The sequence below is a fragment of the Pseudomonas sp. FG13 genome, from assembly GCF_057809755.1.
Genome location: NZ_JBMDKO010000002.1, coordinates 1 through 57,671, shown reverse-complemented (window position 1 = coordinate 57,671; position 57,671 = coordinate 1). Strand labels below are relative to the sequence as shown.

General features: G+C 59.3%; 36 protein-coding genes and 1 pseudogene (1 of these 37 running past the window's edge). 19 read left to right on the top strand and 18 right to left on the bottom strand.

The window, feature by feature from the left end:
* From garD to kdgD, 4 genes are all read right to left on the bottom strand, one after another.
* Positions 1-1,418 carry the 5' portion of a galactarate dehydratase gene (gene garD / locus ACODTO_RS02760; RefSeq protein ID WP_139645746.1) on the bottom strand. 136 nt of this gene lie to the left of the window's left edge, so only the first 1,418 of its 1,554 coding nucleotides appear in the window; the start codon lies at positions 1,416-1,418; the stop codon falls past the left edge of the window.
* 13 nt (positions 1,419-1,431) lie between these two features.
* Positions 1,432-2,796, bottom strand: a complete 1,365-nt coding sequence (locus ACODTO_RS02755) for an MFS transporter (RefSeq protein ID WP_139645744.1) — start codon at positions 2,794-2,796, stop codon at positions 1,432-1,434.
* A gap of 84 nt (positions 2,797-2,880) precedes the next feature.
* A complete protein-coding gene (locus tag ACODTO_RS02750) occupies positions 2,881-4,326 on the bottom strand; it encodes an aldehyde dehydrogenase family protein (protein ID WP_139645742.1) in 1,446 nt (481 codons plus the stop codon).
* Between the two features lie 98 nt (positions 4,327-4,424).
* On the bottom strand, positions 4,425-5,336 hold the full coding sequence (gene kdgD, locus ACODTO_RS02745; RefSeq protein ID WP_489105936.1) for a 5-dehydro-4-deoxyglucarate dehydratase: 912 nt from the start codon (positions 5,334-5,336) through the stop codon (positions 4,425-4,427).
* A 216-nt stretch (positions 5,337-5,552) separates the two neighbouring features.
* Here kdgD and ACODTO_RS02740 point away from each other — a divergent pair, with 216 nt between their 5' ends.
* Both ACODTO_RS02740 and ACODTO_RS02735 read left to right on the top strand, forming a co-directional pair.
* On the top strand, positions 5,553-5,750 hold the full coding sequence (locus ACODTO_RS02740; protein ID WP_139645740.1) for a hypothetical protein: 198 nt from the start codon (positions 5,553-5,555) through the stop codon (positions 5,748-5,750).
* Positions 5,751-5,843: 93 nt separating this feature from the next.
* The gene (locus ACODTO_RS02735) at positions 5,844-6,209 is read left to right on the top strand and encodes a hypothetical protein (protein ID WP_139645738.1); all 366 of its coding nucleotides are present in this window, start codon (positions 5,844-5,846) and stop codon (positions 6,207-6,209) included.
* Between the two features lie 209 nt (positions 6,210-6,418).
* On the opposite strand, the gene ACODTO_RS02730 is transcribed toward ACODTO_RS02735, so the two are convergent.
* The 4 genes from ACODTO_RS02730 to ACODTO_RS02715 form a co-directional block, all read right to left on the bottom strand.
* The gene (locus tag ACODTO_RS02730) at positions 6,419-7,165 is read right to left on the bottom strand and encodes a FadR/GntR family transcriptional regulator (RefSeq protein ID WP_139645737.1); all 747 of its coding nucleotides are present in this window, start codon (positions 7,163-7,165) and stop codon (positions 6,419-6,421) included.
* Positions 7,166-7,332: 167 nt separating this feature from the next.
* Positions 7,333-9,060, bottom strand: a complete 1,728-nt coding sequence (locus tag ACODTO_RS02725; protein ID WP_139645734.1) for an ABC transporter ATP-binding protein/permease — start codon at positions 9,058-9,060, stop codon at positions 7,333-7,335.
* A gap of 94 nt (positions 9,061-9,154) precedes the next feature.
* Complete coding sequence (locus ACODTO_RS02720; protein WP_003177957.1) at positions 9,155-9,715, bottom strand: response regulator transcription factor; 561 nt, start codon at positions 9,713-9,715, stop codon at positions 9,155-9,157.
* Complete coding sequence (locus tag ACODTO_RS02715) at positions 9,708-10,970, bottom strand: ATP-binding protein (RefSeq protein WP_139645732.1); 1,263 nt, start codon at positions 10,968-10,970, stop codon at positions 9,708-9,710. Before ACODTO_RS02715 ends, ACODTO_RS02720 begins: the two co-directional genes overlap by 8 nt.
* Before the next feature lie 248 nt (positions 10,971-11,218).
* Here ACODTO_RS02715 and ACODTO_RS02710 point away from each other — a divergent pair, with 248 nt between their 5' ends.
* The gene (locus ACODTO_RS02710) at positions 11,219-11,935 is read left to right on the top strand and encodes an SIMPL domain-containing protein (RefSeq protein ID WP_464710401.1); all 717 of its coding nucleotides are present in this window, start codon (positions 11,219-11,221) and stop codon (positions 11,933-11,935) included.
* 230 nt (positions 11,936-12,165) lie between these two features.
* Here ACODTO_RS02710 and ACODTO_RS02705 read toward each other — a convergent pair whose 3' ends face one another.
* The 4 genes and pseudogenes from ACODTO_RS02705 to ACODTO_RS02690 form a co-directional block, all read right to left on the bottom strand.
* Positions 12,166-12,552, bottom strand: a complete 387-nt coding sequence (locus ACODTO_RS02705; protein WP_489105935.1) for a DUF6124 family protein — start codon at positions 12,550-12,552, stop codon at positions 12,166-12,168.
* Positions 12,553-13,053: 501 nt separating this feature from the next.
* Positions 13,054-13,396 (bottom strand): annotated as a pseudogene (locus ACODTO_RS02700) (IS66 family transposase); the annotation flags it as partial.
* A gap of 9 nt (positions 13,397-13,405) precedes the next feature.
* Complete coding sequence (locus tag ACODTO_RS02695; RefSeq protein ID WP_176563011.1) at positions 13,406-13,702, bottom strand: hypothetical protein; 297 nt, start codon at positions 13,700-13,702, stop codon at positions 13,406-13,408.
* Positions 13,699-26,529 (bottom strand): hemagglutinin repeat-containing protein, encoded by a 12,831-nt coding sequence (locus ACODTO_RS02690; protein ID WP_489105934.1) that lies wholly within the window; start codon positions 26,527-26,529, stop codon positions 13,699-13,701. Before ACODTO_RS02690 ends, ACODTO_RS02695 begins: the two co-directional genes overlap by 4 nt.
* A gap of 446 nt (positions 26,530-26,975) precedes the next feature.
* Between ACODTO_RS02690 and ACODTO_RS02685 the strand changes: the two genes are divergently transcribed.
* The 9 genes from ACODTO_RS02685 to ACODTO_RS02645 all read left to right on the top strand — a co-directional run bounded on the left by ACODTO_RS02685 (position 26,976) and on the right by ACODTO_RS02645 (position 39,592).
* Positions 26,976-28,577, top strand: a complete 1,602-nt coding sequence (locus tag ACODTO_RS02685) for an ABC transporter substrate-binding protein (protein WP_464710399.1) — start codon at positions 26,976-26,978, stop codon at positions 28,575-28,577.
* Positions 28,578-28,832: 255 nt separating this feature from the next.
* Positions 28,833-30,458, top strand: coding sequence for an ABC transporter substrate-binding protein (locus ACODTO_RS02680; RefSeq protein ID WP_139648261.1), 1,626 nt, complete (start codon positions 28,833-28,835; stop codon positions 30,456-30,458).
* 301 nt (positions 30,459-30,759) lie between these two features.
* Positions 30,760-32,364, top strand: a complete 1,605-nt coding sequence (locus tag ACODTO_RS02675; RefSeq protein ID WP_489105933.1) for an ABC transporter substrate-binding protein — start codon at positions 30,760-30,762, stop codon at positions 32,362-32,364.
* Between the two features lie 170 nt (positions 32,365-32,534).
* Positions 32,535-33,953 (top strand): OprD family porin, encoded by a 1,419-nt coding sequence (locus ACODTO_RS02670; RefSeq protein WP_139648258.1) that lies wholly within the window; start codon positions 32,535-32,537, stop codon positions 33,951-33,953.
* A 76-nt stretch (positions 33,954-34,029) separates the two neighbouring features.
* Entirely contained in the window at positions 34,030-35,625 is a 1,596-nt protein-coding gene (locus ACODTO_RS02665) for an ABC transporter substrate-binding protein (RefSeq protein WP_175385531.1), read from the top strand.
* Positions 35,626-35,700: 75 nt separating this feature from the next.
* The gene (locus tag ACODTO_RS02660; protein ID WP_072388476.1) at positions 35,701-36,711 is read left to right on the top strand and encodes an ABC transporter permease subunit; all 1,011 of its coding nucleotides are present in this window, start codon (positions 35,701-35,703) and stop codon (positions 36,709-36,711) included.
* Positions 36,712-36,721: 10 nt separating this feature from the next.
* The gene (locus ACODTO_RS02655) at positions 36,722-37,633 is read left to right on the top strand and encodes an ABC transporter permease subunit (protein WP_041020610.1); all 912 of its coding nucleotides are present in this window, start codon (positions 36,722-36,724) and stop codon (positions 37,631-37,633) included.
* 10 nt (positions 37,634-37,643) lie between these two features.
* Positions 37,644-38,612: an ABC transporter ATP-binding protein gene (locus tag ACODTO_RS02650; RefSeq protein ID WP_041020611.1), complete on the top strand. Its 969-nt coding sequence runs from the start codon at positions 37,644-37,646 to the stop codon at positions 38,610-38,612.
* Positions 38,612-39,592 carry a peptide ABC transporter ATP-binding protein gene (locus ACODTO_RS02645; RefSeq protein ID WP_139648254.1) on the top strand — a complete coding sequence of 327 codons (981 nt, stop codon included), beginning with the start codon at positions 38,612-38,614 and terminating at the stop codon, positions 39,590-39,592. Before ACODTO_RS02650 ends, ACODTO_RS02645 begins: the two co-directional genes overlap by 1 nt.
* 79 nt (positions 39,593-39,671) lie before the next feature.
* Here ACODTO_RS02645 and ACODTO_RS02640 read toward each other — a convergent pair whose 3' ends face one another.
* Positions 39,672-39,920, bottom strand: a complete 249-nt coding sequence (locus ACODTO_RS02640; protein WP_489105932.1) for a hypothetical protein — start codon at positions 39,918-39,920, stop codon at positions 39,672-39,674.
* A gap of 384 nt (positions 39,921-40,304) precedes the next feature.
* A complete protein-coding gene (locus ACODTO_RS02635; protein ID WP_139648247.1) occupies positions 40,305-41,888 on the bottom strand; it encodes a peptide chain release factor 3 in 1,584 nt (527 codons plus the stop codon).
* A gap of 331 nt (positions 41,889-42,219) precedes the next feature.
* Here ACODTO_RS02635 and ACODTO_RS02630 point away from each other — a divergent pair, with 331 nt between their 5' ends.
* The 5 genes from ACODTO_RS02630 (at position 42,220) to ACODTO_RS02610 (ending at position 47,335) form a co-directional block, all read left to right on the top strand.
* Positions 42,220-42,936 (top strand): ABC transporter permease, encoded by a 717-nt coding sequence (locus ACODTO_RS02630; protein WP_489105931.1) that lies wholly within the window; start codon positions 42,220-42,222, stop codon positions 42,934-42,936.
* Between the two features lie 24 nt (positions 42,937-42,960).
* Positions 42,961-43,854 (top strand): glycine betaine ABC transporter substrate-binding protein, encoded by an 894-nt coding sequence (locus tag ACODTO_RS02625; RefSeq protein WP_139648245.1) that lies wholly within the window; start codon positions 42,961-42,963, stop codon positions 43,852-43,854.
* Positions 43,855-43,864: 10 nt separating this feature from the next.
* A complete protein-coding gene (locus ACODTO_RS02620) occupies positions 43,865-44,518 on the top strand; it encodes an ABC transporter permease (protein ID WP_489105930.1) in 654 nt (217 codons plus the stop codon).
* On the top strand, positions 44,515-45,672 hold the full coding sequence (locus ACODTO_RS02615) for an osmoprotectant ABC transporter ATP-binding protein OsmV (protein WP_139648241.1): 1,158 nt from the start codon (positions 44,515-44,517) through the stop codon (positions 45,670-45,672). Before ACODTO_RS02620 ends, ACODTO_RS02615 begins: the two co-directional genes overlap by 4 nt.
* 499 nt (positions 45,673-46,171) lie before the next feature.
* Entirely contained in the window at positions 46,172-47,335 is a 1,164-nt protein-coding gene (locus tag ACODTO_RS02610; protein WP_024781129.1) for a type III PLP-dependent enzyme, read from the top strand.
* Positions 47,336-47,381: 46 nt separating this feature from the next.
* On the opposite strand, the gene ACODTO_RS02605 is transcribed toward ACODTO_RS02610, so the two are convergent.
* The 4 genes from ACODTO_RS02605 to ACODTO_RS02590 all read right to left on the bottom strand — a co-directional run bounded on the left by ACODTO_RS02605 (position 47,382) and on the right by ACODTO_RS02590 (position 52,273).
* A complete protein-coding gene (locus ACODTO_RS02605; RefSeq protein ID WP_489105929.1) occupies positions 47,382-48,260 on the bottom strand; it encodes a hypothetical protein in 879 nt (292 codons plus the stop codon).
* Between the two features lie 94 nt (positions 48,261-48,354).
* Positions 48,355-50,574, bottom strand: a complete 2,220-nt coding sequence (locus ACODTO_RS02600; protein WP_489105928.1) for an alpha-xenorhabdolysin family binary toxin subunit A — start codon at positions 50,572-50,574, stop codon at positions 48,355-48,357.
* 256 nt (positions 50,575-50,830) lie between these two features.
* Positions 50,831-51,592: a tetratricopeptide repeat protein gene (locus tag ACODTO_RS02595; protein WP_489105927.1), complete on the bottom strand. Its 762-nt coding sequence runs from the start codon at positions 51,590-51,592 to the stop codon at positions 50,831-50,833.
* Positions 51,593-52,273 carry a Fe2+-dependent dioxygenase gene (locus ACODTO_RS02590; RefSeq protein ID WP_139648233.1) on the bottom strand — a complete coding sequence of 227 codons (681 nt, stop codon included), beginning with the start codon at positions 52,271-52,273 and terminating at the stop codon, positions 51,593-51,595. It abuts the gene before it with no gap.
* Between the two features lie 206 nt (positions 52,274-52,479).
* Between ACODTO_RS02590 and ACODTO_RS02585 the strand changes: the two genes are divergently transcribed.
* Both ACODTO_RS02585 and ACODTO_RS02580 read left to right on the top strand, forming a co-directional pair.
* Positions 52,480-54,798 (top strand): TonB-dependent receptor, encoded by a 2,319-nt coding sequence (locus tag ACODTO_RS02585; protein WP_139648231.1) that lies wholly within the window; start codon positions 52,480-52,482, stop codon positions 54,796-54,798.
* 269 nt (positions 54,799-55,067) lie between these two features.
* Positions 55,068-57,593, top strand: coding sequence for a PepSY domain-containing protein (locus tag ACODTO_RS02580; RefSeq protein ID WP_489105926.1), 2,526 nt, complete (start codon positions 55,068-55,070; stop codon positions 57,591-57,593).
* Positions 57,594-57,671 lie beyond the last annotated feature (78 nt).

The window sequence follows — 57,671 nt, the reverse complement described above, 5'->3', positions numbered from 1 at the left end:
CGACCCGTGGCAATCCGACCGGCGTCGATGTCGATCAGGTCCGGCCAGCGCTGGGCCAGTTCAGTACGGGTCGAGACCTTCACCACCGGAGCCATCGCCAGACCGTACGGCGTGCCACGGCCGGTGGTGAACACGTGCAAGTTCATCCCCGCCGCCAGTTGCAGCGTGCCACAGACAAAATCGCTGGCCGGCGTGGCACAGAAGATCAGGCCCTTTTGCTTGAAGCGCTCGCCAGGACCGAGCACGCCGCTGATCGCGCTGCTGCCGGACTTGACGATCGAGCCCAGGGATTTTTCGACGATATTCGACAGCCCACCCTTTTTGTTGCCCGGCGTGGTGTTGGCGCTGCGATCCGCTTCGCCCTTGGCCAGGTAACGGTCGTACCAGTCCATCTCACGCACCAGCTCCTCGGCGACTTCCCGGGTTTGCGCCCTGGAGGTCAGCAGGTAGATGGCATCTCGCACTTCCGTGACTTCGGAAAACATCACCGTCGCCCCGGCGCGCAGCAACAGGTCCGAGGCATAGCCCAGGGCCGGATTGGCGGTAATGCCGGAAAACGCATCGCTGCCGCCGCACTGCATACCCAGGATCAACTCCGAAGCCGGCACGGTTTCACGACGGCGCTGGTCGAGTTTCTTCAGGCGGGTTTCAGCCAGCTCCATGATCTGCTCGATCATCTCGGTGAAGCCGTGGCTGGAGTCCTGCAAGCGATACAACCATGGCTCGCTGAGATCCACCGAGCTGTCATTCTCATGCATCACCTGGCCGGCCTGCAATTTCTCGCAACCCAGGCTGATCACCAGCGCCTCGCCACCCAGGTTCGGGTTGCGTGCCAGGTTGCGCACGGTGCGGATCGGGATGTATGCATCGGTGGCGGTGATCGCCACGCCACAGCCGTAGCTGTGGGTCAGCGCTACCACGTCGTCGACGTTCGGGTACTTGGGCAGCAATTCATCCTTGATGCGCTTGACCGCATGATCCAGCACCCCGGTCACACACTGCACCGTGGTGGTGATCCCCAGGATATTGCGCGTGCCGACGGTACCGTCGGCGTTGCGGTAGCCTTCGAAGGTATAACCCTCCAGCGGCGCATCGGCCGCCGGTACGTCGGTGGACAGCGGCAGGCTGTCCAGCGGTGGCGCGGTGGGCATGCGTAACTGGTCTTCCTTGACCCAACTGCCACGGGGGATCGGTTGCAACGCGTAGCCAATCACCTGGCCATAGCGAATCACCTCGCCGCCCTCGGGAATGTCTTGCAGCGTGACCTTGTGGCTCTGGGGCACGAAGTCCACGGTGACCAGACCGTCCGGGAACTCGGTCCCGGCCGGCACGCCCTGGTCATTGACGACGATCACCACATTGTCCCGCTCGTGCAGGCGGATATAACGGGGGGAATCGGCATGTTCAATCAATTGCATCGGTGCCGCTCCTTCAGGATTTGACTTCAGACAGGCTGGCGAGGTCGGCATCCTTGGCCGTAGGTTCCTTGAGCACGACACGTTTGATCGGCCCGACGATGACCAGATAGCTGAACACCGCCACCAAGGCGTTGCAACCGACGAACACCAGCGCCCACTTGAACGAGCCGGTGGCACTGATGATGTAGCCGATGACGATTGGCGTGGTGATCGACGCCAGGTTGCCGAAGGTGTTGAACAGGCCACCGCTCAAACCGGCGATCTGTTTTGGCGACGTATCGGACACCACGGCCCAGCCCAGCGCGCCCACGCCTTTACCGAAGAAGGCCAGGGCCATGAAGCCCACCACCATCCATTCGATTTCGACATAGTTGCAGGCCACGATGCTGCTGGACACCAGCAGGCCGGCGATGATCGGCGCCTTGCGGGCGAAGGTCAGCGAGTGACCCTTGCGCAGCAGGTAATCGGAAATCACTCCACCCAGCACGCCGCCGATGAAACCGCAGATCGCCGGCAAGGACGCGATGAAACCAGCCTTGAGGATGGTCATGCCGCGCTCCTGAACCAGGTACACCGGGAACCAGGTCAGGAAGAAGTAGGTGATACCGTTGATGCAGTATTGGCCCAGGTACACGCCGAGCATCATGCGATTGGTGAGCAGTTGGCGGATGTAATCCCATTTCGGACCGTCGGCCTTCTTCTCCTTGCCCTTGTCCTGGTCCATGTCGACCATCGCACCGTTGGCGGCGATGTGGTTGAACTCGGCTTCGTTGATCATCGGGTGCTGGCGCGGGCTGTGGATCACTTTGAGCCAGATCAGCGAGAACACGATGCCGACCACGCCCATCACGATGAACACGTGCTGCCAGCCGAAGCGGTAGACGATCCAGCCCATCAACGGCGCGAACAACACCGTGGCGAAATATTGCGCCGAGTTGAAGATCGCCGAGGCGGTGCCGCGTTCCGCGGTGGGGAACCAGGCCGCGACGATGCGGGCGTTGCCTGGGAAGGATGGCGCTTCAGCCAGCCCGACCAGAAAGCGCAGCATGAACAGCGCAACCACGGCGGTGGAGAGGCCGAATTCACCCACATAGCCTTGCAGCACGGTGAACAGCGACCAGGTGAAAATGCTCAGCGCATAGATCTTTTTCGAACCGAAACGATCGAGCAGCCAGCCGCCGGGAATCTGCCCGGCCACGTAGGCCCAACCAAAAGCGGAGAAGATATAACCGAGGGTAACGGCGTCAATGCCGAGGTCTTTCTGCAGGCTGGAGCCTGCGATGGCGATAGTTGCGCGGTCGGCGTAGTTGATCGTCGTCACCAAAAACAGCATGAGCAGGATCAAATAGCGGACGCGAGTCGGCTTGGTTTCTTGCATTTAATCTACTTCCACTATTTATTTTTATACGGGAAATCAATTTGTGCGGTCGGCGCCGGTTTCAGCGCCGACCGGTGCTGCGTGTTACGAGCCGATGTAGGAGGTCTTCACCACGGTGTAGAACTCCTGCGCGTAGCGACCTTGCTCACGCGAACCATAGGACGAACCTTTACGCCCGCCGAACGGCACGTGGTAATCCACGCCGGCCGTCGGCAGGTTGACCATCACCATGCCCGCCTGGGAATGACGCTTGAAGTGGTTGGCGTACTTGAGCGACGTGGTGGCGATACCGGCGGACAGACCGAACTCGGTGTCGTTGGCCATCGCCAGCGCAGCCTCGTAGTCGGCCACGCGCACGACGTTGGCCACCGGGCCGAAAATTTCTTCACGGCTGATGCGCATGGCCGCTTCGCTGTCAGCGAACAAGGTCGGCGCCAGGAAATAGCCTTCGGTGTCGCAGGTCACCAGGCCACCACCACTGACCAGCCGCGCACCTTCGCTCTGGCCAATGTCAATGTACTTCAGGTCCTGGTTGAGTTGGGCTTCGGAAACCACCGGTCCGATGTCCGTACCCGCCTTCAGGGCATGACCGACCTTGATCGACTGCATGCGCTCGGCCATGGCCGCGACGAACTTGTCGTGGATACCGGCGGTGACGATCAGGCGGCTTGAAGCCGTGCAGCGTTGGCCAGTGGAGTAGAACGCACTTTGCACAGCCAGTTCGACAGCCTGCTTGAGGTCGGCGTCGTCGAGGATGATCTGCGGGTTCTTGCCACCCATTTCCAACTGCACCTTGGCCTGGCGCGACACACAGCTGACGGCGATCTGCCGGCCCACGCCCACGGAACCGGTGAAGCTGATGCCGTCGACTTTCGGGCTGTTGACCAGGAGGTCACCGACCACGCGGCCGCTGCCCATCACCAGGTTGAACGCACCGGCCGGGAAACCGGCGCGGGAAATGATCTCGGCCAGGGCCCAGGCACAACCCGGTACCAGCTCGGCAGGCTTGATCACCACGCAGTTGCCGTAGGCCAGGGCCGGGGCGATTTTCCACGCAGGGATGGCGATCGGGAAGTTCCACGGCGTGATCAAACCGACCACACCCAGGGCTTCACGGGTCACTTCGACGTTGACGCCCGGACGCACCGACGGCACATAGTCGCCGGACAGGCGCAGGCATTCACCGGCGAAGAACTTGAAAATGTTGCCGGCGCGGGTCACTTCGCCGATGGCCTCGGGCAGGGTCTTGCCCTCTTCCCGGGCCAGCAGTTGGCCGAGCTCTTCACGGCGGGCGAGGATCTCGCTGCCCACTTTGTCCAGCGCATCGTGACGAGCCTGGATGCCCGAAGTCGACCAGGCCGGGAACGCGGCGCGGGCGGCTTCGATGGCGGCATTGACTTGAGCTGCGTCGGCCTTGGCATATTCGCCGATGACATCGGACAGGTCAGACGGGTTGATGTTGGTGCAATAGTCGGCACCGGCCACCCACTGACCATTGATGTAGTTATCGAAACGCTTTGCATCTGCCACGGATGCTTCTCCTTACAAATAGCCTGTCTGGTTCCGAGGTCGCTCCCACGCTGAGCATGGGAACGAGCCGCTGATTGCTCAGCGGCTCGTCGGGTCTGTTACTGCTTGCCTTGCTTGTCGATCAGCGCGGCCAGGGCTTCGTACTCGTCCGGCAGCAGATCGGTCAGCGGCGTGCGCACGGGACCGGCGTCATAACCGACGATCTTCGCGCCTGCCTTGACGATGCTCACGGCATAACCGGCCTTGCGGTTGCGGATATCCAGGTACGGCAGGAAGAAGTCATCGATGATCTTGCCGACCGTGGCGTGATCGTCGCAGGCGATGGCGTTGTAGAAGTCCATCGCGGTTTTCGGAATGAAGTTGAACACCGCCGAGGAATAGACCGGCACGCCCAGGGCTTTGTAGGCCGCAGCATAGACTTCAGCGGTCGGCAGGCCGCCCAGGTAGCTGAAACGATCGCCGAGGCGACGACGGATCGACACCATCAGTTCGATATCGCCCAGGCCGTCTTTGTAGCCGATCAGGTTCGGGCAACGCTCGGCCAGTTGTTCGAGCTGCACGGCGTTCAGGCGGCAGACGTTGCGGTTGTACACCACCACGCCGATTTTCACCGATTTGCACACCGCTTCAACGTGGGCGGCAACGCCGTCCTGGCTGGCTTCGGTCAGGTAGTGCGGCAGCAGCAACAGCCCTTTGGCACCCAGGCGCTCTGCCTCTTGGGCGTACTCGATGGCCTGGCGAGTCGCACCGCCGACACCGGCGAGGATTGGCACGCTGGTGGCACAGGTGTCGACAGCCGTCTTGATGACTTGGGAGTACTCGCTGGCGGCCAGGGAGAAGAATTCACCGGTGCCACCGGCGGCGAACAGGGCCGAGGCGCCGTACGGGGCCAGCCACTCGAGGCGCTTGATGTAGCTGTCGCGATTGAAATCGCCTTGGGCAGTGAAATCGGTGACCGGGAACGACAGCAGGCCAGACGAGAGGATGGACTTCAGTTCTTGTGGATTCATTATTCGAACACCCTGGGACGCAAAATGTGTATGAGAGAGATAAGCTTCGGCCAGAAGTTGTAGGTCATCGTACAACTTAAAATACGAACGTCAACTGCATTTCGTCATCGAGAGGGAAAAAGTCCGGCGAGCCGTTCATCCGCACTGTCGACTTTGACAGTTTCGCCTCGTCAGGCTTTGCGCTAAAAAAGCCTGAACCGTCGCGGAGGGCTAACCATGAAGACTCAACATCGATTCCACTACACCCACGAAGCCAAACAACAGACGCTGGATTTCGCCGAATTCGACCTGCACGTCAACGTAGGCGATCGGGTGGTATTTCCAGGCAGCGACCACGCCTACGAAGTCATCTACAAGGAATTCCACCTGAACAGCGACGGCAGTGTCGAGCATGTCGATTACCGGACAGACTAGGTTGATGGCGTGCCGTCGGAATCCGCAACCTGAGTTCCACAAAGGGCGCTTTAAAGCCAAAACGCCACGGTCGATCCCTCAAGGAGTGACACTATGAGCACCTATAAAACGCCTGTTCTCGTCCAGTTCCCGGACACAGACGAAGTCACCATCGATCTGGCGGGTCTGGAGGGCGGGTTGAAATTCACAATCCCGGACCTGGACAAGATCGGATACGAGTGGGAAGTCGCCCCGGTACTCGGTTCGGAACCCGTTGAATGGTCCGATCGAAAGTCCCTGGTCACCTATGACGACGAGGGCAACGCCCAGAAACTCACCGAACTGGAACTGACCGTGCCCAAGGCCAGGCTGGAAAAGTATCGTGGCCAGGTAGTCGAACTGCGCTATCGGTATTTCAGCGAGTCCGATGACTATGGCGATGATATGGTTTCGGCGCCGGTTCGCTTGAAGGTCAAGTAAGGTTCTCCAGCTCATGCTGCTGGTACGTCGCCATGGACGTAGACCACCCTGTGGCGAGGGGATTTATCCCCGCTGGGCTGCGCAGCAGACCCAACCCTGACACCTCGGTGCGTCAGAGGGACGGCATCGCTACTTTTGGGGCCGCTACGCAGCCCAACGGGGCGGTGCAACGTTTCGCTAAATCCCCTCGCCACAGGGGGTCTCGGGGATCAGCCCTGTGCTTGCGCTTCTTCGTGGGCCTGGCGCAGCCGCTCGCGGCTGTTGGTCAGGTGCAGCCGCATGGCGGCACGGGCGGCATCGGAGTCCTGACGAGCGATGGCTTCGTAGATTTCCTCGTGCTCGCGGCTCAGGCGGTCCATGTAGTGTTGCTGGTCGTCATGGGCCAGGCGTGCCGAGTTCACCCGGGTACGCGGGATAATGCTGGTGCCCAGGTGGGTCATGATATCGGTGAAATAACGGTTGCCCGTGGACAGGGCGATTTCCAGATGGAAAGCGAAGTCCGAGGCCACTGCGTCGGTGGCGTGGGTCGCACTTTCGTTCAGTGCGTCGAGGGCGGCGCGCATCGTCGCCAGTTGCTCGTCGCTGCGGCGTTGGGCGGCGAGCCCGGCGGACTCCACTTCCAGGCTGATACGCAATTCCAGGATCGCCAGCACATCACGCAAGGTGACCACCGTGGCCGGGTCGATTCGAAAACCGCTCGGGCTGGGGGTGTCCAGCACAAAGGTGCCGATGCCGTGGCGGGTTTCCACCTGGCCGGCCGCCTGCAAGCGGGAAATCGCTTCGCGTACCACGGTGCGGCTGACGCCATGGGCCTCCATGATCGCCGACTCGGTGGGCAACTTGTCGCCACGCTTGAGCAGGCCGTCACGGATCTGCTCGGTCAGCACCGTCACCAACTCCTGCGCCAGGCTGCGGCGCTTACGGGGAAAGCGTGGTATGTCGATCGGGTTTTCCATGGGGCTTCTTACTCGGCAAGCGATTGAATGCGCATTATCATAGCGTAACGTGGTTGTATGATCACTGTATCCCTGCGGGCCTCGTCAAGGATTGCTGATTGTGGCGAGGGCTGCTGCGCAGCCCAACGGGGATAAATCCCCTCGCCACAACAGTGTTCGACTGCCGATCAGGTGACTGCGGCAGGCTCCAGCAGTTGGCCATTTTCGATACGTACATGTCGTGGATGGAATCGTTTCAAGCTGCTTCGATGCCCGACGCTGACGATGCTCACCCCCGGCAACTGATCGATGAGCGCCTGGTACAGCGTCGCTTCGTCTTCCTCGTCCATCGCCGATGTCGCTTCGTCCATGTACAGCCACAGCGGTGCGTAGAGCAGCGCACGGGCGAAGGCCAGGCGTTGTTGTTCACCGGGCGACAGCATGCGCTGCCAGTGATTGCTTTCATCCAGGCGCACGATCAGGTGCGGCAGGCGGCAGGTTTCGAGCACCTGTGCATAACGTTCGTTGGGGTAGACGTCGCCGGGCTGTGGATAACTCAGCACTTCGCGCAGGCTGCCAATCGGCAGGTAAGGCTTTTGCGGCAGGAACAGATAACGCGTCGCCGGCAGCACAATGCGTCCATGCCCGGTGGGCCACAGGTGCCCCATCGCCCGCAGCAGGGTGGATTTACCGCTACCGGAACGGCCGCTGAGCATCACCCGCTCCCCGGCTCCAACGGTCATGTCGGCATCGCTGAGCAGATGTCGCCCGTCAGTCAGGTCCAATCCCAGATTGTGCACCTTCAGTTGGTTACCCTGGTTTTGCACGTCGATAGCCGGTACGCGCTCTTCGTTGTCGCTCATGGCCTGGCGGAAACTCAGCAGACGATCGCAAGTGGCGCGCCACGCGGCGAGGTCGGTATAGGCACTGATGAACCAGCTGAAACTCTCCTGCACGTTGCCGAACGCCGAATTGATCTGCATGAGTTCGCCCAGCTGGATCTTGCCGGCGAAGTAACGCGGCGCCGCCACCATGAACGGGAAGATGATCGCGATCTGGCCATAGCCGGAGGTGAAGAACGTCAAGCGCTTGGACACCCGCATGATGTCCCAGAAGTTATGCCAGACCAGTCCGAAACGCCCGCTCAGGCGACGGTTTTCGTTGGGCTCGCCGTTGTACAGTGCAATGCTTTCGGCATTCTCGCGCACCCGCACCATGGAAAAACGCAGGTCGGCTTCGAAGCGCTGTTGGTTGTTGTTCAGGCCGATCAGGCGACGGCCGATCAGGTGCGTCAGCCAACTGCCCACCGCCGCGTACACCAGCGCGCACCAGAACATGTAGCCGGGAATCGTGTAGCCGAACACTTCGATGCTGCCCGAGACGCCCCACAGGATGATCGAGAACGACACCAGGCTGACCACGTTGCGCAGCAAGCCCAGCCCCAGGCCCAAGGTATTGCTGGTGAAGCTGTTGAGGTCTTCGGAAATCCGCTGGTCCGGGTTGTCGGTGTAGCCGCCCTGCTCCAGCTGGTAGTAATTCTTGTTGCTGAGCCAGCGGGCAAAATGCTGCTCGGTCAACCAGGCCCGCCAACGGATGGTGAGCATCTGCGTGAGGTACAAGCGATACACCGCGCCCAGGATCGCCACGGCGGCGATGCCGCAGAAATACAGGATCAGTTGCCAGAACGCCGCGCTGTTCTTCTCTTGCAGGGCGTTGTAGAAGTCCTTGTACCAACTGTTGATCCACACCGAAATCGCCACGCTGAACAGCGACAGCGCAATGACGGCGATCAACAGCGTCCAGGCCTTGCCCTTCTCCTCACTGCGCCAGTACGGCGTGGTCATGTGCCAGACACGGCGGAAAAACTGGCCGCGCACTGCATCGTTGACCGCGGAATATTCAGCGTTCTGATTCATGGTTAAAGCTCAATAAAGAGAAAGAGTCGGGCCGATCATAGAGCAACGGCCCGCTGTGTCGCGAGGGGGTGGACAACATCCGTTCAGCACAGGTTCAGCGACGCACGGGCCGCTTCTGCAATTTGCGCTGCAAGGTGCGCCGGTGCATGCCCAGGGCGCGGGCAGTGGCGGAAATGTTGCCCTCGTGCTCGGTCAGCACCCGCTGGATGTGCTCCCACTGCAGGCGATCCACCGACATGGGGTTCTCCGGCACCAGGGTGTCGAGGTCGGCGTGCTCGGACAGCAGCGCCGCCAGCACGTCATCGGCGTCCGCCGGCTTGCACAGATAATTGCAGGCACCGCGCTTGATGGCTTCGACCGCCGTGGCGATGCTCGAATAACCGGTGAGGATCACCACTCGCATCTCCGGGTCCAGCTCCAGCAGCTTGGGCAGCAGCACCAGGCCCGAATCGCCGTCCATCTTCAAGTCCAGGGCGGCATAGTCCGGCAGGTCGGCCTGGGCGATGGTCAAGCCCTCCTCGGCGGAGCCGGCAGTGCTCACGCGAAAGCCGCGACGAGACATCGCCCGGGCCATGACGCGGGTAAACGTGGCGTCATCGTCCACCAGCAACAGGTGCGGCAGTTCTTCGCCGTCGACTTGGATCTCGTCACTCATGTTCGTCTCCTCGGTCGGCATGGGGCAGGCGCAGCTCGGTGAGCGTGCCGCCGCTCTCATGGGGGTAGAGTTTCACCGAGCCGCCCGCGCGTGTCACGCTGGCTTTGCTCAAAAACAGGCCCAGGCCCAGGCCTTTGCCCTTGGTGGTATAGAACGGCTTGCCGATCTGTTCGGCGATGGCCAACGGCACACCGGCGCCGTGGTCGCGAATGCTGATGGTCAATTCGTAGGCATTCCAGTCCAGCGCCACCTCCAGGCCTTCGGGGCAGGCGTCGGCGGCGTTGTTCAACAGGTTCAGCAAGGCCTGGGTCAAGTCCGGTGGCGGCGCCATGCGTGGCACCGGGCCATGGCCCAGGCACTGGAAGCGGTAACTGGCTTCGGGGCGCATCAAGTGCCAGCGATTCAGGGCCTCGTCGAGCCAGTCGGTGACGTCCTGCATGTCGATCGCCAGCCGGCGGTTGGCCTCGGCGGCACGCACCAGGTATTGCAGGGTTTCCTTGCAGAGCTTGACCTGATCCTGCAGCACACTGAGGTCGTCCTGCAACAGCGGGTCGGGATGATCCTGTTGCATCTCCTTGAGCAGCACGCTCATGGTCGCCAGCGGCGTGCCCAGCTCATGGGCGGCGCCAGCGGCCTGGGTCGCCACAGCCAGCAGCTGTTCGTCCCGCAGGCCCTCTTCACGCCGGATGGCCCGCAGCTCTTCCTGGCGGCGAAGCTCCTCGGCCATGCGCGCGGCAAAAAACGTGATGACGGACGCGGCCAGGGCGAAACTCAGCCACATGCCGTAGATCTGCAGGTTCTCCCGAGCGATGGGGAAAGTTTCCAGGGGATAGAACCGCGCCAGCAACAAGGTGTACAGCGCCAGGGCGATACCGGAAAGAATCAGCGAATAACGCCACGGCAATGTCACTGCGGCGATGGTCAGCGGCACCAGGTAGTAGGACACGAAAGGGTTGGTCGAACCGCCGGAGAAATACAGCAAGGCACTGTGGATAAACAGGTCGCAGGCCAGCTGCACCGCGTATTCCAGCTCCGTCACCGGCCACGAGGCGCGCAGCCGAATGGCCGTCAGCGCACACAACACCGAGGCGCACACCAGGGTAATCGCCAGTTGCAGCCAGGGCAGCGGCAACAACTGGAACCAATAGGCGAGCCCCACGGACCCGGCCTGGGCCGCAAGGACCAGTATCCGGATGAACGTCAGCCGCCAGAGATTCTGGCGCGAGGCGGAAGTCATTTGCAAAGGGGCGAGCATGAGCTCTCCTGATGAGCGCTCCAGGCGAATCGCACGGAGTATAACCAAGGCACGGGTTGCAGCGGCAGCTATGCGGCAAAGCGCCACAGCCCCTGAACGCTACCTATCACCTTGTAGCGAGGGGATCTTCATTGGCCTTATGCATCTGTATAGAAGTTGTAACTGGGCGAACCACACCACAAACGCTAGAGTCTTATCGTTCACGCAGGCCCGGACCTTACCCCTGCACATCATCCCAAGGAGCTTTCATGCACACGTTCAGTCGCCCCGCCGCCCTCCTCGCCCTCAGCCTCGGCACCGTCGCCAGCCTGCCGGCCCTGGCCGCCGATGAACTGCACTACAACCAGATTTCCCTGCGCGCCGAAGCCAGCCAGGAAGTGGCCCGTGACCTGATGATCGTCACGCTCTACACCGAAGAACAAAACACCGACCCGGCCAAGCTCGCCGCCGCCGTCAGCACCACGCTGAACAAAGCCATCGGCCAGGCCAAGGAAGTCAAGGACATCACCCTGCGCCAGGGCAGCCGCAACAGCTATCCGATCTACGACGGCAAGGGCCAGAAAATCACCGGCTGGCGCGAACGCGCCGAACTGCGCCTGGAAAGCGCCGACTTCGCCGCCCTGTCCAAACTCACTGGCGAGCTGCTGACCGACATGAAAATGGGCGGCATGGACTTCGCCATCTCCACCGCCACCCGCCAGAGCAGCGAAGACGCCCTGCTCAAGGACGCCGTCAACGCCTTCAAGGCCCGCGCCCAACTGGCCACCGAAGCCCTGGGTGGCAAGGGCTACAAAATCGTCAACCTGAACCTCAACAGCAACGGTTATCCACAACCCTACATGCGTGCACCGATGATGATGAAAGCTGGGTCCATGGATGCCGAGTCCGTCACGCCTGAAGTGGAAGCGGGCACCAGCAAGGTGAGCATGACGGCGGATGGGGCGATTGAGGTGTTGATGCAGTGATGCGGGCCTGACAGAGATATCCAGCCCAGTGACATGCCTTTGTGGCGAGGGGATTTAGCGAGACGTCGCACCGCCCCGCTGGGCTGCGAAGCAGACCCAAAGGCAGCGACCTCAATTATCCTGGCACACCGAGGTGTCAGGGTTGGGGCTGCTGCGCAGCCCAGCGGGGCGGTGCGACGTCTCGCTAAATCCCCTCGCCACAGGTCAGTGTCCGTCTTGCAATTCCTGCGCTACGCCTCGACCAGACTGGCCGGCGCCTCAAGCTGATCCAGCGCCTTGTCCACCAGCAACTGGCACAACTCCACCAACTGATGAATTCCCAGCGCCACGCTACGGCGCGTGCCATCCACCTCGAAGGCCAGATCCTCGGCCATGGCCTTTACCGAGGCCAGGGTTTCGCAGGTGCTGGTCAATAGCGTGTCGGCGTCCGCTTTGGCGGTCACGGAGAAAAGGCTGTCGATGCGCGGATCGGTGCTGGGCTCTGGAGGCTTTGGGTTGAGGTAATGATCGAGCACCCGCTCGGCAGCGGCGCGGTCTTTGAGGAGTTCTTCGACGGTGTCGAAACTGGAAAGAGGGTTGGTTCTGTTGAACGGCGGATCGGGAATCAACTTGTCCATATTCAATGCTCCTACTTGAAGATTGGAGCCATCCCTATGTCGTTTCCACACGACAATAAGGTGGCAGCGGTACGCGGGGTGGAAATACCGGTTAGTAGGACCCGGCCAGACCGAAGCCTGCCCACGCACAGCTGCCAGAACGCAGTTTGCAGACGAAACAGGACGTCGGCAACACGATGTTCAGCTAGGCCACTACTAAAAGGTTCAGGTTTCCACACCCGGTCGCTGATTAGGCAGCGACGTTAAGAGGTTAGAGAGGCCACTTCCGAGGGGCAACCTTAAAAAGCTGTGGGATGTTTCGTTTCGGGACCGGTGATCCTTCCGATACAAATGAATGACTCATTCCGCTTCCTGACACAGCAATCCTGTGGCGAGGGAGCTTGCTCCCGCTGGGCTGCGCAGCAGCCCCTAAACCTGACACCTCGGCGGATCGTATGCGATCCATAAACCCCACCTGCCCAACACTGGGTCAACGGTTTACTGTGGCATTTCTGGCGAGCAGTTCCGGGTTTTATCCAGCCAGATTTTCAGTTGCGCCAGGATCGGCAGGCTTTTCTCCTGGCGACCGATAAACCGCTGTTCATCGATGGTCCTTGACCTCGCGTTCGATGTCGTACAGCTTGTTGATCATTGTCAGTGCGATATCGACCCGTCCGTTTTTACCCTTGAGCTGCACTTTTTGCGCATTCACGAACTTGCGTCGTGCATGGGCCATGCACGCCAGACGTTCCATACCTGGCTGCAACGCCAACGCGTTATAGTCGGCGTAATCGTCGACCATGAAATACCCACGGTAACTTTCCAGCAAGCGCAACAGCACTTCCTGCGCACGGCTGGACGGGTGGTAAATTTCTTATAGATCTAATCTAGCCAAAACGTCCAGATCGTCATATATATCCCTAAAAAAATTCGACAGATCAAGAAAGTTTGCACGCCCTATTACTAAAGCTGCCTGCAACTCAACAGAATCACCAGCATTTAATGCCGCCAACGCTCTAGCGATACTATCTCTTCCTTTTTCGTATCTTTCTAAAAACTCATCATCCCAATCCAGACTATAATCCGCCTCCCACTCTGCGCCATCGAACACCCCTCTTTTCGCCGCTACCACCCTAGCAATAACCTTCCTCAAGTCATTCAGATCACTCACCTCAACTTCCTCCCTTCCGCCAATACTTTTTTAGTCTTATCCACATTTATCGAACCATCCAAGTTCAAGACAAATTTTACATTATCAAACTTATCAAACACTTCAAGATGATCCTTGTGCAAATTATCCAAATACACCTGATCACCTTTCTTGATATTCTCACCTATTTTAGCTGTCGCTTTGAAAACAGGCTGTCCCTGAACTCTTTTTGATGTTTTTCTTACCCCGTCTGACAACTCACTTCCAAAGCCAGGCTGATTGAAGAAATCTTCCATTTTTTCAATTTTTATTGGAGTTCTATCAGGTATAGATGGTGGTTCATTGACTGTCTGCTTGCCGCCTCTTTTTCCTACAACCGACAATACCCTTTCACCACCCTTTATACCAAGAGACTTAAACTCTCCCAATACCGCATCGATCAGAAAACGACTCGCAACAACGTTAGCGTCCCCGTCGTACTGGTATTCGTCATTCCCCTTCTCATGCTCACTTTTGGCCGTCTGGTGGCTCTTAGCCAGATCCTCCTCAGATTCACCAGTCAACTTCGATGCCACCTTGATGGCCCCCAAATCTTTCAATTCGTCGATTTCAGGGCCATATGCGGCGTTGAGCAGCCCATTGGCGGTCATGCTCAAAAAGAACTTCATAGGGCCCATCAGAGCCTGAATGCCGACAATAGTGGCTTCGACTGTTTCCGTGGGCATGCCTCTGGCAAGATCAATCAGATCCAAGACCTGATTCAAGGCCAACTGCCCGTGAGTAACGAGATTCTCTGAAATTTGAATAGGCGGAAGTGCAATAGAATTAGGTTTATCAGGCCCGCTCGGCTCGCGAGCCGTCATGTTCGGGCAGGTATTGTTCGCGGTGCAGCTTTCTACGAGCTTCTCATAATCAGCTATCTGTCTTGCAAACTCCGCCAGCCCATCCAGAACGGCGACAGGCAATATTTTGATCTGCTCTGGATCAAGTCCCTGTCGAACAAAGTTCTTGGTAACAGCAAGTGCTTGCTCACTGCCCAACTTATCGATAAGCGCTTGAGGAACATCATTAGCATCCACCAATTGGGCACTAATTGCTCGATCCAGATTTGTAATAAAATCAACCCCGGCCTGGGCCTCCTTGATCATGTTTTCCTTGAAGTTGACGACATTGTCACCCCAGCTCTTAACCGTCTCGACCGGATGGCTGACCGCATCGATTGAGGAACTACTCACATACAGATCCGTACGATGCTCTTTATCCTTGGTGACAACATAGGCTTGGTTCAAATCACGATTAAGACCGGCCGTAGAGTCTTGCCCTGCGGTCTTGTCGTTACGCACGACAACCTGGCCCGAGCCCACCGTGGCATTGAGAATCTGCTCCCGATCCTTTTTGTAGTTATAACCCTCGATTGCCCAACTGTTTTTGCTCTCGCCTTCCATGCCTTTGTTTGGCTTATCTGCCTGGGAACCATTGCCGCCACCGTAACTGCCACTGACATTGAGGTAGTAACCGTGCTCATTGTCCTTACCCGTAATATTGCGGTACCCGAGGGTGTCAGTATCGAGCTTCAAGTTACCGTTATCGGCGGTGATCACCGAACCATCGAGTTGGGTGTGCTTTTCGGTATGAATGTCGACTTTGTTCTTACCGTTAATGACCGTCTGGTTTTCAACCCAATTGGTCTTGCCATTAGTCTCGCCATAACCCAACGAGCCACTGACGGTCGCGCCGAAACTGACCGCGACGGTGAGGCTGGCATCGAACTCCTTTCCCTCGACCTTGCCGGTGTTGGGTACTGAAGTCACAGTGAGGTTACGGCCAACGTCACCTATGACTTCATCACCGCGCAAAGTAGCGCCGGCAATGTTGGTATCACGTCCGCTCTCGAAGCCCAGTTTGTTGCCGGCGTACAGATACGCCTCTTGCTGCCTTACGCCTTCGCGGTTCAGATCACCGATCCCGACGTTTACTGAGCCATAGACCCCGAATCCATCCTGACCAGCGATAATGCCGCCCTCTGCTCCCCAACTGCGTCGATCATGAGAACTGCTATAAGCGTTTTGCGCTGAAAGAATGTTCAGATCGTTACCGGCTTTGAGGGAGATGTCGCGCTCCGCGGTTGCCTGGGTTCCGATCAGGGTCAGGTCATTCTTCGCGTCGAGATTTACATTGCCGCCTGCAGTTAACTGCGTCGGCGAAGAGGAACCTTGGAATGATTTATCCTCAGTGCCTGCGTTGCTGACACCTACTCCAAGCTTGAAGCCACCTGTGGTGCCGCCCTTGACACCACCTTTGCTCTGGGTGGAATGCCCCTCGCTGCTGTCTGAGCCATGGGCAACATCCAACGTGATGTTCTTGCCGCTGACGTTGATGTTTCGACCGGCGTTGAACTGGCTACCACTGACACTGACGTCGTTTCCTGCGTCTAACGCGATATCGCCGCCCGCCAAAAGCGTGGACGGACGTTGCGTCACGGAGCTCTGAGTGTGACTGGAGCTGACACTGGAGGCACCAAAATGCCCGTCAAACTTTGGCCCACTGAAGAACTGGTCAAGGGTATCCACCGCCTTGAGTACGCTTGAGCCCTTGCTGACACCGTCCTCTCCCTTGCCGGTGCCCTTGAGTCCGTCAATCGTGTTGCCAATGTTGTAGGCGGTCGTCACCGTAAGGCCGTTGCGTTTAATGCTGTCAGTAATGGTGACCTGGCTGGCCTCCTCCTTGGCATCAATGTTGATATCGTGACCGGCTTTTAAGCGGATATTGTTCTCGGCCGCCAGATCGGAGCCTTGCTGATTTATATCGCGACCAGCATCTACACTGAGGTTCACTCCCGCATCAATGGAGCTACCTGCGGCGGAGTATCCCTTGCTGTTGACGCCGTGTTGGATGGTTTCACTGCCAACAAATGTTGAGAATGCATTACTGTCGATGGTCTGCTTCAGACCTACGCTTTTATCTGTCTTCCAGGTATTGCTACGCTGCTGATCGATCGACGCGACCACGTTGACATCGCGACCGGCCTTTAGCGAAGCATTGTTATCAGCACTGAGCCCACTGCCGATAACATTGATGTCACGGGCTGCATCGAGAATTGCATCGTGCCCAGCATTTACCTGGCTGCCAATACTGGTGGAGCTGACTACCTCTCGACCGCCCTTTTGTGAAGCGGCGACTGTGATATCTGCCCCTAACCCTGGCGTACCTGCGAATGCACCGATAGTGTCCTTGAGCGACATGCCCACTTTCTTCTTGTATTTCTCGGCGCGGCTGTAGGCTTGGTCATCCGCAGACGAGAGGGTAATATCACCTTCTTTGTCCTCCAGCCCGGCGTGCAGCTCGGCGTCGTGATTGGCATTGATTTCACTCGCGTTCAGACGCACGTCGCGTCCGGCAATGACGACCGCATCGTGCCCGCCGTTTAACTCGCTTCCAATCTGGGTGACAGATGTCTGTAGTTGACTACTGCCGCTTTTCGACATACCAAACCGACCCGTCTTGGTCTTCTTGGTGTAACTGCCAGACTCCTCCGTAGCGGATAGAACGGCTACGTCTTGGGTTGCACCGACCACCAGATCATTACCGGCATTCAATTGACTACCGATAATGGCAACATTGCGTCCTCCATCGAGGCTGACGGCTCCGTCGTCATCTATGGACGCATTGACGGTCAGGTCATGACCCGCCTCGATGACCGAAGCGACGTTTTCGCTTTCATAGCTTTCTTTTTGGGTCGTCTTGCTTCGACCGAACGAACCTTTCTTCTTCCTGTAGTAGTAGGAAGAACTCTCGTCCTTGGCCGACGCAACAGTGATGTCCTGTATGGCATCAAGGCTGACATCATCCGCGGCCTTGATCCGGCTAGCGATGATGCCGAGGTCATTACCCGCATTCAGTGCAATGTCGCGGCCTGCGTTTAATACCGATGATTGTTGGGTGACACTGTGAGTTTCATTCGCCCTTCTTTTGCTGCGCGAGACGTAATCGCTCTCGTTGGCGGCAGAGGTGATAACAATGTCATTACCGGAATCGACGACGAGATCACGCTTGGCATCCAATCGACTGGCAACAATCGCGACATCGCGGTCAGCACTGATCGACAGATCCCGTCCAGCCGTCACTTCCGCCGCATGTTGGGTAATGGTCTGATTGAGGAAGTTGCTGCCGCGCGAATCGGTACGACGATCCTGGACCGAGGTGATATTCACATCCTGCCCAGCAATTAGCTTGAGGTCTTCTCCGCTTCGCAATACCCCACCGATATTGTTGATGTTGCGTCCGGCATCGATCTTGAGATCATTGGCCGCCTCAATCCGCGCGGCACTGTTCAGGATATCCCGGTGCTGAAGCGTCCCACCGTAGTTGGTATCAAAACCGTATACGTCCCGCTGGTTGATCACGTCGCCTTTGGTGGCGGTCAAACTGACGTCGCGGCCGGCAATGATGCCGCCGGCGTTGTTGACGATATTGTTACCCGCCTTGAGCGTCAGGCGTTGGCCGGCTTCGATCAAGCCGCTGTTGGTGAGGTTGTTGCCCGCCTCCGCCGACAGATTGTTCGACGCACGTAACGTGCCGGCGTTGTTCAGATCCGCACCGGCAATCAGGGTTACATCACCGCCCTGAACCAACGCACCGTTGGGGGCCAGGCGATTATTGGCCTGGGCCAGGTACAGCACCGGCACCAACACCTTCTCCCCATTCACTTCATGCTCTTCGAGCCAGACGATGTCATGAGTCAGGGCTGCCACTTGCTGGGAGGACAACGTCACACCTAGGGACAGGTTGAGCTGCTCCTTGCTGGCTATGGCGTTGTTCATCAGATATTTGAACATCGCTTCATCGGAGGTTTGGCCATCAATGAACCGCTGGCCGGTACGAGCGACCACCGCCTGTTGGACCAAACGCTGCTCGAATAGACCATCGCCAAGACGTTTGGCGCTGGTGTCCGGGTCGTAGCCCAGTTTGTCCAATAGATAGTCCGAGCTCATGAACTGCTTGAGATCGGTCAGCGCCGGGTTGGTTTCGATCAGGTATTTTTGCGGATTGGAACGCACGCTGGTGTCGGGAAGCCCCTGGACGCGTGGCACATCGAAGACACTCTTGTCACGGTTGGGTAACAACACACCCACCGGGCCATCGCCGGCGCTTGCGTTGACATTGATCAGGGCAACCTTGTCGTTAAGGTTCAACGACGGACTAGCCGCCAGGATCAGGTCGCGTGTGTTTACTGCAACCGGATCGTTCTGATCGAACTGCAGAACGGTGGCAGATCTTGCTGGATCCCCAACAGAGCGCTCGGCGGTCGTGCCGGTAACCGAACCCATGGTTCGGCTTTCGCCTGGCACATTCGTCTGCTCGCTAGCGCCCTTCCCATTGAGGCGGAACAGGCCGTTGTTGCCTACCGGCAGGGAAAAACCAGGCAGCGCCAACGGGTTGACTTGCTGTTGGGCCAAATCCGGTGGCAATTGCGGGTTCAAAAACACAATGGTCGGTTTGACGGCGCTGTTGACGCCTGTATCAGCCGTGGCCTTGGCCGTGCCATCAAAGTTGGTGTAAGGGTTGAGGTTACCGTTGTTGATCGTGGTTTTGGCGTTGATCTCTACCGCTTGTCCAGCCTGCACGATGGACGAAACGCTGCCGCCGCCGTTGGTGAAAATGCGGTCATCTTTTTTCAGTTCACCAGCTAGAATCTGGGTAGGTATCGCGACTTCAGGGCCAATGCCGAACTTGGCGTTGATTTTGTTGAGCATCTGTTTATTAAGCGCAGTGTAATCCCAATGAGTTCCGCCCTTGTCCGGCTCATGCCAGGTTTCGATGTAGTCATATCGGTTCTTGGAATTTCGATCTGCATATTGTTGTAGGTCTGCACTAATCCAGCTTGTTTGCTTGCCGGGTAACCCGCCAAGCTTGTAAATCCGTGAGCGGATGAAGCTACCCGACTGAAGACCGAAGTTGTCGAAAGTATCGACGTCGAGCTTGATGTTTTTACCCGCGGATATCAGAGATGCAGTATTAGTGAAGGCCCCAACATTTCCGATCAGGTTACCTGCTACGTTAAGAGAGGCTTGTTGCCCGGAGATTGTGGATGTCGACTCATAGCTTTCGTTAACGTAGAACGTAGCAGCCCCGTCAAACGTAATGTCTCCAGAAATGAATTTCTCTTCACCGACCACGCCTTCGGTCTTATTGTTGAAACTATTCGCCGACAACGAAAAATCACCATCGACGTTGATTGATGAGGCGAGGTTGTTGACGTTATTCGCCCGACCGCCATCCCTCCCAGCGATCGTCAGATTTCCGATACTGTAAATATCACCGGTCTGGTTCGTGAAGTCGTTGGCGAGCAGATTCATATTGCCGCGGCTAAAGATCAGCCCAGCGTTATTGATCAGGCTGTTCGTGTTAATCGTGAGCGCCTGGGCGGCGCCGAGCGTACCGGTGTTGCTCACCGCCCCGGCGTTGAGCATCAAGTCCCCATTGGACGTCAAGCGACCGCCTACGTTATTCAGCAGACCGTCCACGTTGATCGTGCCGAGCCCGCCCGAGCCAATGCTCGAAACGCTCGTCAAACCGAGCTGCGCAGCCTTGAAGGTCAGATTACCCAGGCTGCTCATGCGACCGTTGCTGCTGTAGCCGCCAGTCAGTTGGATATCCAGACTGCCATCGCTGGCAATCAACCCGTCGTTAATCCAGCTTCCGCCTTTGCCTATCAGTTGGTTCGCAGCCAACAACTGGCCACTGGCAGTCTGAGTGAAGTTGTCGACGTTGAGCGTCAGGCGCCCGGCCTGGATCACGCTGCTGTTGGTCCAACTGCCTGCATTCAGCGTCAACCCACCGCGGGTCAATAACGAACCACCGGCATTCATGACGTTGGTCGTGGAAATATCGAACTCACCCTGGCCAACGTGCGTGATGGATCCACTTGCGTTGAGCAAGCTCGGCGCTGCGAGGGTAAGGTCGGTGTTGGCGGATTCCAGCAGACCGTTACGGTTATCGAACAGGCTACCGATCTGGAAATCGGTCTTGCCACTGCTACCTAACGCCCGCAACTTACCGCCCTGGTTGTCGAGATTGGCGGCTCGCACGGCGAGAGTGGTGGCGCTTTCTACCAAGCCGCCAGCGTTGGTAAGGCTGCCATTGATGCCGAGTTCGATAGTGCTGCCGCTGATTTGACCGGCGTTGCTGTTCAACGAACCGGCCGCGACGCTCACCCTTCCTCTGGCGTAGATCCCGCCGCCACCGTTGTCCAGGGCGTTGCCGCCGGCATCGAGCAGGATGTCGCCCGTGTTGGCCGCGATACGGCCGGCGTCACTGTAAATACCGCCCAACGCCCGCAGGTCGAGACGGCTGCCTTCGAGCTTGCCGCCCTGGCCGTTGCGTAGCACTCCGGTCAGGCGGGTTTGCAACAGGCCTCTCAAACTGGACAGCACGCCGCTCCGACTGTCGAGGCTGGCGGCGGTAAGGTTCAAGTCGCCGGCTTGAGCGATGATTTTGCCGCCCTGGTTGTCGACGGCTCCATTACCCGCATTCACGCTCAGCGCGCTGTAGCTCTGCACCGCGCCCTTGGCATTGTTCAGCCCTGCGGCGGTAAGGGTCATCCCAGCGTCACGGCTGGAAATCAGGCCATCGCCATCGTTGTGAACAATGCCGCCACTGGTAAGACTCAATTGACCGACGGCCGAAATTGTCCCACTTCCACTGTTGTTCAAATCACCAGAGGTCAGCAGGCTCAACATGGACTGGCTGATCAGTTGGCCGCCCTGGTTGTTGACTCCGCTGGAACGCTTGATGACCAGTGGGCCGGTACTGCCCAGCGCGCCATTGACGTTCGTGAGGGCCCCAAGCAAGTCGAGGGTGACACTACCTGCTCCCACCAGAGTGCCGTTGGTGTTATTCAGTTGGGAACCCGTGACGGTCAGCGCTTTGCTGGCGGAGATACGGCCTGACGTGTTATCCAAACCGGCTGCATGGATATTCAGGATGTCACCGCTTTCGATCACGCCGTTCAAGGTGTTGGTGAGGGCTCCGCCGGTGAGAGTCAGCGTCTGTTTGCCGCCGCTGGTCACAATACCGCTGGTATTGTCGAGACTGGCCGCCGTGATGGTCAGCTCGCCCTTGCCGGCTACACCGCCTTTGCTGTGGTTGATCAACGCGCCGCTGAGGTCGATAGTCAGATTACCGAGCAAACTGGAAACCGTACCTTCCTGACTGTTATCGAGCCCGCCACCACCGACCATCAAACCATTCCAGCCGGACACCAAGCCGCCCTGGTTTTTTATTTCCACAGCGGTGAGGTTAAGTCGATCATTACTGATCAGGTTACCGCCACGGTTGTCCAGGCGGTTGCCGGTCAGGTTGTAGCTGTTGACGCTGGAGATTTCGCCCACCTGATTATCGAGGTCATGCAGATGGGCGATGCTCAACACACCTTTGGTGTTGATCAAACCATTGCGGTTATTCAGATCTGCCGTTGCCGGTCCCAGATCGATGTCGATGCCCGAACCGCCCAGCAGCGTTCCACCCTGGTTGTTCAGACCGACACTATCGAGATTCAGTTGTGTTGCTGCCTTGATCGTGCCGTTGTCGTTAACCAGCAATCCATCAACGGTCACGCCAAGATCGGTGTCACTGAGCAGTACACCCTCACCACTGTTATCCAGGCTCGCTGCGCGAATTTGCAGCGCAGCGGCAGCGATCTTGCCTTTGACCGAGGTCAGCGCGTTGTCGATGGTCAGCGTGAGTCTCTGATTGCTGAGTAAGCGGCCGCCATTGTTGTCCAGCGACTTGGCGACCAGATCGAAAGCCAGGTCGCTGGAAATTTCACCGCCACGGTTATTCACGTCACCCAGATTTTTCAGCAACAACTGGCCCGGTGCGCCAATGAAGCCGTTTTGGTTATTTAGCTGGCCGCCGTTCAAGTCAACACTCAGGTTGCCCTTGCTGAACAACTTTCCGGTGTTTTGATCCAGCCCATGGAGAGTGGCCACTAACGAATTGGCCGCGCCTATGCTGCCAGCGGCGTTAATCACCTGACCGGCGCTTACTTCCAATAGGCCACCGGAATAAATATTGCCCTGGCTATTGCTCAGTACACCGGTGGTGATGTTGAGTTTGTCCTTGCTGCTCAGGATGCCTTTCTGTTGGTTGTCCAGCGCACTGCTGTTGATCGTGAGGGTCGTGTCAGTCAGCATTTGGCCGGCCCGGTTACTGACGGTATCGCGGGTTTCGATCACCAAGTCCTTGGCGCTGGAGAGCGTGCCGCCGTCGTTGCTCAGGCTTTGGGCGTTGATTTTTAGCGAGCCTTCGCTAAAAAGGCCGCCCTGATCGTTATTGAGATCCGAGGAGAGACTGATCGCGAGGTCACCCTGAGTCATCAACCGACCGCCGTTTTCCAGAACAGCTCCTGTTAACGTCAGCCCCGTATCACCGGACATCAATCCCTTGTTTCGGCTGATGATCTGTCCCACGGCCAAAGCCAGATTCCCGCCAGCCAGGATGTAGCCGCTGTCGCTGTTATCAAGCCAGTCACCCGACAGGATCACGTCGGCCTTGCTCGACAGTTCACCGGTACGGTTATCAAGACGACCGACGGTCAGGTTCAGCGCCTTTGTCGCACCTACCAATCCCTCCAGGCGGTTATCCAACTTGGCCGCCTTGATCGTGAGACCGTTATCGGCGATAACCACGCCTGCCTGATTGTCAAAAAAATCGGCGATAGTGAGATCGCTATCTCCACGACTACGAATTTCTCCGTGAGTGTTGTCCAGAGTGGCGCTGTGGCTGTCGAGACCTGCTGAGGCGATTAACCCCTTTATATTGCTGAGTGCCTGGTCGATGACGAAGGTCAGCTTTGCATTGCTCAGTAATTTTCCGCCATCGTTGTTCAGGCTCTGCGCCTCGATGCTCCAGGCTTCTGCGCCGGAAATCTCTCCGCCGCTGTTGTTCACCTCATTGAGGTTTTTCAGAAGCAATTGACCCGGCGTATGAATATTGCCGCGCTGGTTGTTCAGCAGACCATGATTAAGATCCAGGGTTAGATCGCCGTTGCTGAACAGCTCACCACCGTCCTGCTCCAGCGAGGTGACTGACACCTGAAGCTGTTGCTGGCTGCCGACTTTCCCGCCCGAGTTGTCGAGATGCGTCGCTGTTAATAACAACGAGCCGTCAGTGGCGAGACTACCGCCCTGACGGTTCTTCAATTCACCGGTGGTTAATGTTGAATTAGCCTTCGCGCTGATCAGGCCTTGGTCACTGTTGTCGAGGCTGGCGCTGCTGAACGCCAGGCCTTTTTGCGATGCGATCAGACCGCCCTGGTTAAGCACCGAGCCGACGGATGTGAGTGACATCGCCTCAAGGCTCGACAGTTTGCCCAGACGATTGTCGAGACGACCGGTGTTCAAGGTTATCTGACGCTCACCGCTGATCAGGCCTTGCTGGTTATCGAGGAAGTCATCAAAGTTCAGCACCAGGCTGCCCTGGCTGACGATCCGACCGCCGATATTGCTCAATCCGATGCCGCTGAGCGTGCTTGCGCCTTTGCTGAAGAGCAGGCCATTGGTGGCGTTGATGATCTGCTCGACCTTCAGGCCCAGCATAGTGTCAGACAGCACCTTGCCGCCTTCGCTGTTGTCCAGGCGAGCACCCTGGATATGCAGATCCAGTTGGCTGGACAGCGAGCCACCGCGATTGTCGATTTGATCGACGTTCATCGTCAGCGTCTTGAGCGATCCGACCAAACCATCCTGGCGGTTATCCAGATTCTTACCGGTAAGGGCGAGATTGCCCTCAGCAACCAGCTCGCCACCTTGTTGGGTCAACGTGTCGATAGTCGCTTCGATATCACCCTTGCCGGAAATCCGCCCAGCACCGTTGGCCACATCTTTGGCCTTCAGGCTCATCGCACCTGTCGAAGTGATCAGCCCCCCATTACGGTTGTCCAGCGTATCGCCTTCGAATCTCAATGCAGCCTTGCTTTCGATGCGGCCCTTGGCTCGGTTGTCCAGTTCATTAACCAACAGCTTCGCGGCCTGATCGGCGCGAATGAGTCCCTCGCGGTTATCGACACCGCTGCTGTTGATGACCAGGGTATTGAGGCTGGAAATTTTTCCGGCGCGGTTATCCAAGCGAGAGGCTTGAACGTCCATCGCGCCATTGGCCTGAATCAGGCCTTTCTGATTGTTGAGCTGAGAGCCGACTCGCGTGGCCAGCGTCCCTTCACTGGTGATCTGACCCTGCTGACTGTTATCGAGCTTTTGCGCCCGAACGGCTAACGCCTGTTTTGCACCGAGCTTGCCGTTGCTGTTATTGATCGTGTCGAACGCGGTGAGATCCAACAGACGCCCTGCTGTCATCAAGCCTGAGACATTATCCAGCGACGTAACCGTCAGCACGGTATCGGTTCGGCTGGAGAGTTCGCCATTGCTGTTAATGAGCTGCCCGACGTTACCAACGATATTACCGCCGCTGATGACACCGCTATTGTTCAAGATCCTACCGGCATTGAGGCTCAAGCTGTTGTCGCTCAGAACACGCCCGGCGTTGCGGTTATCCAGCGTTCCGACGGTGACTATGGTGGCTGCGCCGCTGATCGTCCCGCCCTGGTTGTTCAGGGTCTGCGCCACATTGGTCGTCAGGTTGCGGCTGGCGATCACGCTCTTGCCGCTGTTGTTGAGATTCTGCGCGGTGAGGCTGACATCGCCCCCTGCATTGCGAGTGTTGTCCGCATTGACCCCAGCTTCGATGACGCCGTTGTTGGTCAACTGCCCGCCGCTGCTCAAGCTGATCCGGTCACGGGCGGCGATGTTCTGCTGCACATCCAGTGCGCCGCTGGTTTGCATGTTGACGCTGGCACCGTAGACCGCCCCTTGCACGTTGGCGCTGGCGGCCTTGGCGGTGACCGCGCCGGTGGCTGAGGTGTCGGCCAGGCTCAGATGCCCGTTGGCGTCGAGCTGGATATCGCCACCGCTGGCGATCAATTTACCGTCCAGCTTCACCCCGACACCGGCCTCGGTACCCACCAGCTTGATGGCGCCCGCGTACATTCCGCCCAGGGCCGAGGAGTCGATGGCCAGTTGCGGTTTGGCGCTGCCGTCGTCGGCGCGGGCGGTGGAATTGAGGCTGGCGGCATCGACGTCGTTGCGACCGGCGACGATGGTCAGGTTCTTGGCCTGGATCTCGGCGTTGATCTTGGCGCTGCGGGTGATGATTTCGAAGCGGTCGACGTTGGTCGCGTTGAGGCCCGCGCCTTCGACGGTGACGCTACCCTGGTCGACCTGATAGCGACTCACCTGGCCGTTTTCCACCACCGGTTTGCCGGTGGTCAGGGTCGCCTGGGGGGTGTTGATGAAGCCGCAACCGTTGCAGGCAATGCCGTAGGGGTTGGCGACGATGACGTGAGCCGACTGCCCCGCCACCTCGGTGTAGCCACGTAACTGGCTGGGACTGCCGCCGTTGACTTCGTTGAGGATGGTGGTGGCGGCCGCGCCGTTGAGGTTCGGGTTGCCGAGGATGATCCCGCCCAGTTGCGTGGACTGGGTGCGGGACGTGGCGTTGTTGAGGATCACGCCGTTGCTGCCGACGTTGTAATCCGTGAACTGGTTGTGGGACAGACCGCTGCCGTTGGGCTTGGCGATGTTGACGATCGGCACACCGTTGCCTGCCTGACCGAGGCTGGTGCCCGGTGCACTGACGACGATGCCGTCGGCCTGGGCCCACATCGGTTGCCAGAACATGACGTTGGCCAACAGGAACGCCAGGCCGCGCTTGGGTATGCCCAGGAACTGTTCGCGAGTTTTGTAGGCAGCAGAAGGCTGGCGGCCTGGAAAGGCGGGTTGGCGATCATCCATGTTCAAGTCCCATGTAGCAGAATTCAAAAGAGTGCATCCGTGCGCAAGTCAGTCAGCAGCAGAACCAGACACGACCTCACACCGAAGGGGAGTCACGATCACCTCGGCAGAGCAGTGGCATCAAAATAGTGGCGCGATATTAGATAGCCATTATTCTGGCGTCAATGAATTAGTGCTAAAGCAAAGCTGCGGCGAGACTATTGCCAAAATCGTGGGTTACGGAGCCCGAGATAGAATCTGACCCTACACACCTCCTCGCGCGCAGAATCGCTCTCACAATTAGATCAGGGAGACCGCCGGAAACAGGTCAGCGATAAGACCAACTCATCCCCGTCCACCCCAGCTATACCTAAACCCAACGGTCCCCCTCACTTTTGGATATTTCCCCCTCTCCCACCCACAAAGCTACTCTCCATGAAAACCGTCACCACGCCCCAAGGGATTTCATGGACAGAACCACTTTCCAACCATTGCTGCTCACCCTCGCCCTGATCGGCTGCGCCCCGCTGGCCCAGGCCGCCACTACCCTGGTCTACTGCTCCGAAGCCAGCCCCGCTGGGTTCGACCCCAGCCAGTACACCAGTGGCACCGACTTCGACGCCTCGGCCGAAACCGTCTTCAACCGTCTCACCCAGTTCAAGCGCGGCGGCACCGAAGTCGAGCCGGGGTTGGCGACGAGCTGGGATGTCTCCGCCGATGGCCTGGTCTACACCTTCCACCTGCGCGACGGTGTGAAGTTCCACACCACCGACTACTTCACCCCCACCCGCGACTTCAACGCCGACGACGTGGTGTTCACCTTCCAGCGCCTGCTCGATCCGCAGCAACCGTTCCGCCAGGCCTACCCGACCGAGTCGCCCTACTTCACCGACATGGGTCTGAACACCACGATCAAGAGCGTCGAGAAAGTCGACGAGCACACCGTGCGCTTCAACCTGAACAACGTCGACGCCGCGTTCGTGCAGAACCTGGCGATGAGTTTCGCCTCCGTGCAGTCCGCCGAATACGCGGCGCAGTTGTTGAAGGAAGGCAAGGCCGGCGACCTCAACCAGAAACCCGTCGGCACCGGCCCGTTCGTGTTCAAGCGCTACCAGAAGGACTCGCAGATCCGCTACGCCGCCAACACGGCCTACTGGAAACCCGAGGATGTGAGAATCGATAACCTGATCTTTTCCATCACCCCCGACGCCGCCGTGCGCCTGCAAAAGCTCAAGCGCAACGAATGCCAGGTCAGCGGCTACCCGCGTCCGGCGGACATCGAAGTGATGGAACAGGACCCGAACCTGCAAGTGCTCAAGCAGCCGGGATTCAACCTGGGTTTCCTCGCCTACAACGTCACGCACCCGCCCCTGGACCAGCTCAAGGTCCGCCAGGCGCTGGACATGGCCATCGACAAACCGGCGATCATCAAGGCGGTGTACCAGAGCGCCGGGCAACTGGCCCAGAACGCCCTGCCGCCGGCCCAGTGGTCATTCGACCCGGCTATCAAGGACGCTCCCCACGACGTGACCAAGGCCAAGGCGCTACTCAAGGAAGCCGGGGTGGCACCCGGTACCACCCTCAATTTATGGGCGATGACGGTGCAACGCGCCTCCAACCCCAACGCGCGGATGTCGGCGCAGATGATCCAGCAGGATTGGGCGAAAATCGGCATCAAGGCCAACATCGTCAGTTATGAGTGGGGTGAGTACATCAAGCGCGCCAAGAACGGCGAACACGACGCGATGATCTACGGCTGGACCGGCGACAACGGCGATCCGGACAACTGGCTCGGCGTGCTCTACAGCTGCGCGGCGGTCAAGGGCAGCAATTACGCCAAGTGGTGCGACCCGGCCTACGACAAGCTGATCCAGCAAGCCAAGGTCTCGACCGACCGCCAGCAACGGATCGACCTCTACCGGCAGGCGCAAAAGATTCTCAAGCAACAGGTGCCCATCACGCCGATTGCCAACTCCACGGTATTCCAGCCGATAAACAAAAAAGTCGTGGATTTCAAACTCAGCCCATTTGGCCTCACACCCTTCTACGGCGTGGGTTTGCAACAGTAGAACCCGCCCCAACCCGGTGCGCGACAAGCTCGTAGCGCACCGTTTAAAAGCAATGTTTGCACCAAAAAAACCGGCGCAAACGATCAACTGCGTCAGAACTTACACAGATGCGACATTAAGGTACGTTCGTGCCACTGTTTCAGATCTGTAACCGCTCTTGATCTTGCATTGGGTATGGGGCCTGCATAAGTATCCGCAGGACGACTCACGAGGTCGCCCTCAAATCCAAAAATGACAACAAATCATGAGGCCAACATGCTTAAACACGCGGTCATTCCGTTTTTAGTCGGCGCAAGCCTATTAGCCAGTGCTCCCTTCGCCCAAGCGGCGACTAACCTGGTGTTCTGCTCCGAGGGCAGCCCGGCGGGTTTCGACCCGGGTCAATACACCACCGGAACCGACTTCGACGCCTCTGCAGAAACCATGTTCAACCGCCTGACCCAGTTCGAACGCGGCGGCACCGCTGTGATTCCTGGCCTGGCGACCAAGTGGGACATTTCCGAAGACGGCCTGACCTACACCTTCCACCTGCGTGAAGGCGTCAAGTTCCACACCACCCCGTACTTCAAGCCGACCCGTACCTTCAACGCCGACGACGTGCTGTTCACCTTCAACCGCATGATCAACAAGGACGATCCGTTCCGTAAGGCGTATCCGACCGAGTTCCCGTACTTCACCGACATGGGGATGGACACCAACATCACCCATATCGATAAAGTCGACGACCACACCGTCAAGTTCACCCTCAAGGACGTCGATGCCGCGTTCATCCAGAACATGGCCATGAGCTTCGCCTCGATCCAGTCCGCCGAATACGCCGCCCAGTTGCTCAAGGAAGGCAAGGCTCCCGACATCAACCAGAAGCCCGTCGGCACTGGTCCGTTCGTGTTCAAGAGCTACCAGAAAGACTCCAACATCCGCTACACCGGGAACAAGGACTACTGGAAGCCTGACGACGTGAAGATCGACAACCTGATCTTCGCCATCACCACCGATCCGTCGGTGCGCATGCAGAAACTCAAGAAAAACGAATGCCAGATCACCCTCTTCCCGCGCCCGGCCGACCTCAAGGCCCTGAAGGAAGACAAGGCCCTGAAGATGCCCGACCAAGCGGGCTTCAACCTGGGTTACATCGCCTATAACGTGATGGACAAGATCAAGGGCAGCAACGAGCCGAACGTGCTGGCTGACCTGAAAGTCCGCCAGGCATTGGACATGGCGGTCAACAAGCCGCAGATCATCGACTCGGTCTACCAAGGCGCCGGCCAGCTGGCGGTCAACGCCATGCCGCCAACCCAGTGGTCCTACGACACCACCATCAAGGACGCCAAGTACGACCCTGAGAAAGCCAAGGCGCTGCTCAAGGAAGCCGGCGTCAAGGAAGGCACCAACATTACCCTGTGGGCTATGCCGGTGCAGCGTCCGTACAACCCGAACGCCAAGTTGATGGCTGAAATGCTGCAGTCCGACTGGAAGAAGATCGGCCTGAACGTCAACATCGTCAGCTACGAATGGGGCGAGTACATCAAGCGTTCCAAAGGCGGCGAGAACCAGGCGATGATCATTGGCTGGAGCGGCGACAACGGTGACCCGGACAACTGGCTCAACGTGCTGTTCGGCTGCGACTCGCTGTCCGGCAACAACTTCTCCAAATGGTGCGACAAGAAATTCGACGGTCTGGTCAAGGAAGCCAAGCGCACCACCGATCAGGCCAAGCGCACCGAACTGTACAAACAGGCACAACACGTCCTCAAGGATGCCGTGCCAATGACACCTATCGCTCACTCGACGGTGTATCAACCCATGCGCGCCAACGTGCAGGACTTCAAGATCAGCCCATTTGGCTTGAACTCCTTCTACGGCGTCAGCGTCAGCAACTGAGGTATGCAACGGCGGCGTCTCCTGACGGCGCCGTTGTTTTATCAGCCAAGACCCAGGAAATCGCCTACCTCCAAAAACATCTGCGCATTACGGCAGCTGCTTGAGGACGTATCGCTCTTTCTCACAAGTCTTTCAGACGTTACGCATTGACTGCCAAATCCACGGCCGTACCGTTGGAATCTGGCAGACCTGCTGACCCTGTGGCATTGCTGCACGCAATGGAATGAACTCAGTGCCCCGGACCTGTTCCCGGATGGACGCCGGTTCACTGTTTAACACCCCGAACGAAAGAGGGAGCGTCATGCGCCATACCCTGGTTTTTTCTGCGTTGCTGAGTACCGGCCTGCTGGCCGCGACATCCGTGGCCCAAGCCGCCGCTGGCGGTAGCCTGGTGTTCTGCTCCGAAGGCAGCCCCGCCGGCTTCGACACGGCGCAATACACGACCGCCACCGATAACGATGCCGCCGAGCCGCTGTACAACCGCCTGGTCGAGTTTGAAAAGGGCGCGACCAATGTCGTACCGGGTCTCGCGACAAGTTGGGAGATTTCCGAAGACGGCCTGAAATACACCTTCCACCTGCGCGAAGGGGTGAAATTCCATAGCACCGACTACTTCACGCCGACCCGGGACTTCAACGCCGACGATGTGCTGTTCACCTTCAACCGCATGCTCGATCCGCAGCATCCGTTCCGCAAGGCCTACGCCACCGAATTCCCGTACTTCAACGGCATGAGCCTGAACAAGAACATCGCCAAGGTGGAGAAGACCGGACCGCTGACCGTGGTCATGACCCTCAACAGTGTCGATGCCGCGTTCATCCAGAACATCGCCATGAGCTTCGCCGCGATCCTGTCGGCCGAATATGCCGAGCAGTTGCTCAAGAGCGGCAAGCCGAGCGACATCAATCAGAAACCCATCGGCACCGGCCCGTTCGAGTTCAAGAGCTACCAGAAGGACTCCAACATCCGTTACGTCGCCAACACCCATTATTGGGCGCCGGAGCGGGTCAAGCTGAAGAACCTGATCTTCTCGATCAACACCGACGCCTCCGTGCGAGTACAGAAGCTCAAAGCCAACGAGTGCCAGATTACCCTGCATCCGCGCCCGGCCGATGTACCCGCATTGAAGAACGATCCCAAGCTGCAGTTAATCGAGAAGCCTGGTTTCAACCTCGGCTACATCGCCTATAACACCCGCCACAAACCGTTCGACCAGGTCGAAGTGCGCCGTGCGCTGGACATGGCAGTGAACAAACAGGCCATCCTCAACGCCGTGTACCAGGGCGCGGGGCAACTGGCGGTCAACGCCATGCCACCGACCCAGTGGTCCTACGACGACACGATCAAGGACGCTGCCTACGATCCGGAAAAAGCCAAGGAGTTGCTCAAGGCCGCCGGGGTCAAGGAAGGCACCGAAATCACCCTCTGGGCCATGCCCGTACAACGCCCGTACAACCCCAACGCCAAGCTGATGGCCGAAATGCTCCAGGCCGACTGGGCCAAGATCGGTTTGAAAGTAAAGATCGTCAGCTACGAATGGGGCGAGTACATCAAGCGCACCAAGAACGGTGAGCACGACATCAGCCTGATCGGCTGGACCGGCGACAACGGTGACCCGGACAACTGGCTGGGCACGCTGTACAGCTGCGACGCCATTGGTGGCAACAACTACTCCATGTGGTGCGACCAGGATTACGACAAGCTGATCAAGCAGGCCAAGGTCGTCACCGACCGCGACCAGCGCACCGTGCTCTACAAACAGGCCCAGCAGTTGCTCAAGCAGCAAGTGCCGATCACCCCTGTCGCCCACTCGACGGTCAACCAGCCGCTGAGTGCCAAAGTCGAAGGATTCAAGGTCAGCCCATTCGGCCGCAACGTGTTCTCGGGCGTCAGCCTGACCCCATAACCGATTAGTCCTACAGCGAGGGCCCTTACGGGCCTTCACGTAGACGTCTTGCCGTAATTTGCCGATCAGGCCCACTGCAAACGTTTGCGAGCTGTAGCCAGTAGTAAAAACCGATAGCCGTATCACCAAAAAAGACCGGCATTAAAAAGAAAGAAAAAGGAGCGTTACCCATGAAATTGAGCAGCACCGCGTTACTGGCCCTGGCCATCAGCAGCGTTACCGCGACAGCTTATGCTGAGTCGCAAAGCCAAGCGGTTACTCCGGTGACCCTCAAGACCACCAGCGCACAAAGCGAAGCCAAGGGTTTTGTGGAAGGCCAATCGGTGACCGGTTCGACCCGTAACTGGTACGCCAACGAGCAATTCAAGCGTGGTGCGAAACTCTCTTACCGCCAGAACGGCGAAACACGCCAGACCGACCGCCGTATCAACTGGCTGCAAGGTACCATCATCAAATATAACTCCGGCTTCACTGAAGGCACTGTTGGCTTCAGCACCGAAGTCGCTGCCTACAACGCTATTGCTCTGGAGCGCGACCGCAAGAACCTGGCATCTGGTAACGGCGGAGCACCCATTCCAGGCGTCGGTGGTCGAGGCAACAACCGCACCCTGACCGAGAACGGCGGTGACGCTCAGGACCAATGGAGCAAGTTGGGCCTGGCTAATGTCAAAGCGCGTATTTCCAACACCACGCTGACCGCTGGTCGCCAGAACTTCAGTAGCCCCATGGTCGACGTGATCGGCAACCGGGCACTGCCTTCCAGCTTCCAAGGTGTGAGTCTGCATAGCGAAGAACTCGAGAACCTATCGTTTGATTTGGCCACGTTCGACAGGAACTCTCCTCGTACCGAGGAAAGCCAGCGTAAATTCCGCGCTGAATATGCTGACCATCTTGTCGAAATCGATCATGTTTATACGGCCGGTATCAGCTATCAGCCGTTAGCTAGTTTGACCACCAGCTTGTGGGCCACTCAGGCCGAAGACATGTGGAATCAATACTACTTTGGCGCCACTCACGTCTTGGGTGACAGCTCAGTACTGAGCCTGACCACAGGCCTGAACTACTACAAGACCGTGGACGAGGGTAAAGCCGTACTGGGCGACATCGACAATGACACTTACTCCCTGTCATTCGGCCTGGCCCATCAGGCCCATAGCCTGACGTTCTCCTATCAGGAAGTGAACGGTAACGAGTACTTCGACTACCTGCATGAAACCAACGGCATCTACCTGGCCAACTCCCTGCTGTCGGACTTCAACGGACCGAACGAGAAATCTTTCCAGATTGCCTATGGCCTAAACATGGCTGAGTACGGGGTACCGGGCCTGAAGTTCAACATTTACCAGGCTCGCGGTTGGGGTATCGACGGTACACACTATAAGGGCGGCGAATACGCCAGCGTGCAGTCGATGGACGGTGAGCACCACTACGAATACGGCATCGGTGCATCCTATGCCGTCCAGAGCGGCCCGCTGAAAGCCACCGCGATCCGCGCGACCTACACCGCGCACCGCGCCAGTGAAAACCAGGCAGACGGCAGCCTCAACGAGTTCCGTCTCGTCACCACCATCCCGTTCAACATTCTGTAAACCCTGCGCCGGACGGTCGACTCACGAGGTCGGCCGTCCGGCTTTTGCCGTTTCACCGATTGCAGAGGATATGACGATGAACATGATCCCCCTACGCGCAGCCCTCGCCGCTGCGCTGCTGAGTGTCGCCGTTGGCGCCACGGCCAAACCCCTGGTGGTTTGCACAGAAGCCAGCCCGGAAGGCTTCGACATGGTCCAGTACACGACTGCAGTCACTGCCGACGCCGTGGCGGAAACCATTTTCAATCGCCTGGTCGATTTCAAGCCCGGCACCACCGAAGTGATTCCAGGCCTGGCCGAGTCCTGGGACATCAGCGACGATGGCCTGACGTACACGTTCCACCTGCGCAACGGCGTCAAGTTCCACACCACCGAATACTTCAAGCCGACCCGCGACATGAACGCCGACGATGTGGTCTGGAGCTTCCAGCGCCAGCTGGACCCGAATCATCCGTGGCACAAACTGTCGAGCGTGGGCTTCCCCTACTTTGAAAGCATGGGCTTCAAAGAACTGTTGAAAAGCGTCGAGAAAGTCGACGAACACACGGTCAAGTTCACCCTGACCCGCCGCGAAGCGCCATTCCTGGCCGACGTCGCCATGGCCTTCTCCTCGATCTACCCGGCCGAATACGCCGACCAGTTGCTCAAGGCCAACAAGGCCGGCGACCTCAACAGCAAGCCGGTCGGCACCGGGCCGTTCATCTTCCAGCGCTACAACAAGGACGCCCAGGTTCGCTTCAAGGCCAACCCGGACTACTTCCGCGGCAAGCCGCCGGCCGATGCACTGGTACTGGCCATCGCCACCGACAACAACGTGCGCCTGCAGAAGCTCAAGGCCAATGAGTGCCAGGTCGCGCTGTACCCCAAGCCCGATGACATCCCGAGCATCAAGAAAGACGCCAACCTGAAAGTCGATGAACTGGACGCCATGACCGTGTCCTACGTCGCCCTGAACACCCAGCACAAATACATGAGCGATGTGCGGGTGCGCAAAGCCATCGACATCGCCTTCGACAAGGAAGCCTACGTCAACGCGCTGTTCGGCAAGGGCAACGCCACCGTCGCGGTCAACCCCTACCCACCGACGCTGCTGGGCTTCAATCACGAGTTGAAGAACCCGCCGCGGGACCTGGACAAGGCCCGCCAACTGCTCAAGGAAGCCGGCGTGCCGGAGGGCACCGTGTTCACTCTGTTCACCCGCAACGGCGGCGGCCCGACCAACCCCAACCCGATGCTCGGCGCGCAGATGATGCAGGCTGACCTGGCGAAAGTCGGGATCAAGGTCGACATCCGCGTCATGGAATGGGGCGAAATGCTCAAGCGCGCGAAAAACGGCGAGCACGACATGGTCTCCGCCGGATGGGCGGGCGATAACGGCGACCCGGATAACTTCCTGACGCCTATGCTCAGTTGCGAGGCGGCCAAGAACGGCGAAAACTACGCCCGCTGGTGCAACGAGAAATTCCAGGCGCTGATCGACCAGGCCCGCGCCACAGTGAACCCCGAGGAGCGCATCAAGCTCTATGAACAGGCCCAGGTGATTTTTAACCAGGACCAGCCATGGATCAGCATGGCCCACACCCGGATGTTCACGGCAATGCGCAAGAACGTAGAGGGCTACGCCATTAGCCCGCTCACCACCAACAACTTCGCCACTACCCAGGTGAAGTAGATAAGAAAGCGTCCGGTATTCCCTGATCAAAGGGGTGCCGGACATGCCTAACCGGCTGATGAGGTACACCTGAAGATGTTTAGTTTTATTGCCCGCCGACTGGGATTACTGATCCCCACGTTCTTCGGCATCACCTTGCTGACTTTCGCGTTGATTCGCATGATCCCCGGCGACCCCGTGGAAGTGATGATGGGCGAACGTCGGGTCGATCCCGAAATGCATGCTCAGGCAATGGAACGCCTTGGCCTCAACAAGCCGCTGTACGCCCAGTACCTGGACTACATCGGCAAACTGGCCCACGGTGATCTCGGCGAATCGCTGCGCACCCGCGAAAGCGTCTGGACCGAGTTCAGCTCCCTGTTTCCCGCGACCCTGGAACTGTCCATGGCCGCCCTGTTGTTCGCCGGTATCCTGGGCCTGCTGGCCGGGGTGATCGCGGCACTCAAGCGAGGGTCCCTGTTCGACCATGGGGTGATGGGCGTCTCCCTCGCGGGGTATTCGATGCCGATCTTCTGGTGGGGCCTGATCCTGATCATGTTCTTCTCTGTGTCCCTGGGCTGGACCCCGGTGTCGGGACGCATCGACCTGCTCTACGACATCGAGCCGAAAACCGGCTTCATGCTGATCGACACCTTGCTCGCCGATGAACCGGGCGCGTTCCTCGACGCGCTGCACCACCTGATCCTGCCGGCCATCGTGCTGGGCACCATCCCATTGGCGGTGATCGCCCGCATGACCCGCTCTTCGATGCTCGAAGTGCTGCGCGAAGACTACATCCGCACCGCCCGGGCGAAGGGTCTGTCGCCGGCGCGCGTGGTGTTCGTCCACGGCCTGCGCAACGCGCTGATCCCGGTACTGACCGTGGTCGGCCTGCAGGTCGGCACGTTGCTGGCCGGTGCGGTCCTGACCGAAACGATCTTCTCCTGGCCGGGCATCGGCAAGTGGTTGATCGAGGCCATCGGCGCCCGGGACTACCCTGTGGTGCAGAACGGCATCCTGTTAATCGCCTGCCTGGTGATTCTGGTCAACTTCGTCGTGGACATCCTCTACGGCTTTGCCAACCCACGCATCCGTCACCAGCGCTGAGATCAAATCCATGAGTACTCCAACTCCTTCGGTAGCAGTCGATCAAAGCCTGCTGTATCCGTCCCCGTACAAAGAATTCTGGCAGGCGTTTTCCCGTAACAAGGGCGCCGTGGCCGGGTTGATGTTCATGATCCTGGTGGTGTTCTGCGCGATCTTCGCCCCGTGGGTCGCCCCCCATGATCCGAGCGAGCAGTACCGCGACTTCCTGCTGACGCCGCCGGCCTGGCTCGAAGGCGGACAGATCCAGTTCCTGCTGGGCACCGATGAACTGGGCCGCGACCTGCTGTCACGGCTGATCCAGGGTTCGCGCCTGTCGCTGCTGATCGGCTTGTCGTCGGTAGTGATGTCGCTGATCCCGGGCATCCTGCTGGGCCTGTTCGCCGGGTTCTTCCCGCGCATCCTCGGCCCGACCATCATGCGCCTGATGGACATCATGCTGGCCCTGCCTTCGCTGCTGCTGGCCGTGGCGATCGTCGCCATCCTCGGCCCAGGCCTGATCAACACCGTGATCGCCATCGCCATCGTGTCGCTGCCGTCGTACGTGCGCCTGACCCGCGCCGCCGTCATGGGCGAACTGAACCGCGACTACGTGACCGCCGCCCGCCTGGCCGGTGCCGGTCTGCCGCGCCTGATGTTCATCACCGTGCTGCCCAATTGCATGGCACCGCTGATCGTGCAGGCGACCCTGAGCTTTTCCTCGGCCATCCTCGACGCCGCCGCCCTGGGCTTCCTCGGCCTGGGCGTCCAGCCGCCGACTCCGGAGTGGGGCACCATGCTGGCCTCGGCCCGGGACTACATCGAACGCGCCTGGTGGGTCGTGAGCCTGCCCGGTTTGACCATTTTGCTCAGCGTGCTGGCAATCAACCTGATGGGCGACGGCCTGCGCGATGCGCTGGACCCGAAACTCAAGAATGCCGCCTGAGGAGATTCCCATGTCACTGCTAGAAATCAAGAATCTCAACGTCCGCTTCGGCGACGCCAACGCCGTTCCGGTGGTCGATGGCCTGGACCTGAGCGTGGAAAAAGGCGAAGTGCTGGCCATCGTTGGCGAGTCGGGCTCGGGTAAATCCGTGACCATGATGGCGCTGATGGGCCTGATCGAGCACCCCGGCATCGTGACCGCCGATGCGCTGAACTTCGATGGCAAGAACATGCTCAAGCTGAGCGCCCGCCAGCGCCGGCAGATCGTCGGCAAGGACCTGGCGATGGTTTTCCAGGACCCGATGACCGCGCTCAACCCCAGCTACACCGTGGGTTTCCAAATCGAAGAAGTGCTGCGCCTGCACCTGAAGATGTCCGGCAAGGCCGCCCGCAAGCGCGCCATCGAACTGCTGGAAAAAGTCGAGATCCCGGGCGCCGCCAGCCGCATGGACGCCTACCCCCATCAGCTGTCCGGCGGCATGAGCCAGCGCGTGGCGATTGCCATGGCCATTGCTGGCGAGCCGAAGCTGCTGATCGCCGACGAACCGACCACCGCTCTGGACGTGACCATCCAGGCGCAGATCATGGACCTGCTGCTGGCCCTGCAAAAAGAACAGGAAATGGGCCTGGTGCTGATCACCCACGACCTCGCCGTGGTGGCCGAAACCGCCCAGCGCGTCTGCGTGATGTACGCCGGTCAAGCCGTGGAAGTGGGCAAGGTGCCGGAGTTGTTCGACATTCCGGCCCACCCCTACAGCGAAGCATTGTTGGCGGCGATTCCAGAGCACAGCATGGGCGCCGAACGCCTGGCGACCTTGCCGGGCATCGTTCCCGGTCGCTATGACCGTCCACAAGGCTGCCTGCTATCGCCACGCTGCCCCTACGTGCAGGACAACTGCCGTCAACAGCGCCCCGCCCTTGACCCGAAAACCAACAGCCTCGCCCGCTGCTTCTACCCGTTGAACCAGGAGGTGGCGTGATGGCCGTCGTACTTACCGCCCGTGACCTGACCCGTCATTACGAAGTGTCCCGTGGCATGTTCAAGGGCCACGCCACCGTGCGCGCCCTCAACGGTGTGTCGTTCGAACTCGAGGCCGGCAAGACCCTGGCCGTGGTGGGCGAATCCGGTTGCGGCAAGTCCACCCTCGCCCGGGCCCTGACCCTGATCGAAGAGCCGTCCTCCGGCTCATTGAAAATCGCCGGGCAGGAGGTGGCCGGCGCCAACAAGGCCGAACGCAAGCAGTTGCGCAAAGACGTGCAGATGGTGTTCCAGAGCCCTTACGCGTCCCTCAACCCGCGGCAGAAAATCGGCGATCAATTGGCCGAGCCATTGCTGATCAACACCAACCTGTCGGCCACCGAGCGGCGGGAAAAAGTCCAGGCGATGATGAAGCAGGTGGGCTTGCGCCCCGAGCATTATCAGCGCTATCCGCACATGTTCTCCGGCGGCCAGCGCCAGCGCATCGCACTGGCCCGTGCCATGATGCTGCAACCCAAGGTGCTGGTGGCGGACGAACCGACATCGGCGCTGGACGTGTCGATTCAGGCCCAGGTACTCAACCTGTTCATGGATCTGCAGCAGGAGTTCAACACCGCCTACGTGTTCATTTCCCACAACCTGGCGGTGGTGCAACACGTCGCCGACGATGTGATGGTGATGTACCTCGGCCGTCCGGTGGAGATGGGCCCCAACGAGTCGATCTACAGCCGCCCGTTGCATCCGTACACCCAAGCGCTGCTGTCAGCCACACCGACCATCCACCCGGACCCGAACAAGCCGAAGATCAAGATCGTCGGCGAACTGCCCAACCCGCTCAACCCGCCTCCCGGATGCGCCTTCCACAAGCGCTGTCCGTATGCCACCGAGCGTTGCAAGACCGAAGAGCCGGCCCTGCGGCCACTCGATAATCGGTTGGTAGCATGCCACTACGCCGAGCAATTCCTCGACGGTGCGGCATAACGATTCAGGCACGATCCACTGACCCCGTGGCGAGGAAGCTCGCTCCCTCGCCACGGTCTTCAACTAGTCATTCTGGAGGCTACGTCTGGCTGTCGCCTTCGTCGCCCTCATCCCCATCGTCGGTGTCGGGCTGGTCTATCGTCGAGTCGTCATCGTCCTGATCCCCCGGTTGTGTTTCGGCCGCAGCAAACATCATTGCCCCCTGCCCCCCTTGCCCGCTCGAGGCATGTTGCTCGTGGTCGACGCACTCGGCCCATACAGCGCCGGATCCCAGGGACAACATCACCAACACCTTCAGCAACAACATCACGCGTAGAAACCTATTCATAGCCGATTCCTCTTTCCTGAATAAAGCCGGGACCCCACGGCGTTCAGGAAATCTAATCCCGAACAGGCTGGCTCGTAAGACTAGGACGCAGAATCAGGGGCAGAAATGCCGCTTGGGGACAGACCGCTTTCGAATAGACCTTATTCAAAATTGTCATAATCATCCCGCCGTGGGAGCCGAGCTTGCTCGCGATGGCGGTCTGTCTGCCAACTCAATGCCGAATGAGCTGCCGCCATCGCGAGCAGGCTCGCTCCCACAGGGTTTGGCGTCGTACACAAATATCCTCTCTATCAGCAGTTCCACTGTGGGAGCAGCGCCGCAACGAGGAGGTATAAAAAAGCCCCGCAGCTTTCGCAACGGGGCTTGGGTCTTGCGGCTCAGCGCTTAGTGATGCTCACGGGTCGCGCGGAACTTCACGTCCGGCCAGCGCTCTTCCATCAGCGCCAGGTTGACCCGGGTCGGGGCCAGGTAGGTCAGGTGACCACCACCGTCCAGCGCCAGGTTTTCCACCGCCTTGTTGGTGAATTCCTCAAGCTTCTTCTTGTCGCTGCACTCAATCCAGCGAGCCGAGTACACGGTGATCGGCTCATAGGAGCACTCGACCTTGTATTCCTCCTTCAAGCGGCTGGCGACCACATCGAACTGCAGCACGCCGACCGCGCCGAGGATGATGTCGTTGCTGCGCTCCGGGAAGAACACCTGGGTAGCGCCCTCTTCGGCCAGTTGCTGCAGGCCCTGGCGCAGTTGCTTGGACTTGAGCGGATCCTTCAGGCGTACGCGGCGGAACAGTTCCGGGGCGAAGTGCGGGATGCCGGTGAAACCCAGGACTTCGCCTTCGGTGAAGGTGTCGCCGATCTGGATCGTGCCGTGGTTGTGCAGGCCGATGATGTCACCGGCGAAAGCCTCTTCCAGCTGTTCGCGCTCCGAGGAGAAGAAGGTCAGGGCGTCGCCGATGCGCACGTCCTTGCCAGTGCGCACATGGCGCATCTTCATGCCTTTTTCGTATTTGCCGGAGCAGATGCGCATGAACGCGATACGGTCGCGGTGCTTGGGGTCCATGTTCGCCTGGATCTTGAAGATGAAGCCCGAGAACTTCTCTTCCACCGGCTCCACGGTGCGCTCGTTGGCGACCCGGGGCAGCGGACGCGGCGCCCAGTCGACCACGGCGTCGAGCACGTGATCCACACCGAAGTTGCCCAGCGCGGTCCCGAAGAACACCGGGGTCATCTGCCCATCAATGAACGCCTGCTGGTCGAATTCATGACAGGCACCCTGCACCAGCTCCAACTGCTCGACGAAACGTTCGTACTCGTCGCCCAGGTGTGCGCGCGCTTCGTCGGAGTCCAGCCGTTCGATGATCTTGGTTTCAGTGCGCTCATGACCATGACCGGCGGTGTAGACAATGATGTAGTCATCAGCCAGGTGGTACACGCCCTTGAAATCGCGATAACAGCCGATCGGCCAGGTGATCGGCGCAGCCTTGATCTTCAGGACCGCTTCGATCTCGTCGAGCAGTTCGATCGGGTCACGAATGTCCCGGTCGAGTTTGTTGATGAAGCTGACGATCGGCGTGTCCCGCAGGCGGCAGACTTCCATCAGCGCGATGGTCCGCGGCTCGACACCTTTACCGCCGTCGAGCACCATCAGCGCCGAGTCCACCGCGGTCAGGGTGCGGTAGGTGTCTTCGGAGAAGTCTTCGTGGCCCGGGGTGTCGAGCAGGTTGATCATGTGTTCGCGATACGGGAACTGCATGACCGACGTGGTAATGGAAATACCCCGCTGCTTTTCCATCTCCATCCAGTCGGAGGTGGCATGGCGGTCGGACTTGCGGGACTTCACCGTACCGGCAACCGCAATCGCCTTGCCCATCAGCAGGAGCTTCTCGGTGATGGTGGTCTTACCGGCATCGGGGTGGGAAATAATGGCGAAAGTGCGGCGTTTCGCGACTTCGGCGGCCTGTTTGGTCATGGGAAATCGCCTGGCAGGTGATTCAAAAAAGGGCGGCGATTATAGCTCAACTTGTGCCAGGAACCGAACCGTTGAGCACATCGAAGATGGCCAGAAGCTTCCTGACAGGGGAACCTTTTGCCTCGTGGAGACGTCCACCCCCCTGCTGCATTTATTCGTCAGGGGCTGAAAAATCAGCAAGTTAGCCTGACGAGGCTGCGCTCATGGCTCGATCCATATGCTGGTTTACCGGCATCGAAAAGAGCTGCTTCTCGCGAACGTTTTCCCGGCAAACCCATGGGTCTGCCGCCCGGGGAAGCGTGCGCCGACTGAAAGACAAAGGAGTCCGCCTGTGGCTATCCGCTATGGCAAAGGGCTGACAGGAGGCGTGGTCGTCGTCGCGCTCCTGGCCCTGTTGGTCCACTGGATCGGCATCGATACGATCCGACATTATCGCGACGACCTGTTGTTCTACCTGCAAGCCCACCTGATGCTGGTACTGGTTTCCATGCTGGCAGCCCTGATCCTGGGCATCCCCGCCGGTATCGCCTTAAGCCGCCCCGGCATGGTCGGGCGCGCCGAGCGCTTCATGCAAGTCTTCAACATCGGCAACACCGTGCCGCCCCTGGCCGTACTGGCCATCGCCCTGGGTGTCCTGGGGATCGGCAGCGGGCCGGCCATCTTCGCCCTGTTCCTCGCCTCGCTGCTGCCCATCGTGCGCAACACCTATGAAGGTCTGAAAAACGTCCAGGGTTCTCTCAAGGAAGCCGCCACCGGCATCGGCATGACCCCGCGCCAGGTGCTGTGGAAAGTCGAACTGCCCAACGCCGTGCCGATCATCGTCGGTGGCGTGCGGGTCGCCCTGGCGATCAACGTCGGCACCGCGCCGCTGGCCTTCCTGATCGGTGCCAACAGCCTTGGCAGCCTGATCTTCCCCGGCATCGCCCTGAACAACCAGCCGCAACTGTTGCTCGGCGCCGCCTGCACCGCCCTGCTGGCGTTGTTGCTCGACGGCCTGGTGACACTGGCCAGTCGCCTCTGGCTGGAACGCGGTCTGCGACCGTCATAAAGCCGGCTGGATAAAGGAATCGTTATGAAGAAGTTGAGCTTGATACTGGGCTGCGTGCTGCTGTTCGCCGGATTTGCCCAAGCGGCGGAAAAACCGCTGATCCGCCTCGGGGCCCGGGTCTTCACCGAGCAGACACTGTTGGCGGAAATCACCGCGCAATACCTGCGCAGCAAAGGCTACGACGCGCAGATCACCGGCGGCCTGGGCAGCAACCTGGCCCGCAGCGCCCATGAAACCGGGCAACTGGACCTGCTCTGGGAATACACCGGCGTGTCGCTGGTGGCCTACAACCACGTCACGGAAAAACTCGACAGCGCCCAGTCCTACGCCCGGGTGAAAGCACTCGACGCGAAGAAAGGCCTGGCCTGGCTGGCACCGTCGAAGTTCAGCAACACCTACGCCCTGGCCCTGCCGGAGAAAGTCGCCCGCCAATACCCGCAGATCAGCAACATCAGCCAATTGAACAGCGTGCTGCAGGCCGAAGCGGACAAGAACCATCTGGTGGCCCTGGACACCGAGTTCGCCAACCGCTCCGACGGCCTGGCGGGCATGGTCGAGCAGTACGGCATGAACCTGACCCGCAGGAATATCCGGCAGATGGACGCCGGTCTGGTCTACACCGCCCTGCGCAACGGCCAGGTGTTCGCCGGGCTGGTGTACACCACCGACGGCCGGCTGAACGCCTTCAAGCTGAAATTGCTTGAGGACGACAAGCACTACTTCCCCGACTACACCGCCGCACCGGTGGTGCGCCAGGCGTTCCTCGACGCCCATCCGCAATTGGCCGCGCAGCTCAAGCCGCTGGCCGAGCTGTTCGACGATGAAACCATGCGACAACTCAATGCCCGCGTGGACGTCGACCATGAAAGCCCTTCCGTGGTGGCCGCCGACTTCCTGCGCCAGCACCCCATCAATTGAGGAAAAAGCCATGGAACTGTTGAACGCCTTTTCCCACCTCGACTGGCAGCAGGTGATGCACCTGACCTGGCAGCACATCATGCTGGTGGGCATTGCCGTAAGCCTGGCGATTCTCATCGGCGTGCCGCTGGGCATTTTCATGACCCGCTTCCCGGCGCTCGCCGGCCCATTGCAGGCCAGCGCCACGGTGCTGCTGACAATCCCGTCGATTGCGCTGTTCGGCCTGTTGTTGCCGTTCTATTCCAAATTCGGCCAGGGCCTGGGCCCGATGCCAGCAATCACCGCCGTGTTTCTCTATTCGCTGTTGCCGATCATGCGCAACACCTACCTGGCCCTCACCGGCGTGGAACCGGGCATCCGTGAAGCCGCCCGTGGCATCGGCATGACCTTCGGCCAACGCCTGCGCATGGTCGAGCTGCCCATCGCCGTACCGGTGATCCTCGCCGGCGTGCGCACCGCCGTGGTCATGAACATCGGCGTCATGACCATCGCCGCCACCATCGGCGCCGGTGGCCTGGGCGTGCTCATCCTCGCTTCCATCAGCCGCAGCGACATGTCGATGCTGATCGTCGGCGCCGTGCTGGTCAGCCTCCTGGCCATCTTCGCCGACCTGCTTCTGCAATGGCTGCAACGCTCGCTGACCCCAAAAGGACTATTGAAATGATCGAACTCCAGAACCTCAGCAAGACCTTCAAGAGCAACGGCAAGGATGTGAAAGCCGTGGACTCGGTGAACCTGACCGTCAACGAAGGCGAGATCTGCGTATTCCTCGGGCCGTCTGGCTGTGGCAAGAGCACCACGTTGAAGATGATCAACCGCCTGATCCCGCCCACTTCGGGCAAGGTGCTGATCAACGGCGAAGACACCACCGACCTCGACGAGGTGACCCTGCGCCGCAACATCGGCTATGTGATCCAGCAGATCGGCCTGTTCCCGAACATGACCATCGAGGAAAACATCGTGGTGGTGCCGAAGCTGCTCGGCTGGGACAAACAGAAATGCCACGACCGGGCCCGCGAGCTGATGAGCATGATCAAGCTCGAACCCAAGCAGTACCTGCATCGCTATCCCCGTGAACTGTCGGGCGGCCAGCAGCAACGGATCGGCGTGATCCGCGCCCTGGCGGCAGACGCGCCGTTGTTGCTGATGGACGAACCCTTCGGCGCGGTGGACCCGATCAACCGCGAGATGATCCAGAACGAGTTCTTCGACATGCAGCGGGCGCTGAACAAGACCGTGATCATGGTCAGCCACGACATCGACGAAGCCATCAAGCTGGGGGACAAGATCGCGATCTTCCGTGCCGGCAAGCTGGTCCAGTGCGACCACCCGGACACGCTACTGGCACACCCGGCCGACGACTTCGTCAGCAACTTCGTCGGCCAGGACAGCACGCTCAAGCGTCTGCTGCTGGTCAAGGCCGAGGACGCGGCCGACAACGCGCCTTCGGTCAGCCCGGAAACCCCGGTGGCCGAGGCGCTGGAATTGATGGACGAGCATGACCGTCGCTACGTGGTGGTCACCTGTGCCGAGAACAAGGCCCTGGGCTATGTGCGCCGTCGCGACCTGCACCGCCAGACCGGCACCTGCGCGCAATTCCTGCGGGAGTTCAATGCCACGGCCGCCTATGACGAGCATTTGCGGATCCTGCTGTCGCGCATGTACGAGTTCAACCGCTCGTGGCTGCCGGTGATGGACGCCGAACGGGTCTTCCTCGGCGAGGTGACCCAGGAATCCATCGCTGAATACCTGAGTTCCGGCAAGTCCCGTGGCGGCAAGACCAGCATCGTCTCGCCGGCCGAGACCGCGCAGGCTTAATTGCCCACAAACCCTGTGGGAGCCAAGCTTGCTCGCGATAGCGGCGGCACAGCCAGCACTGCCGCCAACTGACCCACCGCCATCGCGAGCAAGCTCAGCTCCCACAGGGTTGCGGGTTTATCATCGCAATCGTCTGCCCCCAGAACGCCTCGTTAACTCATCCAAGGGGAACATCAATCCGTCACACAGGTCGGTTACATCAGGAGCTGTCGCGGACCGCACGACGGATGTGTGCAAAAACGCGACATTTTTAGTTGATCTCAGGCCCCTCACGCCCTAAAGTTCGCGCCGAACGTCCATGCTGGAAACGATCCATCCGGCTCAAGTACTGACGACGAGACAGCAAGGCCAAGGGCACCACGCAGCCCATGGCCTTTTTGCTTTCGGCGACATGCCTTGGGAAGTAGGCGAACCAAAGTGGGGATACGGAGGACGTTCACGGGGGCAGCTTGCCCTCAAACCCATTGATCCTGATGTTTGCCAGTAGGAGTCCCAACGTATGTCGATCCAGGTCGAAGATTATTTCGCGCGCGAAACCTTTCAGAAAATGAAGGCGTTCGCCGACAAGCAGGAAACCCCGTTCGTGGTGATCGACACCGCGATGATCTCCCAGGCCTACGACGACCTGCGCGCAGGTTTCGAGTTCGCCAAGGTCTACTACGCCGTGAAGGCCAACCCGGCGGTGGAGATCATCGACCTGCTCAAGGAAAAAGGCTCGAACTTCGACATCGCCTCGATCTATGAGCTGGACAAGGTCCTGAGCCGGGGCGTTACCCCCGACCAGATCAGCTACGGCAACACCATCAAGAAGTCCCGGGACATCCGCTACTTCTACGAAAAAGGCGTGCGCCTGTACGCCACCGACTCCGAAGCCGACCTGCGCAACATCGCCAAGGCAGCGCCGGGCTCGAAAGTCTATGTACGTATCCTGACCGAAGGTTCGACCACCGCTGACTGGCCCCTGTCGCGCAAATTCGGCTGCCAGACCGACATGGCCATGGACCTGCTGATCCTGGCCCGTGACCTGGGCCTGGTGCCATACGGCATCTCGTTCCACGTTGGCTCGCAACAGCGCGACATCAGCGTCTGGGACGCCGCCATTGCCAAGGTCAAGGTGATCTTCGAGCGTCTCAAGGAAGAAGACGGCATCGAGTTGAAACTGATCAACATGGGCGGCGGTTTCCCGGCCAACTACATCACCCGCACCAACAGCCTGGAAACCTACGCCGAGGAAATCATCCGTTTCCTCAAGGAAGACTTCGGCGACGACCTGCCGGAAATCATCCTCGAGCCGGGCCGTTCGCTGATTGCCAACGCCGGTATCCTGGTCAGCGAAGTGGTGCTGGTCGCCCGTAAATCCCGTACCGCCGTCGAGCGTTGGGTCTACACCGACGTGGGCAAGTTCTCCGGCCTGATCGAAACCATGGACGAAGCCATCAAGTTCCCGATCTGGACCGAGAAGAAAGGCGAGATGGAAGAAGTGGTCATCGCCGGCCCGACCTGCGACAGCGCCGACATCATGTACGAGAACTACAAGTACGGCCTGCCACTGAACCTGGCCATCGGTGATCGTCTGTACTGGCTGTCGACCGGCGCCTACACCACCAGCTACAGCGCCGTGGAATTCAATGGTTTCCCACCGCTGAAGTCGTTCTACGTATAACGCAACCTGTCGATAGAAAGGTCCATGCAGCATGCATGGACCTTTTTTATTTGCGCAGCCAGCTCTCGAAATCCTCCAGCAGCGCCATGCATTGACCTAGCGCTTTCATGGCAGCGCTCAAGGTCGAGTTCAGTTCTCCCAACCGCACTGCGTAGCTTGCGCGCCTGAGTGTCAGGACCACGTCCTCCATACGCTGATATAAATCCTGCGCCAACAAGCCCATCTGTCCGTTCAGGTTCTTGAATGCCTTGAACAGCAGGGCAATGTCGGCCTTGTATTCCATCGCCCTGATCGAAGCGTCCCGAGAGGAATAAACCAGGTTCCAGGCGGGTGTGGTAATCGCCTCTTGAAATAACATCTGCGCCACGCTCGGTTGGAGGTGGCAACGACAAGCGCGGTGATCCATGGCGCTGGTGAACGCCGGGTTCAACCCGAGCGACTCTCGATACAGTTCATCGAAACGAAACACCCACTGCCTGATCGCGCTTCTATGGTTGATAAAGCGCAAGTGAAGCTCATGAGTCAGGTCCTCGACCTTCGTCGGAGGAGCCAGCAACCATCGCGCTGAACGGGACAAACTGAACAGTCTGAAATCCACGTGTTCAATCGCTTCCCTTCTGGAGAACCGTGCGGTGATGTCGAGTGCATCCCGGCTGAAAACCGCCAGTACATCCACATCCTTTTTCAAGGACATTTTGAGCTCATTGACGTAGCGCCAGAGCGCCGATAGATACTGTCCGTTGAAGAGTGCGTTGTTCCATCTTGAATCCATCGCCAACACGGATGGCTGATGGCCCGCACTTCGACGCCGTTCAAAAGCGCCCGAGATGTTATCCAGGATCGAGCGCAGGGAAACCAGGAAGTGGGCGTAGCGCTCCAGGGTCTTTCGCTGCGCTCCCGTCCATGCATAGCCAAGTTGATCCATAGGCTGTCCTTGGCGATGGCAGACATGGGTCCACCATCGCTTCATTAATGGAAATGTCCATTGCGGTCAGGAAGACTCCGCCCCGATGCGTGGGTTAATCACGGAGGGGGCGCAAATGGTTGATCATGCCTGGGATAAGATCACATGCGCTGCGCACGCGCGCCTCGACAGGTTGCGACTTCTGCGGCTCGAAAGCCCCTGCGAACTGTTCAAACGCAGCCACGATATTCAGGAACTCCTTAAGAAAATTCCCACGTCCACTGTTCAATGCGTCAAGCGTCTGGACCAGTTCAACTTTGTCCTGGATCAGGGCGATGTCCCTGGTATACGCCTCTGCCTCCAGGCGCAGTTGTCTGGCCCGTTCCTCAAGTCGGTTGTACCCGGCAACCATGTTGAGATAGGAAATGGTTTCGGCGATGCCGGAGAGCGTTTTCTTCAGCGTGTCCATGGCCAACATCGCAATTTGCACCTGAGGAGGTGCCATGCCCATCGCCATCAGATTATCCAAGGTCAATTGGGCCTGCTGACCGATTTTTTCCACGCCGGCTCTTCCAATCAACTCAATCGCATCGGCAACCGATTTCATCTGCGCATCCAATTCGACTCGCTTGGCCTCGACCTTGTTTTTTTGCGCCTCCGCAAACGCCCGGTCTTGCTCCAGTGTGGCGATCCATTGCGCCGAGGCGCTCTTGTCATAGCGGGCACCCAAATCGACTTGGAGTGCTTTCAATTCGCGGGTCTGCTGCGCGACGGCAACGAACACCTCTTGAAGCTCATCTTCCATTTCCCTGGAAATTTCAAGTTGCTCATTCCTGTCATGGGCGTTTTCAAAATCCTCCTGAATCTGCTTGAGGTTGCCGAGCGCCCGGTCCAATACATACATCGTTGTCTGCGCACGGCTGCGCAAGCCAAACGTCGTACTGTCGATCACAAGCGCCAGGCCGGTCATTCTCTCTACCACACCCGGCAGATAAGCGTGCCGCTGAAACAACATCTGTGCCCGAACGCTGGAGTTCTGAACGCTCGAGTTATGACCGCGTAACGCCATCACCTCAAAAGCCGGATAATCGGCAACCCTCAACATCATCCGCCCCATCCTCCTTGATACCAAATTACCCATTTCGTACTCCCGTTGAGCTTCTGCAAACACTGCAAGCAATGCATCGGAACTGGTGCGGATATGCCGCCAAGGCGTGAGCACTTTTCTCACGTTCCGGATAAACCGACTCAAGTTCACGGCGTTATCTATTTTATCCACCTCCTTTACCGAGGAATCGATATACAAGCCGAGCGCTTCCCATACTAACATGAGATTCTGGGTTGCCACTTCAGCTTCAATCGTAACGGCACTCAGGTTCTGCAGATCGCCGCGCACGCGATTCAACGAACTCAGTGTCTGGCTCTTGCTGGCCATGTTCTGGATGGCAATGTCCTGTACTTCTTTCAATTGTTTGCGTTGATTGCGTATTCTCTCGGCCTGGACCCCTTGGTAGATGCCAAGAATCAACCCGCCGACATTGAGGGTGGCGGCGGCGACAATCGCTTCCTTCACCATCTGATCGTACTTCTTATTAAGCTCATCGAGCTCCGCGGCACGCTGATCGATATCATCCTGAAGCGCTTGAATGTCTTGCCGATAGGAATTTTCGCTCACCGCTTTCAACCGCAGCTTGACTTCCGGCAGCACCTTTTCCCGCAGGTCCGTGCCGAAGCGGTCCAGCTCCGACCTGACACTTTGCGCCTTCGCCTGGCAATCCTTCACATCAGAAAGCATGGCATTGAGGTAGTACTTGATCTCTGGAATATCTCCCGAAGGCAGCGTCACGTCGGGGAGCCTGGGGTGTTTGAGCTTGAGCTGCAGGTATTCCTCTACGGTGTTGATTCCATGTTCCCTGAGGTGTTTCGATATCTCACTGTCGTCATAAATCTCAACGATCCCTGCGCCATTCTCGAGGATCTTTTCGGCAAACAATTTCAGATGAGTGCCGGTCAGCATGATCTCCCGACGCAACGGCGCCCAACGCTTGGCATGGTCATAGGTCATTGTGAAGGTGCGCAGAAAATCCCTGGCTGTCAGCCCGAGACCGCCATCATCACCTGCGCCATAATTCAAATAGGCAACCACATCGTTATAACGGTAAGGTAGCGACAAGCCGAGCACCTCATACCTGCGCAGACTGATGATCTGCTCTTTGGTAAGTTGTATGCCAGGTTCCCGGTTATATTCGCTCCCACCGCCCAAAGACGCCTCTATAAAAACCTTGGGCGCTTGCGCTGCGGCCTCGACGACCTTATCGTCAAAGTTAAATTCCATCGTAGACTTCCTGTCTTCTAAAGTTCATTTAAGTTGCGCCGATGGTAATCCGAGTGAAACATCACAAACATAGTTACCGATCGCGCAAAATGACTCTAAAGCAGTTGCGCGCACGCCCACTACTCTTCAACTATTAGAAAACAAGACAATGGCCCGAGAGTCCGGGCAAGCGCTGAGTTAATGGCAAATATTCAGTCATTACCAAGCGTTAACAACGCTTTATCTGGAGCCAGAATAATGAGCGGAGCCGACGCAACTATTGCAACCGGGTCAGTTGCAATAAACGTTGTCGGTAAATATGCGCCATGGCGCGAATCTCAGGGTGGGAGGCCCGCGACAACGATTCACCGCTCACCCGCAGGAAATTCACATTCCCGGCAGCCAGCGCCTTGCGCAACCAGCCCAAGGCCTCGTCAATGAGTCCCTCCCCCGCCAGCACCGCCGCATGGCTGAACTGCCCCCGAAAGTCGCCACCTTCGGCCGACCGTCGATACCACTGAATCGCCGCCAACGGATCCGCCGGACAATAGCGTCCATCTTCCAGGTAACGCCCCAGCAGATTCATCGACTTTGCGTGGCCCGCCTCGGCGGCGCGACGGTAGAGACTCAAGGCCTGCGTCTGGTCTTCGGCCACACCTCGACCGGTCGCCAGCAGGTTGGCGTAGTTGTACATCCCCCAGTCCAACCCCGCCTCGGCGGCCAGGCGATAATGCCGGGCGGCGACGCTGGCATCGGCGACACAACCCCAGCCGTGTTCATGGCAACGTCCCAGCATGTTGCGCGCCATCGGATGCCCGCGCCGCGCAGCAATACCGAACCAACGTACCGCCAGGGCCGAATCCCGGGCGATGCCCTGGCCGTCGAGCAGGATCTGCCCCAACAACGCCTGGGCATCGAGCACGCCTTCAGCCGCCGCGAGCAGGATCGCCTGGGCGGCCCGCGCCGGGCTCTCTTCAAGCATGGCCTTGAGACGTTCGCCGTCGAGCGCTTCCTTGCGGCGCAGACGAAAATCCGCCATCTACACCTCGACCCAGCGGCGCAGCAGGTTGTGGTAAGTGCCGGTCAGGCGAATCAACGAAGGATGATCCGGCACGTCGCGGGTCAATGCCTGGATCGCCCCGTCCATCTCGAACAGCAACGCACGCTGGCTGTCTTCGCGCACCAGGCTCTGGACCCAGAAGAACGACGCATAGCGGGCACCACGAATCACCGGATTGACCTTGTGCAGACTGGTGCCCGGGTACAACACCATGTCTCCGGCCGGCAGCTTGACCCGTTGGGTGCCGTAGGTGTCCTGGATCTCCAACTCGCCGCCGTCGTAGTCCTGGGGATCGCTGAAGAACAGAGTGGCCGACAGGTCGGTGCGCACCCGTTCTGCGCTGCCCTTGGGTTGGCGCACGGCGTTGTCGATATGGAAGTCGAAACTGCCGCCAGCGCTATAGCAGTTCAACAACGGCGGGAACACCTTGTGGGGTATCGCGGCAGACATGAACAGCGGATTGCTCCACAACCGTTCAAGCATCGCAGCGCCGATTTCCTTGGCCAAGGGATGGCCCTCGGGCAATTGCAGGTTGTGCTTGGCCTTGGCCGACTGGTAACCGGCGGTGATTTTCCCGTCCGCCCACTCGGCCTGTACCAGCGCCTCGCGGATGCGCTGCACTTCGTCAGGAGAAAACACACCGGGAATGTGCAGCAACATGAGATCAAGCCTGTGGATAAAACGGGCGCCAATGGTAGTGATTCTTATTGACTGTGCACAACCCCCACGACGTATCACGTGATCAACACCGTAAAGACAAACTGTAAAGAATGTAAATTCCTCTCAAATGGCAATATTTCGCAATTGATACAAATACCCGTTTACCCTATATTCCGCCGCCTCGAAACCTTGGGGAAGGCACCTTCATGTCGCGTCAACCATCACAATTACCGCTCCAATCACCCCGCCTGCTGGCATCCGCCATTGGCGTCGCGCTGAGTGCGACATCTGTGGTCCAGCTGGTCCAGGCGGCGGAGAATGCCGATGAGAAATCCCCGCGCGAGGCCATTGCCCTCGATGCCACCAGCATCACCGGCGAGGCCCAGGACACGACGTCCTATCAGGTCGAAAAAGCCTCTTCCCCGAAATACACCGCGCCGCTGGTCGATACCCCGCGCTCGGTGACTGTCATCCCCCAGCAAGTGCTCAAGGACACTGGCGCGCTCAATATGCAGGATGCCCTGCGCACCGTGCCGGGCATCACCTTCGGCGCCGGTGAAGGCGGCAATCCCCAGGGTGACCGTCCATTCATCCGCGGTTTCGATGCCCAGGGCGACACCTATCTGGATGGTGTGCGCGACACGGGCTCGCAAAGCCGCGAAATCTTCGCCGTGGAATCCATTGAAGTCAGCAAGGGGCCGAACTCCGCTGTCGGCGGTCGCGGCGCGGCCGGCGGGACCATCAACCTGGTGAGCAAGAAAGCGCATCTGGGCGACTCCTTCGACGGTGGCTTCACTTGGGGATCGGACCAGACCCAACGCTACACCCTGGATGGCAACTATCAGTTCAGCGACAGCGCCGCCGGCCGTCTCAACCTCATGAGCCACGAAAGCAACGTCGCCGGCCGCGACAAGGTCAATTACGACCGCTGGGGCATCGCACCATCGCTGGCGTTCGGCCTCGGCACGGACACTCGGGTCAACCTCGACTACTACCATCTCGAAAGCAACGACCTGCCAGACTCGGGCATCCCCTACAGCATGCCAGCCTCGGGGAGAACGGCCGACCGCACCCAGTCCAACCCGGACAAGCCCAACGACGGCGGCGACAGCAGCAACTTCTATGGCCTCACCGACCGCGATTTCCGCAAGACCCGCGTCGACACTGCGACCTTCGCCATCGAGCACGACTTGAACGATGCCCTGACGGTCAAGAACACCCTGCGCCACGGCTCCAGCATGCAGGACTATATTCTGACCCAACCCGACGACAGCAAAGGCAACGTCAATAACGGGACAGTCTGGCGTCGGGCCAACAGCCGGGTCAGCAACGTCGACACCACCACCAACCAGACCGACCTGTTCGGTGATTTCTACGTGGCCGGATTCAAGAACAGCTTCTCCACCGGCATCGAATTGAGCCGCGAGAAAGGTGAAAAATCCTCCTACACCATCAACACCGACACCGTACCGGGCACCACTGCCGCGAACACCAACTGCACCCCATCGATAATCGGTGCATCGAGTGGCTTCAACTGCACCTCGTTGTCCAACCCGAACCCGAACGATCCGTGGAACGGCACCATCGCACGCAACTATGCGGGTACCGACACCACCAGCGTCACCCGTGCGCTCTATGTGTTCGATACCCTGGAGCTGACGCCGCAATGGCTGGTGAACATGGGCCTGCGCTACGATCATTTCGATACGAAGTACAAGACCTACAACGCCGCCGGCACCACCACGTCCAAGGGTGACGATGTCAGCGAGTTCGTCACCGGTCAGTTGGGGCTGGTCTGGAAGCCCGCCGACAATGGCAGTATCTACGTCTCGTACGCCACCTCGGCCACACCGCCGGGCAACATGGTCGGCGAAGGCACCGAAGGCAACCCGTTGGGCGGCACGCCGGACCGCAACGGCAACCTGTTGGCAAGCGACATGGAGCCGGAAACCACCAAGAACTACGAAATCGGTACCAAGTGGGACCTGCTCGACAGCCGCCTTTCGCTGACCGCGGCGGTCTTTCGCACCGAGAAGGAGAACGCCCGGGTCCAGGTCGATACCACGACTTATGAGAACGCCGGCAAGACCCGCGTCGACGGCCTCGAACTCTCGGCCAGCGGCAAGATCACCGACAAATGGCAAGTGTTCGCCGGCTACAGCTACCTGGACAGCGAACAGGTCGATGGCGGTCCGTTGAGCGTCACCGACGGCAATGAGCTGCCAAACACGCCAAAGAACAGCGCCAGCGTCTGGACCACTTATGCGCTCACCTCGAAGCTGACCATCGGCGGCGGCGCCTTCTACGTCGACGACGTGTTCGGCAGCGTGGCCAATACCACCATGGTCGACTCCTACGTGCGCTACGACGCCATGGCCAACTACAAGGTCAGCAAGCATCTGGACCTGCAACTCAACGTGCAAAACCTGACGAACGAAACCTACTACGACAAAGCGTTCTCGACCCACTTCGCCAACCAGGCGGCGGGGCGTACGGCGCTGTTGAGCACCAACTTCCATTTCTGATCGGAAATGGCTGGGGCCGTGATGCGGTCACTTGTGGGAGCGAGCCTGCTCGCTATAGCGGTGGATCAGTCGACCACACTATCGCCTGACATGCCGCCATCGCCAGCAGGCTCGCTCCCACAGGGTTTGCTTTCGACATCGCAGGCCGTACATAAAAGCCCCGCTCATCTTTTATGAGCGGGGCTTTTATGTGTGTTTATGAATGCTTCTCGATAACACACGGCATAATGCACGCCGTGATGAACAGTAATGAATGAAAGGCGGGCGACGTGTTGAAGAAAACCCTGTTCCAGTTGCACTGGTTTTTCGGCATCAGTGCCGGACTGGTCCTGGCGTTTATGGGCATTACCGGTGCGGCGGTGTCGTTCCAGGACGAGATCCTGCGGGCGCTGAATCCGCAGGTGCTGACGGTGGAGAAACAACCGGCTGGTGTCCTGCCGCCCGCAGAACTGGTGGAGCAGATCGAGGCCACCGCCGGTAAAACCGTCGCCATGCTCTGGGTCGAGACCGACAGCGGTAATGCCGCACGGGCGATCTTCGCCGCGCCGCCCGGGGAAAAGCGTGGGGCCATGCGCTACTTCAACCCGTACAACGCTCAATTCATGGGCGATGTGGTGGGCCAGGACTTCTTCGGCCTGATGCTCAAGCTGCACCGCATCCTGGCCCTGGATGACGTGGGCCGGCAGATCACCGGGGCGTGCACGTTGATCCTGGTGTTTTTCTGCCTGTCCGGGCTGTACCTGCGTTGGCCGCGCCAGTGGAAAAGCTGGCGTGCCTGGCTGACCCTCGACTGGAAGAAGAAAGGCCGCAGTTTCAACTGGGACCTGCATTCGGTGGCCGGCACCTGGTGCCTGGCGTTCTACCTGTTGGCGGCGCTGACCGGGCTGACCTGGTCCTACGACTGGTACAACAAAGGCGTGACCCGCCTGCTCTCTGACTCACCGAAGCAAGAACGGGTGCGCAACCGCGGCCCCGCGCCCGAAGGCCCGCTGCCGGTGGTCGATTACCGGGCCATGTGGAGCAGCATCTACAGCGCCGCCGGCCCGGACCTGGCGTCCTACAACGTGCGCCTGCCGCCGGTGGCCGGGCAACCGGCGACGGTGTTCTACCTGTTGAAGAATTCGCCCCATGACCGGGCACTGAACCAGATCGTCCTCGACCCAGCCACTGGCGTCGTCAGCCAACACAGCCGCTACAGCGACAAGAGCCTCAAGGCGCAACTGCTGACCAGCGTCTATGCCCTGCATGTCGGCAGCTATTTCGGCCTGATCGGACGGATCCTGGTGACAGTGGCGGCACTGACCATGCCGCTGTTCTTCATTACCGGGTGGTTGCTGTACCTGGATCGTCGCCGCAAGAAACGTCAAGTCCGGCAGGCGCGCCAGGGGCTGGCGGCCAGCCACGGCGACACGCCCGCATGGCTGATCGGCTTTGCCAGCCAGAGCGGCTTTGCCGAACAGTTGGCCTGGCAGACCGCCGGCCAGCTCCAGGCCGCCGGGCTGCCGGTGAACGTCCAGCCATTGGCGGGCGTCAGCGAGCAGGACCTGAGCAATTCCACCCACGCCTTGTTTGTGGTCAGTACCTTCGGCGACGGCGAAGGACCGGACAGCGCCCGAGGTTTCGAGCGTAAGGTGCTGGGCCGCCCCCTGGGCCTGGAGCGCCTGCAGTATGCGGTGCTGGGCCTGGGCGACCGGCAGTACGACAACTTCTGCGGTTTCGCCCGACGCCTGCACAGCTGGCTGGCGGAACACGGCGGCAAGACCCTGTTCGCCTCGGTGGAAGTCGACAGCGGCGACCCTTACGCCTTGCGTCATTGGCAACAGCAATTGGCCGAACTGACCGGGCAGGCGCCGGCGGACACCTGGAAAGCCCCCGATTTTGAACATTGGACGCTCAGCCAGCGCACCTTGCTCAACCCCGACAGCAGTGGTTCCGGCGTGTACCTGCTGGGCCTCAGCGCCCCTGGGCCAAGCAGTTGGCTGGCCGGCGACTTGGTGGAAATACTGCCGCGCAACGACCTGCTGGCCATCGAGCATTTTCTCGAAGGCCTGGGTATCGCCGGCAACGCTCGCGTCCAGGTCGACGGCTTGCCGCAAGGCCTGGAGCAGGCCTTGGCGACCCGTCAGTTGCCGGAAAACCGCGCCCATCTGGTGGGCCTGCACGCCCAGGCGTTGCTGGACGCGCTGGCCCCGCTGGCGCCGCGTGAATATTCCATCGCCTCGATCCCGGCCGATGGCGTGCTGGAACTGATCGTGCGCCAGGAACGCCATGCCGACGGCAGCCTGGGCGTCGGCTCCGGCTGGCTCACCGAATACGCCCCACTGGGCAGCGCCATCAGCCTGCGGGTGCGGCGCAACAGCGGCTTCCATCTGCCGCCCCAGGGTGTGCCGATGATCCTGTTGGGCAACGGCACCGGGCTGGCAGGCCTGCGCAGCTTGCTCAAGGCTCGCGTCACCGAGGGCCCGCAACGCAACTGGCTGCTGTTTGGCGAGCGCCAGCGCGAGCATGATTTCCATTGCCGCGATGAGCTTCAGGAATGGGTGACCTCCGGCGACCTGGAACGCCTGGACCTGGCGTTCTCCCGGGATCAGGAGCAGAAAATCTACGTCCAGGATCGCCTGCGCGAGTCCACTGCGCTGCTCAAGCAATGGCTGGCCGACGGTGCGGTGATCTATGTCTGCGGCAGCTTGCAGGGCATGGCGTCGGGGGTGGATCAGGTGCTCAACGACGTGCTGGGGGCCGAGGAAGTGGAGCGGTTGATCGAGCAGGGGCGGTATCGGCGGGACGTTTACTGACCGACTCTACACTTTCCTTGTGGGAGCGAGCCTGCTCGCGATAGCGGTGCATCAGACAGCATTTCTGTCGACTGACAC

Coding starts and splice junctions, on each gene's coding strand:
- ACODTO_RS02755 (WP_139645744.1), bottom strand. CDS start 2,796: ATGCAAGAAACCAAGCCGACTCGCGTCCGCTATTTGATCCTGCTCATG.
- kdgD (WP_489105936.1), bottom strand. CDS start 5,336: ATGAATCCACAAGAACTGAAGTCCATCCTCTCGTCTGGCCTGCTGTCG.
- ACODTO_RS02740 (WP_139645740.1), top strand. CDS start 5,553: ATGAAGACTCAACATCGATTCCACTACACCCACGAAGCCAAACAACAG.
- ACODTO_RS02735 (WP_139645738.1), top strand. CDS start 5,844: ATGAGCACCTATAAAACGCCTGTTCTCGTCCAGTTCCCGGACACAGAC.
- ACODTO_RS02730 (WP_139645737.1), bottom strand. CDS start 7,165: ATGGAAAACCCGATCGACATACCACGCTTTCCCCGTAAGCGCCGCAGC.
- ACODTO_RS02725 (WP_139645734.1), bottom strand. CDS start 9,060: ATGAATCAGAACGCTGAATATTCCGCGGTCAACGATGCAGTGCGCGGC.
- ACODTO_RS02720 (WP_003177957.1), bottom strand. CDS start 9,715: ATGAGTGACGAGATCCAAGTCGACGGCGAAGAACTGCCGCACCTGTTG.
- ACODTO_RS02715 (WP_139645732.1), bottom strand. CDS start 10,970: ATGCTCGCCCCTTTGCAAATGACTTCCGCCTCGCGCCAGAATCTCTGG.
- ACODTO_RS02710 (WP_464710401.1), top strand. CDS start 11,219: ATGCACACGTTCAGTCGCCCCGCCGCCCTCCTCGCCCTCAGCCTCGGC.
- ACODTO_RS02705 (WP_489105935.1), bottom strand. CDS start 12,552: ATGGACAAGTTGATTCCCGATCCGCCGTTCAACAGAACCAACCCTCTT.
- ACODTO_RS02690 (WP_489105934.1), bottom strand. CDS start 26,529: ATGGATGATCGCCAACCCGCCTTTCCAGGCCGCCAGCCTTCTGCTGCC.
- ACODTO_RS02685 (WP_464710399.1), top strand. CDS start 26,976: ATGGACAGAACCACTTTCCAACCATTGCTGCTCACCCTCGCCCTGATC.
- ACODTO_RS02680 (WP_139648261.1), top strand. CDS start 28,833: ATGCTTAAACACGCGGTCATTCCGTTTTTAGTCGGCGCAAGCCTATTA.
- ACODTO_RS02675 (WP_489105933.1), top strand. CDS start 30,760: ATGCGCCATACCCTGGTTTTTTCTGCGTTGCTGAGTACCGGCCTGCTG.
- ACODTO_RS02670 (WP_139648258.1), top strand. CDS start 32,535: ATGAAATTGAGCAGCACCGCGTTACTGGCCCTGGCCATCAGCAGCGTT.
- ACODTO_RS02665 (WP_175385531.1), top strand. CDS start 34,030: ATGAACATGATCCCCCTACGCGCAGCCCTCGCCGCTGCGCTGCTGAGT.
- ACODTO_RS02660 (WP_072388476.1), top strand. CDS start 35,701: ATGTTTAGTTTTATTGCCCGCCGACTGGGATTACTGATCCCCACGTTC.
- ACODTO_RS02655 (WP_041020610.1), top strand. CDS start 36,722: ATGAGTACTCCAACTCCTTCGGTAGCAGTCGATCAAAGCCTGCTGTAT.
- ACODTO_RS02650 (WP_041020611.1), top strand. CDS start 37,644: ATGTCACTGCTAGAAATCAAGAATCTCAACGTCCGCTTCGGCGACGCC.
- ACODTO_RS02645 (WP_139648254.1), top strand. CDS start 38,612: ATGGCCGTCGTACTTACCGCCCGTGACCTGACCCGTCATTACGAAGTG.
- ACODTO_RS02640 (WP_489105932.1), bottom strand. CDS start 39,920: ATGAATAGGTTTCTACGCGTGATGTTGTTGCTGAAGGTGTTGGTGATG.
- ACODTO_RS02635 (WP_139648247.1), bottom strand. CDS start 41,888: ATGACCAAACAGGCCGCCGAAGTCGCGAAACGCCGCACTTTCGCCATT.
- ACODTO_RS02625 (WP_139648245.1), top strand. CDS start 42,961: ATGAAGAAGTTGAGCTTGATACTGGGCTGCGTGCTGCTGTTCGCCGGA.
- ACODTO_RS02620 (WP_489105930.1), top strand. CDS start 43,865: ATGGAACTGTTGAACGCCTTTTCCCACCTCGACTGGCAGCAGGTGATG.
- ACODTO_RS02615 (WP_139648241.1), top strand. CDS start 44,515: ATGATCGAACTCCAGAACCTCAGCAAGACCTTCAAGAGCAACGGCAAG.
- ACODTO_RS02610 (WP_024781129.1), top strand. CDS start 46,172: ATGTCGATCCAGGTCGAAGATTATTTCGCGCGCGAAACCTTTCAGAAA.
- ACODTO_RS02605 (WP_489105929.1), bottom strand. CDS start 48,260: ATGGATCAACTTGGCTATGCATGGACGGGAGCGCAGCGAAAGACCCTG.
- ACODTO_RS02600 (WP_489105928.1), bottom strand. CDS start 50,574: ATGGAATTTAACTTTGACGATAAGGTCGTCGAGGCCGCAGCGCAAGCG.
- ACODTO_RS02595 (WP_489105927.1), bottom strand. CDS start 51,592: ATGGCGGATTTTCGTCTGCGCCGCAAGGAAGCGCTCGACGGCGAACGT.
- ACODTO_RS02590 (WP_139648233.1), bottom strand. CDS start 52,273: ATGTTGCTGCACATTCCCGGTGTGTTTTCTCCTGACGAAGTGCAGCGC.
- ACODTO_RS02585 (WP_139648231.1), top strand. CDS start 52,480: ATGTCGCGTCAACCATCACAATTACCGCTCCAATCACCCCGCCTGCTG.